The following is a 57,671-nucleotide window of genomic DNA, read 5'->3' as shown; positions in this document are numbered from 1 at the left end:
TTGTGGCTGAGCGCCGGGCCGGCCGAGCGCTCGGGCAGCATCCGCTCGAACGGCAGCTGCTGGTGCTCGAAGGCGCCCAGTGCGGCCCGGCGGACCCGGGCCAGCAGATCGGCGAAGGTGGGGTCGCCGGCCAGCGAGGTGCGGATCGGCAGGATGTTGACGAAGCAGCCGATCAGCCCCTCGGCCTCGGCCGGGCGCACCCCGGCGCCGGTGCCGACGACGATGTCCTCGCCGCCGCTGTGCCGGGAGAGCACCGCCTGGAAGGCGGCCAGCAGCGCCATGAACGGGGTCACCCCCGCCCGGCGGCACAACGCCTTGACGGCGGTGGACAGTTCGACCGGGAGCCGCACCGGCAGCGCGGCGCCGCGCAACGACTGCACGGCGGGGCGCGGGCGGTCGCAGGGCAGCTCCAGCAGCTCGGGTGCGCCGGCCAGCCGCCGCCGCCAGTACGCGCGGTCCTCCTCCTCGCCGGCGGCCTGCACCTCACCCTCCCAGACGGCGAAGTCTCCGTACTGGATGGGCAGTTCCGGAAGCTCGGCGGCCCGGCCGGCGTAGCACTGCGCCAGCTCGGCGAGCAGGATGCCGACCGACCACATGTCGGCGACCAGGTGGTGCACGGTGACGGCCAGTACGTGCCGCTCCGGCGCCAGCCGGTGCAGCACCGCGCGCACCAGCGGGCCGCGGGCCAGGTCGAAGGGGCGGGCGGCGTCGGCGGCCAGCACGGCGTCCAGCTCGGTGGCCGGGGTCGGCCGGATCTCCAGGGCGAACGGGACCGGCTCGCCGACCAGCTGGAGCAGCTCGCCGTCCGCCTGCTCGAAGCAGGTGCGCAACGACTCGTGGCGATGGACCAGTTCGGTCAGCGCGGCGGTCAGCGCGGCGGTGTCGAGCGGGCCGTCGAGCTCCAGGGCGAACGGCAGGTGGTAGGCGCTGGTGCCGGGGGTCAGCCGCTCCACCAGCCAGATCCGGCGCTGCGCCGAGGTGGCGGGAAAGGCGAACTGCTGCATGGTCTGCTCTGCTCTCTGCCGGTCGGCCGGCTCGGGCTCGGGGCCGGGCCCGGAGCCGGGGGCGTGGGCGCGGGCGGGTTCAGTGGGTTCCGGGGCGGGGGCGAGCCCGGTGGCGGGGGCGGTCATGCGCCGGTCACCAGGTAGGCGGCGGCCTCGGCCCCCAGGCCGGCCGGTATCCGCAGGTCGGGCCGGACCGGGGCGGTGGTCCGATGGCCGGCCGCGTGCCGGGCCCGGCCGCCGCCGGTGACGTGCAGCAGCACGGTCTCCCCGGGCCGGATCCGCCCTGCGGCGACCGCCTGCCGCAGCCCGGCCAGCGCCACCGCCGCGGCCGGCGCGACGTCGACGCCCTCGATCCCGGCGAACAGCCGCCCGGCGGCGATCGCCTCGGCGGTGTCCGCGGCCCGCAGCTCCCCGCCGCTCTCGGTGAGGATCTCGCGTACCCCGCCGGCCACCGCGTAGGGCGGCTTGCGGGTGGTGAGCTCCTGGGCGTGGGAGGCGGCGATCGCCGCCCGGACGGCCGGGCCGGAGCCGACGACCGGCTCCGCCAGGCCGTCCTGCCAGGCGCGGACCATCGGGGCGAACGCGGTGTTCTGGCAGAGGGTCAGCCGGGGCAGCCCACCGTTCGGGCCGTCCGCGCCGCCCCGGCCGTCCGCGGCCGGGAAGCCGGCCGCCAGCAGCCGCCGGGCGGCCTGGTGCGCGGCGATCGCGCCGGCCCCGCTGCCCACCGCCTGCACGTAGTGGTCGGGCAGCCGGCCGATCGTCTCGGCGGCCGCCAGCAGCGCGGTGCCGAGGCCGTCGCGCCGGGCCACGTTGCGGGTGCCGCCCTCGGCGCGGTGGCCCGGCCGGGCGGCGATCGCGTCCGCCAGCTCGATCGCGTCGGTGTAGTCGCCGGCGACCGTCACCAGCCGGACGCAGTCGGCCCGTTCACCGGCGGCGGCGAGCACGGGAAGCGCCGTCTCCGGCACCACCAGCACGCACTCCACAGCCTGCTGCGAGCAGGCTCGCTGGAAGGCCGCGGCGGTGTTCCCGGCGGACGCCACCACCAGGACCGGCGGCCGCTCGGGCAGCCGGGCCAGCACCGCCTGCGCCTCCAGCTCCTTGAAACTGCCGGTGGCGAGGGCCGCGCCGCGCTCGGGCCAGTAGCCGCTGAAGGCGACCCAGAGCTCGGCCAGGCCCAGGGCGCGGCCCAGCCGCTCGGCCCGGTAGGTGACGCCGCCGCTGCCCTCGGGCAGGGCCCGCCCGGCGGTCGGCAACCAGCAGCGGTAGCGGAACGGGCCGCTGCCGGGGCCGGGGACGAACGCGGTGGCGTACTCGGTGCTCAGCAGACCCGGCCGGTGCGCCGCGCCGCAGTCCAGCCGAAGGCCGTCGTCCTGGTAGCTCTCCCGGCAGACCGGACAGCGCAGCAGGTACGGGCGGTCCGCCGGGGCGGCCGGTCCGGCGGCCGGCCGGGCGGAGGGGACGTAGGGGGCGGAGGTCATCGGCCCTCCCCGGAGGTGGACGGGTTGCCGGTGGACGGGCGGTCGGTGGACGGACCGCCGGCGGACGCGCCGGCGAGCGCCGGTCGCAGCGCTCCGTCCGAGCCGCGGCTGACGGCGTACCGGGAGCGGTCCACCCGGGTCAGCCCCGGTCGGCCCGCGACGCCCGCCCGCCCCGGCCGCGCCACCGCGGCGTCCACCAGGGCGGCCACGGCTGCGACCGTGGGCCGCTCGAAGAGCCGGTGCAGCGGCAGCTCGGCGCCGAACTCGGCCCGGGCGCGCTCGGCGAAGCGGGCCAGCACCAGCGAGTGCGCACCCCGGTCGAACAGGTCCTCGTGCCGGCCGACCGGACCGGTCCCGAGCAGCTCGGCCAGGAGCGCGGCGATCCGCTCCTCGGTCGGCCCGAGCGGCGGCTCGGCGCCGCCCGCCGGCCGGTCCGCGGGTCCGCCGGCCGCGGGGCCGGCCTCCGGCACGGGCAGCGCCCGCCGGTCGACCTTGCCGTTGGCGGTCAGCGGCAGCGCGTCCAGCGTCACCAGCAGCGAGGGGACGGCGTAGCCGGGCAGGGTCCTCCGCAGCTGCTCGCGCAGCTCGCCGGGCGCCGCGAACGGGCGCTCCCGCGCGGGGTCCTCCTGCCCTGCGCCGTGCTGCGCCGGGTCCTGCTGCGCCGCGCCCTGCTGCGCCGCGCCGTGCTGTTCGAGGAAGGCGACCAGCCGGGCCCGGACGCCTTCGCCGTCCACCACGACCGCCGCCCGGCGCACCGCGGGCAGCCGTTCCAGCGCGGTCTCGACCTCGCCCAGCTCGATCCGGTGCCCGTGCAGCTTGACCTGCGTGTCGGCGCGGCCGACGAAGAGCAGCGCACCGTCCGGCCCGCGCCGCACCAGGTCGCCGGTGCGGTAGAGGCGGCCCCCCGGCTCGGTGCCGAAGGGGTCGGGCACGAAGCGCTCCGCGGTCAGACCGGGACGGCCGAGGTAGCCGTGGGCCAGGCCGTCCCCGCCGATCAGCAGTTCGCCGGTGACGCCGGCGGGGACCGGCTGCAGGGCCGGATCGACCAGGTGGAGGCGGGTGTTGGCGACCGGTGCGCCGAGCGGCAGCTCCCCGCCGGCCACGGTCAGCTCGCCGCGCACCGACCAGACGGTGGTCTCGGTGGGGCCGTAGACCTGCCACAGCCGGACGCCGCGGGCCAGCAACCCGGCGGCGAGCTCGGCCGGCAGCCGCTCCCCGCCGCACAGCGCCGTCAGCCCGGGGGTGCCCGACCAGCCGGCGTCGAGCAGCAGCTGCCAGGTCACCGGAGTGGCCTGGAGGTGGCTGACCCCGCCGGCCTCCAGGCAGGCCCGCAGCCGCGAGCCGTCGCCGGCCGTCGCCGCGTCCGCCAGGTGCACGGTCGCGCCGGTGGCCAGCGGCAGGAAGTACTCCAGAGCGGCGATGTCGAAGGCCGGGGTGGTCACCGAGAGCCAGCCGGAGCCCGGGGCGGGCGCGAGGTCGCGCTCGAACGAGGCCAGCAGGTTCGCCAGCGCCCGGTGCGGCACCACCACGCCCTTGGGGCGCCCGGTCGAGCCGGAGGTGTGCAGCACGTAGGCCGCCGCCTCCGGGTGGATCGTGGTGTCGGCCGTGCGCCGGGCCTCGCCGATGGTGTCCACCGGCAGCACCGCCCAGTCGCCGGCGGGCACCCGGTCGGCGGGCAGGTCGGTCAGCACCGCGGCGGCGCCGCCGTCGGCCAGCACCAGCGCCAGCCGCTCGGCCGGGTGGCCGGGGTCCAGCGGCAGGTAGGCGGCGCCGGACTTGAGCACGCCGAGCAGCGCGACGAGCAGCCGCGGGGTGCGCGGCAGCAGGACGGCGACCGTCCGGCCGGGGCCGATGCCCAGGGCGCGCAGCCGCTCGGCGACGCCGTCCGCCAGCCGGTCCAGGGTGCCGTAGTCCAGCTGCTCGCCGCCTCCGGGGCCGGCGGAGCGGACCGCCACCGCCAGCGGGGTGCGGGCGGCCCGGGCCTCGAAGCGGCGCACCACGCCGTCGGCGGGGTCGTAGGCGAGCGCGGTGTCGTCGCCCTCGACGAGCACCGCTCGGCGCTCCGCCGGGGTGAGCAGCGGCAGTTCACCGACCGGCCGGGCGGCGTCGGCCGCGATCTCCGCGAGCAGGGCGGCGAACCGGGCGGCGAAGCGCTCGGCGCTCACCGGCAGGTAGCGGTCGGTGTCGTAGCGGACCGACCCGGCCAGGCCGCCCGCGGCCGCCCCCAGCGTGAGCTGGAGGTCGAACTGGCTGCCGCCGACCGGCAGCGCCAGCGTCGAGCACTCCAGGGTGCCCAGGGTGAACGGGACGCCGTCGCGCCCGGTGGCCATCGCCACCAGCGCCTCGGCGTGCCCGCCCGGCGCCTGCTGCAGGCTGAACAGGCTGCGCACCAGCGGCCGGCCGCCCTGGTCGCGGTCCGGCCGGACCAGCTCGACCAGCGCGGGGAACGGCACCTCGGCACCGTCCAGCGCGGCGCCCGCGTCGTCCCGCACCCGGGCCAGCAGCGCGGTGAAGGGCTCGGCGGCGTCGATCCGGGCGCGCAGCGGCACGGTGTTGACCAGGCAGCCGACCGTGCCGGCGAACTCGGCCTCGGTACGGCCGTGCGTCGGCGAGCCGACCACCACGTCCGACTCCCCGGTGCAGCGGGCCAGCAGCAGCTGGAAGGCGGCCAGCAGGACGACGTACAGCGTGCTGCCCTCGCGCCGGGCCAGCGCCGTCAACGCCTCGGTGGTGGCGGCGTCCACCGTCAGCGGCACGGCCGCGCCGCGCATCCGCTGGCGCTCGGGCCGCGGCAGGTCGGCGGGGAGCGTCGTGCCGGTCCGGACGCCGGCCAGCGCGGTGCGCCAGCTCTCCAGCCGGCGCTGCCCGGCGGGGGTGGTGGGCAGCGCGGCCTGCCGGCGGGCGAAGGCCGCGAACGGGGCGGCGGCGGTGTTCGCGGCGCGTCCGACCGGCTCGCCGCGCAGCGCCGCCGGGTAGTCGGCGGCCAGCTCCTCCAGCAGCAGGGAGAGCGACCAGAGGTCGGCCACCAGGTGGTGGGCGGTCAGCACCAGCCGGTCGCCGTCCTCGGCGCCGGTGAACAGCCGGGCCCGCAGCAGCGGTCCCGTCTCCAGGTCGAAGGGCTGCTCGGCCGCGGCGGTCAGGCGCTCGGCGAGCTCGGCCGCGTTCCAGCCGGCGGCGTCGACCTGCTCGAAGACGGGCGGGAGCTCGGCGTGCACCCGCTGCACCGGACCGGACGCGGTGCCCGGGAAGGTGCTGCGCAGCACGGCGTGCCGCCGGGCCAGGCCGGCGAGGGCGGTGCGCAGGGCGGCCGGGTCGAGTCCGCCGTGCACCCGGAAGGCGGCGGAGACCAGGTAGGCGGGGCTCTCCGGGGCGATCAGGTGCAGCAGCCGCAGCGCGGCCTGGTTGGGGGAGAGCGGGTGGTCGCCGGGCTCGGTGGCCGGGTCGGGCGCGCCGGGCGCGGTGGACTCCGGGGCTTCCGCGGGCGCCTCGTCGAGGCGCCCGGCGAGCAGCCCGGCCAGCCCGGCCAGGTCCAGGGCGAGCGCTTCGGTCAGCCCCAGGTCGACGCCCAGGGCGGCGCGCAGCTCGTGCCGCAGCCGGACGGCGCCGAGCGAGTCCAGGCCCAGCTCGGCGAGCCGCTGTCCGGGCGCCAGCTCCTCGGGGGCCAGCCCGAGCCGGGCGCCGAGCAGCGCACGCAGCGCGGCCAGCAGCAGGGCCGGACGCTCCGCCGGGGCGGCCGCCCGCAGCGCCTGGGCGTCCAGCTCCGCCGCCCGCTCGTCCGCGGTGCCCTGCGGACGGCCGTTGTGGGCGAGCGCGGCGAGGCTCCCCTCGCGGTAGGAGGCGGCGCACACGTGGCGCTGCACCTTGCCGCTGGACGTGCGGGGCAGCGTCGCGGCGCGGATCAGCACCACCGCGGCCGGCCGCACCCCGTGCGACTCGGCGACCGCCTCGCGCACCGCGCGGGCGAGTGTCGGCAGATCGCCGTCCTGGTGGTCGCGCGCCACCTCCTGGACGATCACCAGCTCGGCGGAGCCGGCCAGTTCGACCTGGACGGCGGCGCCGCAGTTGGCGCGCAGCGCGGGGTGGACGGCGGCGACGGTCTGCTCGATGTCCTGCGGGTAGTGGTTGCGGCCGCGGACGATGACGAGGTCCTTGAGCCGCCCGGTGACGTACAGCTCGCCCTCGTGCAGCAGGCCCAGGTCGCCGGTGCGGAGGAAGGCGGCACCGTCGGCACCTCCGGGCCCACCGGCACCCCCGGCGTCGTCGGCTGCGAGGCGGGCACCGAACGTGGCGGCGCTGTGCTCCGGACGGTTCCAGTAGCCCTGGGCCACGCTCGGGCCGGACAGCCAGATCTCGCCGATCGCGCCGGCCGGCACCGGCCGGCGGGTCACCGGGTCGACGATCTCCAGCCGCTGGGAGGCGTCCGGGCGCCCGCTGCTGACGAGCTCGGTGCTCCCGGCGATGCCGCCGCTCGGGTCGGCGGGGCCGGGTGCACCGGCCCCGGTGACCGCGGCGCCGGCGAGCAGGGAGTTCGGGGCCGCGTAACGGGCCGGCGCGGTGCCGTGCGGCTTGCAGGAGACGATCAGCGTGGCCTCGGCCAGCCCGTAGCACGGGGTGAAGGCCTCGGCCCGGAAGCCCGCCGGGGCGTAGGCGGCGGCGAACCGCCGGAAGGTTTCGGCACGCACCGGCTCGGCACCGTTGAACGCCACCTCCCAGCTGCTCAGGTCGAGCCCGGCCAGCACCTCGGGGGTGGCCAGGTCGGCGCAGAGGTCGTAGGCGAAGTTGGGTCCGCCGCTGACCGTCGCCCGGGTGCGGCTGATCTCGCGCAGCCAGCGCAGCGGGTCCTGGGCGAAGGCGGTGGGCGCCATCAGCGAGCAGGAGCCGGCGTAGTACAGCGGCTGGAGCATGCCGCCGATCAGGCCCATGTCGTGGAAGAGCGGCAGCCAGGACATGCCGCGGGTGCTGCCGGTGGTGCGGAAGGCCCGCTGGATCAGCGCCGAGTTGTGCAGCAGGTTGCCGTGCGTCAGCACCACGCCGCGCGGGGCCGAGGTGGAGCCGGAGGTGTACTGGAGGAACGCCACGGTGTTGGCGCCGACCTCCGGGCGCACCCAGCCCTCCGCCTCCTCCTCGGGCACCCGGTCGGACGCCAGCAGCCGCAGCACGTCCATCACCGCGCCGTCCGGGTCGCCGGGCAGCAGCCGGTCGCGGACGGCGGCGGTGGTCAGCGCCACCGTCGCCCCGCAGTCCGCGACGATGTCGACCAGCCGCTCCAGCGAGCGCGGCCGGCGGGTGGGCGGGTACACCGGCACCGCGACGGCCCGCGCGTACAGGCAGCCGACGAAGGAGATCACGTAGTCCAGGCCCGGCGGCTGGAGCAGCAGCACCGGACGGTCGGTCAGACCGAGCCGCCGGAGCCGGGCGGCGACGGCCCGGGCGCGGCGGTCGAGCTGTCCGTAGCTCAGGCGCTCGGCCGGTGCGTCCTCCCTCCCGGAGAACTCGAAGGCCGTGCGGTCCGGATCCGCCGCCGCGGTGGCGGCGATCGCCGAGATCCAGTCCTGGTGCTCTAGTCGCGGGTCCACGCGTTCTTCCCTCACCGTTCGGTGTCCGATGCCCTGTGTCTGCCGTTGTCGGCGGCCGGTCCGGCCGGCCGCTGCCCGCTCAGCCGGCGGCCGGGACCGCGTCGGCCTCGGCGGCCGCGGCGGCCTGCTGCGCCATCGCCAGGCGCAGGCTGAGCGGCCGCATGTCGGTCCACACCTCGTCGATGTGGGCCAGGCAGTGCGCCTTCTCGCCCCGGGTGCCCTCGGCGCGCCAGCCGGCCGGCAGGTCCCGGTCGGCGGGCCAGATCGAGTACTGCTCCTCGTGGTTGACGACGACCTGGTAGACGGTGGTGTCCTCGTTGCTCATGGCTGTGCTCCGATCCGATGGATGGGTGTTCCGGTGGTTCCGGTGAGGGGCCCCGGTCGCCGGCCGCTGCGGGGCCGTACGGGCGGGCCGACCTGTCATCGATGCTGTCGTTCCGCCCTGACCGCGTCCTGGGCCCGGGCTGGGCGGAGGCGGATGCGGTTCCGGCGCCCCACCGGCGGCTCACCGGCGCGGGACCGGCCCCGGACTGGCGCCGTACGGACGACGTGCCGACGGCTCGCTGGCGGCTCACTGAACGCCGGCTGAAGCCCTCGGCCCGGTACGGGAGCCGGGGGCCGGGAACCGGGGGCCGGCGCCGGGAGCCGGGAGCCCGGGCCCAGGACCCCTGGCGGGAGCCGGTGCGGGCCCGGCCGTGCGAGTGGTGGCCCTCAGCCGCCCTGGTGGGCCCGGTCGAGGTCGGGGAAGAGCCGGGCCTCGGCGGCCTCGCGGAGGTAGGAGGCACCGGCGGTGCCTCCGGTGCCGCGCACCTGACCGATGATCTTCATCGTGATGCCCCAGTGGGTGCGCTTCATCGCCCCCCACGCGTCGTCCAACTGCGCCATGACGGGGTGGAGTTCGTCCTGCGGAAGGCTGCTGTCCAGCACTGCGCGGTGCAGCGCCGGGCAGGACCGCTCGACGGTTCGGTACGCCCGGGACTGCACGGCGCTCCGCCCGTCGGTGTTGGCCCGGATCACCGCGAAGGCGTCCCTGGGCATCGTGGTCAGGACCCGGAACACCGCTGACGTCCCGGCCACCTGTTCGGCGGCCCCCGCCAGCAGCTCCCGCGCCGCCCCGGTCCGGCCGGCGGCCACGGCCTTGGTGGCCGCCCGCACGGCGTCGGCGACCGCGGCGAAGACCGCCTCGAAGATCTGGATCACCCGGATGAACATCTGCTCGTCGTGGCTCGTGGTGGTCGGTGTCAGCGTCAGTTCCACGGCGCGGAGCACGTCGGCCGGCACCGCGGCCCGTGCCGCGGCGACCGCCTCGGCGCAGGCGCGGACGAGCTCGGCCGGCTCCGCCGGGGCGCCGTGCTCGGCCGGGAGTCCGGCCGCCGCGGTGAGGGCGCGCAGCGCGGCCCGGGTGCGGGCCAGTCCGGCGGGAGCCCCGGCGAGCGTGGCGGCCTCCACGGCCACCACGTCGGCGAGCAGGGCGGTGATCACCCGCGCCGTGCCCGCCCCGGTCATCGCTGTCGAGGCGTAGACCGGGCTGCCCAGATAGCTGTCGTAGTCGCCGTCCCGGCCGTCCACCACCTGGGGCAGCCAGTCCGCGAGCAGCCGCTCCGCCGGGTCGGCCGTCCCGGCGCGGGGCGGTTGGACGGCGCGCAGGGCCGTCAGCAGCTCCGGGCCGACCGAGTTCTTGCCGACCGCCCGGTAGTGGCCGAGCACCGCTTGGTAGGGGAACCGGTCGGCAGCCCGGCCTTCGGCCTGCCAGCGCGCCAGCTCGTCCAGCGCGCGGCGCGGGTCGGCGTCGGCCCGGTCCGGCCGGGCGGCGGCCAGGCTCGGGCCGCCGACACCGGGCGCGCGGGCCGGGTCGACGGTGGGTGCGGGACCGGGGTCGGGGGCGGTGGTGGCTGCGGCCGTGGGGGCGTTGCCCGGTATGGACGTCCGGGCCGGCGGCGCCGGGTCGGCGGCCTGGGCCGCATCGGCGGCGGGCGTAGCGGCCGGGCCGGTGGCAGGGGCCGGGGAGAGGGCGGTGGTCACGGGGCGTTCCGTTCGGTGGTCGGCCGGGCCGGGAACGGCCCGGTGGGGCGGTGCCCGCGGGCGGCTGCCTGCGGGCAGGACGGCACAGCCCGGCCGGGCGCGGACCGGGAGGTCCGCGCCGGCCAGGCTGCGGGAGTGGGTCGGAGGGCCGCGGTGGACCGGCCGTCAGGCGGTCGGCCCGGCGAGGTCGGCCGGGACGGCCGGGTCGGCCAGCACGTAGCCGTCGCCCGCCCGGTGGGCGCGCGAGCGGCGCAGATCGGCGAGCACGAAGGTGCGCTGGAGCCACCGGTCGGTACCGTCGAACCGGGGACTGAACGCGGTGCGCCCGTGCACGGCGATCCGGTTGTCGACGACGGCCAGGTCGCCGGGTTCCAGCCGGACGGTCCGGGCGGTGCGCTCGAAGAGCCGCTGGAGCTCGTCCAGCGCGGCCGCGGCCCGTTCGGTCAGGGGCTCGGTGGCGGCCATGTCCACCCGCAGGTCCGGGTCCTCGGGTGCGCCGCCGAGGACCGGGTGCGGCTCGGCGGGGCCGTCGGTGGCGCCGAAGGAGGGCGGCGGCGCGGTGCGGAACTCCGGGCGCCGCAGGTCCCGGCGGGTCCGTTCGTCCAGCAGCGGCAGCACCTCGCGCACACAGGAGGTGCGCAGTCCGGCGAGCCCGTCCGGGTCGGCGCGCAGGCAGAGCAGCATGACGAAGTCCGGCCGGTGCGGGTGGAAGGCGTTCTCGTTGTGGAACGTGAGCAGCACCGAGCCCGCGTTGCCCTGGAACTCCTCCTGCCCCGGGACCGGGACGACGTCCTGCACCAGCGCCCCGGTCTTCTCCGGGCGGAAGGCGGCCGGGTCGCCGAGCCCGCACGCGGCGAGCATCAGCACCGCGGCCGGCACGGTGGCCGTGCGCTGCACCGAGCCGCCGGTCAGTGGTGTGCGGCCGAGCGCGGGCGCCGCGACCGGGAGGCCGCGCACCAGCAGCGCGCCGCCCGGTCCGGGGTCGCGGCGGAAGGCGCGCAGGGCGCGCCGCAGCCGGGAGGGCAGGTCCTCCCAGCGTTCACGGGCCTCCGCCACCCAGGCGGGCTCGTCGACCAGGGCCTGCGGCGGGCCGCAGAGCAGTGCGGCGACCCGTTCGGTCGCGGCGCTCTCGGCCCCGGTCAGCACCAGGTCCGGTGCCGAGATCTCGATGTCCGGTGAAACCGGCACAGGTGTCAGCCTTTCTCGAAGTGTTCGGGGGCGGCCGGCCGGTGAGGGCCGGCCGGCGGGCGGTCAGCGCCGGTCGGCGGCGTCCAGCTGCCCGGCGACCACGGCCCACAGGCTGCCCACGGTCTCGAAGGCCTCCGGGCTCAACTCCTCGTCGGGGATGGCCACCTGGTAGGCCTCCTCGAGCCGCACCAGCAGTTCGACGGTGGCCATCGAGTCGAGCCCGGCGGTGCGCAGCTCGCGGTCGGCGGGCAGCGGCCGTTCCTCGGCGAGCCGGGGCATCAGGTCGGTCAGGACGGCCTCGTAGCGCTCGTCCCAACTGGTCTTCGCGGTCACGGTGTTCAGCTCCTCATGTCGGTGGGGTGGTGTGCTGCGGGGTGGTGCTCGGTGGGGTGGCTCTCGGCCTGGCCGTGTTCGGCGGGGCGGTGCCCGGTGGGGTGATCGACGGGCCCGGTGGTGCGGTGACCGGGCACCGGCTCGCGCCTGAGGGCGAGGCGGTCCGCGCCGACCACCCGGCCGTCCCGCACCGTGACCTCGACCGGGGCCGGGCGGCTGAGGAAACCGAGCAGGCTCGCGGTGGCGCCGTACGCGCCGACGTTGGGCACGGCCAGCAGGTCGCCCGCCAGCGGGGGGACGGTCTCGGCGGCCCGGCTGATCACGTCGGCGGGAGTGCAGAGCGGTCCGACCAGCGCCACCCGGCGGGTCCCGACCGCCCCGTCGGCGACGGCGGCCGAACCGGCGAGGCGCAGCGGTTCGGCGCGCAGCGAGGGCAGCCGGCCGACGCCGGAGAGCCCGCCGAGGTGGTTGATCCCGCTGTCCAGCACGCCGTACGCGGTGCCCCGGCTCTCCTTGACCTCGGTGACGGTGCAGATCAGCCGCCCGCTGTCGCCCACGAGGTACCGGCCGGACTCGAAGGCCAGCTCCAACCGCTCCCGCCAGCCCGGCAGGTGCTCGTCCAGCGCGGCCGTCAGCGGTTCGCGCAGCGCCTGGTAGTGCGGCCGCTCGCCCGGTGCCGCGTACGGGCAGGCGAAACCGCCGCCGAGGTCGAGCATCCGCAGCGGCAGGCCCCAGTGGGCCTCCAGTGCCGCGGCCGTGCGGATCGAGGCGACCGCCTCGGCGAGCAGCCCCGCCGGGTCGGCCGCGTTGGTCAGCGGGAAGAAGTGCAGGCCGCACAACTCCGTTCCCGCCACGGTGAATTCGGCGAGGTCCGGCAGACCGTCCGCGATGTCGTGGCCGAACTGGGAGGCCCCGCCGGTCATCCGCAGGCCGACGCCCGCACCCGCGCCGGTGCCGTTGATCCGCAACAGGCAGCGCGCGGTGACCCCGAGGGCCCGGGCCTCGGCGCCGACCCGGCGCAGGTCGGCCGGCGACTCGACGGAGAAGGTGCGCACCCCGGCCGCCAGCGCCTCGCGCAGCTCCTGGGCGGTCTTGCCCGGGCCGCCGTAGAGGCAGTCGGCCCCTTCGAAGCCGGCCGACAGCGCGGCGGCCAGCTCGCCGGTCGAGCAGATCTCCGGGAGGCAGCCGGCCGTGCGCAGGGTGCGGACCAGCTCGGGGTGCGGGTTCGCCTTCAACGAGTAGTACAGCCGGGCGCGTTCGGGCAGGGCCGCGCGCAGGTCGGCGGCGGCCCGGGTGACCCGGTCCAGGTCGTAGACGTACAGCGGACTGCCGTAGCGGTGCACCAGCTCGGCCGCCAGCGCGTCCTCGGCGAGCCGAAGCACCTCGGCGGGCGGCTTCTCGGCGGGCGCTCCCCCGGCGGGCACCCGCCCGGGGGCGGCGGTCGTTCCGGGGCCGGGGGAGTGGTCAGTGCGCATCGGTCTCCAGCGCCTTCCGGTCGATCTTGCCGTTGGGGGTGAGCGGCATCCGGGCGAGGATCCGGCAGACGGCGGGCACCTTCGCCGGCTCCAGCCGCTGCTCCAGGCCGTCGAGGACCAGGCGCGCGCTCAGGCCGTCGTCGCCGGTCACGACCAGCCGCAGGTCGTGACCGTCCCGGGGCGGCAGCGCGGCGGCCGCCCGGACACCCGGCACGTCCAGCGCGGCGGCCTCGATCTCGGGCGTCCCCATCCGGACGCCACGCCGCTTGAACTGGTCGTCGAGGCGCCCGGCGAAGTAGAGGTGCCCGTCCTCGTCCAGCCGGCCGTGGTCGCCGGTGTGCAGCCGGATCCGACCGGAGCCCGGGTCGGGACGGTAGCGGTGGGCGGTCAGCTCGGGCGCGTTCCAGTAGCCGGACATCACGTGCGGGCCGCCGACGACGATCTCGCCCACCTCGCCCGGCGGCAGCGCGCGGCCCCGCTCGTCGAGGACCTCGACCGTGGTGCCGTCCAGCGCCCGGCCCACCGAGCCGGGGCGTTCGCGGTCGGCGTCCGGCTCCGCGATCGTCACCCGCTTGCACTCGGTGATCCCGTACATCGCCACCACGGCCGCGCCCGGGAAGCCGGCGCGCAGCGCCTCGACGGTCGAACCGGCCAGGGCGGCCCCGGTGTTGGTGAACAGCCGGACGTGCTCCGGGGGCGTGCCGCGGGCCGCGAGCCGGCACAGCATCTCGGCCAGTGAGGGAACCACCGGGACGACGGTGGCCCGGTGCTCGCGCAGCGCGGTCAGCACCCGCACCGGCGCGGCCGCGTCCGCCAGCACCACCTCGGCGCCGCCGATCGCGGCGAGCAGGAGCTGGTAGAGGCCGTAGTCGAAGGAGAGCGGCAGCGCGGCGAGCACCACGTCGTCCGGCCGGTACGCGAGGCGGCGGGCGATCGCCCGGGCGGCGAAGACCACCTGGCGGTGGGTGCAGACCACGCCCTTGGGCGCCGAGGTGCTGCCGGAGGTGTAGATCAGCTGGGCGACCGCGTCGGCGGTGACGTCGGTGTCGGCCGGCTCGCCGCGGGCCTGCGCGCCGCCGTGGGCCAGCAGCTCGGCGGGCCCGGCCGACCGGGCGCCGCAGGCGGCGACCGTCTCGCGGACCGGCTCCCCCTCGGACGGGTCGAGCACCACGACGGCGGGCGCGGCGTCGGCGAGCACCCCGCGCAGCACGAAGGACCTCATCTCCGGGTTCAGCGGCACCGCGACGGCGCCGGCGCGCAGCACGCCGTAGTAGAGGGCGGCGAACTCCCGCCGGTTGCCCAGCCGCAGGACCACGCGGTCACCCGGCGAGACACCGCCGGGTCCGCGCAACCAGGCGGCTGCCGTGCGGCTGGCGCAGGCCAGTTCGGCGTAGGTCCAGACGCCGTTCGCGTCCCGGACGGCCGGCGCGGCGGGGCGGGCGGCGGCAGCCGCATCGAGCAGGTCGACGACGAGGGTGCCCTCCCCGCCGGGCGTTCCCGGCGCACCCGCAGGAAGGGCCGCGTCCGGCACGCCGCCCACGGCGAGGGTGCTCATGAGCACCCGCCCGCGGGATCGGTGATCTCGACGACCGCGCTGGTGCAGCTGTAGCCGGTTCCGCCGCCGACCAGCAGGACCCGGTCGCCCGTGGCCACCTCGCCGGTCTCCAGCAGTTCGTTCAGACCGGCGATGTGGTCCCCGGCGCCCAGGTGGCCCACCTCGCGGCAGAACTCCCAGGTGGAGCGCTTCTCGTCGACGCCGAGCTGCTGTTCCAGCTGCCAGAGCATCCGCTGGTGCCCGGTGGAGTTGAGGACGACCCGGGCGATCCGGTCGATCGGTGTGGCGGCCTCGGCCAGCGCGGCCCGGATCGACTCCGCCGCCACCTCGGCCGTCCGGACCGTCACGGCCCGCAGGTTGCGGTGGGCGCGGAAGTACTCCTCGCCCCGCGCCCCCAGGTCCACCGGCCGGTCCGCCGCCTCCGGGCCGGGGCGGAACCCGGTGCCGCGGGCCAGGCCCTCCAGCGTGTTGTCCACCCTGGTCGCCGTGGCCAGCAGCCGGCCGACCGCGTTCTCGGGGGAGGAGCTCAGGACCACGGCGGTGCCGCCGTCGCCGTAGACCATGCCCCGCTCGGCCCGCCAGCGGTCGAAGGCCGGCGGTGCGAAGCGGTCGGCGGTGGTCAGCAGCACGGCCTCCTCCCGGCCCGGCTCGCAGGCCCGGAGCTGGCGGGCCGCCAGCTCCATTCCGGCGAGCCCGGCGTTGCACTGCTGCAGCAGGTCGAAGGCGGGCACCGCCGGGCCGACCGTGTGCTGTGCCACGTACGCGGCGGCCGGCCACAACTCGGCACCCTGGAACCACAGGTAGCTGTGGAACACGGTGCCGACCCGCTCGGCCGTGCGGCCGGCCCGGCGCAGTGCGGTGCGGGCCGCGCGGACCGCCATCTCGGGCGGTGCCAGGTCGTCCGGACCGCCGGCGGTGGCCGCACTGACCGAGTCGATCCGGTTGACGGCGTGTTCCCGGGCGTCGTACGCACCGGCCGCGACCGCCGCGGCGGCGTCCGCGCGGTCGGCCAGCCAGACACCCGTGCCGGCCAGGTACACCTGCTCCCAGCGCATGTCCCTCCGATCTCCGGCCCCGTGGCAGCGCTCTGCCGGGGGCGACTGTCGGTGACGATGCTTCCGCCCGCCGCCTGCCGCGCGGTTGCTCTCCACTGGCGCCCGGTCGGTGCTGCGCTGGCCTCCGTCTGACGGCGCACGGACGGCGGACTGACCGGCCCGGGTGGGGCCGCTGACGGCGGACGGACCGCCGACCGGCGGCGGACCGCAGCGGCAGTGGAGGGGCACTGGAGCGGCACTGAAGCCGCACTGACGCAGCGCTGGACCCGCGCCGGAGGCCGCCCCGAACCGCCCCCAACCGCCGTGAACCGTCCTGAACCGCCACGAGCACCAACGGTGCCCGCCCCCGGCCCGTCGCACGCCGGTGCCCGGCCCCGCCGTGGGCGGGACCGGGCACCGGGAGGGGCCTGCGAAGGCGCTCCGGAGGCTGCGACGCGGCCTCAGGGGGTGAGGCGCAGGCGGTCGCGGGCCGCCGCGTCCACCGCGGCCGTCCCGTACGGCCAGGTCAGGCTGTCGCCCCTGGCCCAGAGCTTCGTCTGGTCGGTGTAGGTGTCCGCGGTGGCGTGGCCGGAGGCACCGGTCAGGTTGATCCAGCGCGAGCGCTCGAAGTCCGCCAGGTCCACCACCATCCGCATCGAGGGGACCCAGACCACCTCGAAGCCCTTCTTCGGGTCCCAGCCGTTGGCGAGCACCGTGTCGGTGCCGCCGCCGACGCCGATCGGGTCGGCGTTCAGCAGCCACTGCAGCGGGGCGGGGCCGGCGGTGCCCAGGGTGGGGTTCTCCAGCGTCAGGGTGTGCAGGGCGCCCCAGCGCCACTTCTTCGGGTCGTCGCCGAGTCGCTCCTTCAGGTCGGCGGCGGCCTGCTCCATCGCCCGGCGCAGCATGGCGTCGCGGCCCCGGACGCCGGGGTCGGCGGTACTCGTCCACCAGAGGCTGTCCGGCTTGTCGAGCAGGCCGCGCACCACCTCGAACCAGTGGCCGCCGCCGTCCGGGTAGGCGTAGCCCTTGACCCCCGCCCGGCTCAGCCGGTCGGTGAACGCCTCCTTCAACAGCTCGCGCCAGACCGCGTTGAAGTAGGCGGCCGGGGCCGAGTCGGCGCCCTGGGTGAAGTCCCAGCCGCGGAGCAGGTCCCGGGCCGGCCCCGCCTCGGCTCCCACCTGGACCCGGAGCAGGTGCGGCACCAGGGTGGCGGCGTTGCCGTTCCAGGTGTCCTGGGTGATCCGCTCCATCGCCGCGACGTCCAGCCTGCCGGCCTGCTCGATCAGTTCGGCGATCCGGCGGCTGCGGTAGCCGGTGCCCCAGTCGGCGCCGATCAGGTGCGGGTAGCCGGGGCCGACGACCGCGTTGTTGGCGGTGACGATGTAGCCCTCCGGCGGGTTGAAGCTGGTGGGCAGCTGGTCGAAGGGCAGGTAGCCGGTCCAGTCGTAGGCACCGGTCCAGCCCGGCACCGGGCGGCGGCTGTCGCCGGCCTTGCGGACGGGGATGCGGCCCGGCGTCTGGTAGCCGATGTTGCCGGCGGTGTCCGCGTAGATCATGTTCTGCACGGGGGAGGCGAAGACCGCGGCGGCGGCGCGGAAGTCCTTCCAGTCCCTGGCGCGGTCCAGGGCGAACAGGGCGTCGACCGTGGGGGCGGGATCGAGGGCGGTCCACTGCATCGCCACCGCGTAGCCGTCCTGCTCGCCGTGCGGCGGGACGTCCGGCACCCGGCCGCGGTCGGCCACCTCGTGGGCGGTCTTGAGCACGTCCGAGATCAACGGGCCGTGCAGGGTGGACCGCACGGTCAGGTCGACCGGACGTCCGCCCGCCACCGCGATCCGCTCCTGGCGGAGGGTCAGCGGCAGCCGGTTCCCCTCGTGCTCGTAGGTGGAGCCGTCGACCCGCTCCACGAACAGGTCGGAGTCGGCGGCGCCGAGGTCGGTGAAGCCCCAGGCGATGTCGGCGTTGTGGCCGATCACCACGCCCGGCATGCCGGCGAAGGTGAAGCCGCTGACGTCGAAGGCGCAGTCCGGGCCGACCCGGGTGCAGTGCAGGCCCACCTGGTACCAGATGCCCGGGAGCGAAGGGGTCAGGTGCGGGTCGTTCTCCAGCAGCGGCTTGCCCGTGGTGCTGCGACTGCCGGCCACCACCCAGGAGTTGGAGCCGATGCCGGTGCCCTGCGGGCCGAGGACGGCGGCCAGGACGGTGCGCACCGCCGCGCTGTCGGCCAGCGCGGCCGAGGCCGCTGCGGGGACGGTGGCCGGGGCGGGCGCCGACGGTGCGGGCGCCGGCGGTTCGGCGGGGTTCCCCCTGATGGTCGGCCGCCGGCTGGGCGGCGGGCGCCCGGTCGGGGACGATGGGTGTCCAGCGCCGGTAGTCGTAGTCGGGGAAGAGGTCGTCGGACGCCCCGTCCGGCAGGTCGGCGGGCAGCATCGCGTGCTCGAACTGGTCGATCATGCCGGTGTTGAGGTTCCAGGCCATGGTCTTCAGCCAGGAGACCGAGTCGGCCGGGGTCCACGGGTCGGGCCGGTAGTCGCCGGCGACGAAGCCGAGCACCGGGTACTCCACCGACAGCTCGGCACCCTCGTGCCGACCGAGGTAGGCGTTGACGCCGTCAGAGAAGGCCCGCAGGTACTCCTGGGTCTGCGGCGACAGCATCGTCACCTCCTGCTCGGCCACCCGGTACCAGCCGAAGGTGCGGGCCACCTTGTCGGTCTGCACTTCGCTCGGGCCGAACATCTCGGCCAGCCGGCCGGCGGTGACGTGCCGTTGGACGTCCATCTGCCAGAACCGGTCCTGCGCCTGGGCGTAGCCCTCGGCGAGGAAGAGGTCGTGCGCACTGTCGGCGTATATCTGCGGGATGCCGGAGGCGTCCCGGACGATCCGGGCCTCGCCGTGCAGTCCCGGCACGGTGGTGCTCCCGGACAGCTGCGGCAGCGAGCGCTGCACCGTCCAGTACGCGTAGCCGGCCAGGCTGGCGGCCGCCAGCAGGACCAGGGCGGTGAGGACGACCGCGGTGCGCTTGAGGATCCACAGCACGCGTCGCCGCCGTGGGCGCGGGGCAGGAGCGGCGTCGGCGCCGGCGTCGGCCGCCGCCCCGGCCGGCATGCCGGCGGCGGCCGTGTCCGGGGCAGGGGCCGGTGCGTGGCCGGCCTCCGGTACGGCTGCGGCCTCCGGTACGGGTTCGGCCGGTGCGGGTTCGGTGCCCGGACGCGGATCGTCCGGCGCGGGGGTGTGGGTCTGGACTGTCACGGGGCGGCTGCTTCCTTGTCTCGACGGGATTCCGGCCATGGCAAGTGCCGCCGTGCGCGGGCGGGCGGGCGCTGGCGCACGGCGGCGGGGGGCAGGGACGAGCGAACGGGGACGGGCGAACGGGCAGACGGAAGGGCAGCCGCGGGGGCGGCCGCGCGGGCAGCGGGGGCGCGGCGGACGGGCAGAGATCCGCGCACGGCCGGGCGCCGCGGTCGCCGGTCGATCCGGCGTCCTGGCGCGGGGGGTTCACGGCCGTGCGATCCCCGACCGCACGGGACGGGACGGGACGGGCCGGGGTGGCCCGGAGCCGCCGGTCCGACGCCTCAGCGGGCCAGCCGGGTCGGACCGTCGGCCCAGGGACCGCGTGCGGCTGCGCGCGGTGCGGGCACGGTGGCCGGCGTGGTGCCGACCAGAGCCAGGTGGGGCCGCCCCGCTGCCGGCTCCGCACGGTGCGCCGCCGCCGGCGCCGCGGGTACGTCACGGCCCGGAGCCGGGTCGCCGCCCGGCTCGACCGGGCCGGCCGCAGGGGCGAGGGAGAGCGGGACGGCGGGGCGGGCCGGTACGAGCGGATCGGGGCGTCCGGCGAGGATCGCCTCCTCGATGCTGCGCAGCTCCGGCCCCGGCAGCAGGCCGAGGTTCTCCGTCAGGGTGTGCCGGGCCCGCTGGTACGCGGCCAGCGCGTCGGCCTGCCGGCTGCCCCGGTAGAGCGCGGCCATGAGCAGGGCCCAGAGCCGCTCGCGGTACGGGTGCTCGGTGGTGAGGACGAGCAGGTGGGGCACCAGCCAGGCGTGGCCGCCGAGTTGGAGCGCCAGTTCGGCGTGCTCCTCGACCACGGCGAGGCGCAGCTCCGCGAGCCGGGCGCGTTCGACGTCGAGCAGCGGGCCGCTGACTCCGGTGAGTGCGGGGCCGGACCAGGAGTCCAGCGCGGCGGCGAGGGTCCGTTCGGCGGCCTCGGGCTGCCCGGCCGAGCGCAGCGCCCGGGCATCGGCCACCGACCGCTCGAAGCGGCCGAGGTCGCACTGGTGGGGGCCGACGGAGAGCCGGTAGGAGGCGCCGATCCGGGTGAGCACGCCACCGGTCGTGCGCGGGGCCCGGTCGGGTTCGAAGAGCCTGCGCAGCTTGGAGACGTACGCCTGCACCAGGTTGGCGCCGTCCGCCACGGTGGCGTCGCCCCAGATCCCGTCGATCAGGTGGTCGCGGCTGACGGGTGAGCCGGCGCGCAGCAGCAGGACGGCGAGCAGGGCGCGCTGGCGGGGCGCTCCGAGCGGGAGTTCGATGCCGTCCCGCCAGCCCCGGACTTCACCCAGCAGTTCGAAGCTGAGGCCGTCCGGGTGGGTGGTCGGAAGGAGAGGAGAGGTGGTCATGGCAGCCTCCGCCGAGCCGGGGCCGTCGCGTGGTGGCTCGGACGCAGTTGTGGGAGCTGGTGCGGGGTCAGGGCCGCGCCGGGGAAGGTCCGTTCAGGGTCGGTCGGGGCCGGGGCGGCGCGGGTCCGGGCCGGCCGGACGGTGGTGCCGGGCGGGCCGGCGCCGGTTCACCACTGCCAGCCCATGTCGTCCGTGTCCGCGTTGTGGTGCCCGGAGCCCGTGTTGGCGGTGGCGGTGCCGGCGGTGTGGGCCGCGGTGGCGGCCGACGTGGCCGGCTCCTGGCCGGCGAGGGTGGCGGCGCCGCGGTCCGGTGCCACGGTCCCGGTACCGGCGGCGAGCCCCGCGGCGGCGCCCAGGACCACGGTGGCGGCGGCGAGGGCGGAGACGAGACGGAACTTCAGGGCGAACATGGTGGCTCCTTTCGGGCATGGGGATGCCCGGTCGTGCGGTGTGTGGGTGGTCGGTTGGGCGGCGGTCCGTTCCGGTGGCTGCTCGCCGCACTTCGACACTTCGATTCTGCCCGGCCCGCAAGCCGGTTGTCCCTGCTCTCGGGTGACACAAGTTGTCGCTGGCATATCTGTGTCAGCGGCCGTGGCCGGATCGTGCCGGGGGCGGTGCGGCGGTCAGACGTCCACGAACCACCCTGTCAGTTCGGGGGTTCTGGCGATCGCCTGGGCGCAGACGGTCAGGCAGAGGGCGCGCGCGGTGTCCGGGCATGGTGCGATCACGAACATCACGCCGCGCGCGCCGGCGCGCGAGCCGTGTACGCGGATGTGTTCCGGGCCGCGGTGGAGGTGGGCGGCGGCGTGCAACGCGGCGGCCACCGTACCGTCGGCCGGAACCGGCGCGTCGCGGGGGCGGGTCATGGTGAAGTGAACGACATGCACGCAGCCACGATGGTGGAAGTCGGGCGCCGACAGGCGGGCCCGGGCGGGCACGTTCTTGCCATGGCCTGCCTGTGCCAGCCCGAAAGTCCGGTTTCCCGTGATCGATCCCGTTCTGCGATCGCCGGCCGCCGTCCGGTTCCCGCTCGCTCCCGGTGCTCTCCCGTCCGGTTTCGTCCCCCTGTGGTGGCACCGAACACCGGCTGATCGGGGGGTGCCTGGGTTTTCGGCGGCGGTGGTATTTTCTGACCTGGACCTGCTCAGATGTGCACGCCGGAGCTCTGTGTCCATTACTGTACGTGCGCGAACCGATTCCTGGTTGCGGCGCAGCCCGTCTCATGTCAGGGGGCCGATCGAATGCTGACCACGCTGGGACTCACGCGCGAGGCCGAGGCCGTCTACCGCCTCATGCTGAGTCAGCCGGACTGGGGCGTGGTCCGCATCGCCGAGTCGCTCGCCTGGGCCGAGTCCGCCGTCCGCGCCGCGATGGACGAGCTGGCCGACCACGAGCTGATCCGCCCGTCCTGGGAGGGCGGCGGCGCGATGCGCACGGTCAGCCCCAAGGTCGCCTTCGAGGCGCTGATCGCCCGCCGGCAGGCCGAGGTCGCGCGCAAGCAGCACGAGGTCGAGTCCAGCCGGGCCGCGATCGCCGGGCTCGTCGCCGAGTACTCCATGCTGCGGCCCGAGGAGGGCTCCGGCGGCGTCGAGCACCTGACGTGCCTGAACGAGATCCGGGCCCGTCTGGAGGAGTTGGGCGCCCAGGCCTGCCGCGAGACGATGTCCTTCGCCCCCGGTGGCAAGCAGACCCCGGAGAACCGCGAGGCCAGCCGCCCGATCACGCAGGCGCTGCTGGACCGCGGGGTCAAGGTGAAGACCGTCTACCTGAGCAGCATCCGCAACGATCCGGGCAGCGTCGAGCACGCCAACTGGCTGGCCGCGCAGGGCGGCGAGACCCGCACCACCAGCGTCCTGCCGATGCGGATGCAGATCGTGGACCGCGAGGTCGCGATGGTCCCCCTCGACCCCGACGACCTGACCAAGGGCGTCGCCGTGATCCGCGAACTCGGCGCCGTCGCCGGCCTGTGCGCGCTCTTCGACCAGATCTGGGAGCAGTCCGAGGTGCTCGGCGCAGCCCCCGTCACCCCGGCCGGCGAGATCACCCCGCAGCAGCGTGAACTGCTCCGCCTGCTCTCCGCCGGCCTCACCGACGAGGCCGCCGCCCGCCGCCTCGGTGTCTCCCTCCGGACCGAGCGCCGGATGATCACCGACCTGATGGAGCAGCTCGGTGCCCAGAGCCGGTTCCAGCTCGGCCAGCGGGTCACCGAGCGCGGTCTCCTCTGACGACCCGCCGGGCGGCGCTCCCGGCGCGTCCCGGCGCGCCCCGCGGGCCCGCCCGCGCTCCCGGCGGATCCCCCCCGCGGACGGGCCCGCCCGACCGCCTCAGATCACGGAGGGCCAGGGGACCGTGGTCCGGACCGGGGCGTCGTAGTCCGTCCCGGGGACGTGCCACCCGTAGAGCCGGCCCATTCTGCGCCCGGAACCAGTCGGTGTCCGCGAGCCCGGCCAGCGTGTCGGTGGTCGCGGCGGCCCGGCGTTCCTGGACCGCGGCCTGGACCTCGTCGTCCATCTCCCAGCCGTCCAGGCGGATCCGCTGCTCCTCGTCGAACTGGAGCGGCGCTGCGCCGGTGAGCTGCTGCCGGAGAGCGGTGGCCTGCTGGGCGGTGCTCCGGAAGTCGTGGCCGAGTGGGGTGCTGCGCGTCCGGCGGCTGTGACGCGCCGGAGGTGCGGTCCAGAGGAAGCCGGTACGCGGGCCGGTGTGCAGGCGAGGTCCTGCACGCCGGCCCGCGGTGTGGCCGTGGACGGGGCCTCAGCCCGTGATCGGCTTGAGCGCGGCGGTCAGCATCGCCGCCATGCCGGCGGCGCCGTTGTAGGAGCCGACGGTGGCGTCGTTCCCGGCGTTGATGATGTCGTCCCCGGCGACCTGGTTCCCATCGCCGACGATGATCGTCCCGTAGTTGCCGCCCGTGGCCTGGGCGGCGTCCACGGCGGAGCCGGCCACCCCGCTGGACCCGTTGCCGGATCCGACGGTGGCGTCGTGACCCGCGTTGATGATGTCGTAGCCGGCGACCTGGTTGCCGTCGCCGACGATGATGGTCCCGTGGTTGCCGCCGGAGACGACCTCGGCGCTCGCGGCGGTCGGCACGGCGGCGAGGCCGGCGGCGGCGAGCAGGGTCAGCATCCGGGTGAGGTGACGATGCATGGGGGATTTCTCCGCTTCTGTCATTGAATGTCCCGTTCGGGCGAAGGCGACAGTAAGCACAGCTCCCCGGCGCGGCGGGCGATGGTCCGCCGCCCGTGGCGTGTCGGCCGGTCGGGTCGGGGCCGGTCGGGTCAATCTCCGGACCCTGGGCGTCGGTCCGCGCGGGCCCGAGCCGTCCTCGTCCGGGTTTCGAGTCCGTTTATCGGACGTCAACCTGGCGTTGGTGGGATCGAGGCTCCCTGTCAGGACACCGACAAGAAGGAGTGTCTTCCGTGACCTCTCACCCCGGGCGCACCACCGGCCGCACGCGGACGCTACCGGCGCTGATGGCGGCGCTGTGCGGGATCATCGGCACCGGCGCGGTCGGTACGACCCCGGCGGCTGCGGCCGCGGCCGCAGCCGACCAGCGCCACCCGATCTACGCCATCGCGCACCGGGTCGACACCCTGGACGGCGTGGACGCCGCCCTCAACCACGGCGCGAACGGCATCGAGATCGATGTCTGCGCCTGGTGGAACCCCAACGAATGGCGCGCCTACCACGACTGCTCCTCGGCCGGTGACAACCGGCTGGGCCCGAGCTTCGACAGCATGATCGACCGCATCGTGTCCAACGCCAACGCGGGGCGTCGGCTCGCACTGGTCTGGCTGGACGTCAAGGACCCGAACTACTGCGGCGAGCAGCAGAACCGCGGGTGCAGCGTCGCCGGCCTGCGCGACAAGGCGCAGCGGCTGACGGCCGCCGGGATCCAGGTGCTCTACGGCTTCTACGAGTACCACGGCGGCAACACCCCGGACGTCGGCGGCCGCGGCTGGAAGAGCCTGGAGGGCAGGCTCGGCCCCCTGGAGGGCATCACCACCACCGGGACCCGCGACCAGGTCCGCAACGCCTTCGACCGGTCCGGCTCCGGATTCCCGGCCGGCCACCGGGTGATGGACTACGGCGACAGCGACATCACCAAGGGGTTCGGCAACTGCACGGAGGTCACCTACAACACCTGCGCGGAGCTGAAGAAGGGCGCCGGCGACCGTGCCGCCGGCCAGCTCGCGGCCACGCTCTCCTGGACGACCACCTACAACGACCCGTGGTACGTCGACAAGCTGCTGGGCGATGCGCGCGTGGACGGCATCATCGCGGGCTACGGCGCCTTCACCGGAGTGCGCGAGTACGACAACGGCTGGCAGTGCGCCAATGCCGTCAACCTCGTCCGCGACTGGGTGAACCGCCACCGCGGCACCCATCGGATGGCCAGCGGCGGTGACCGCCTGTTCCGATAGCGGCACCCGGGCCCGTGGGCGCTGCGCCGCGCCCGCGGGCCCGTCCGCCTCCCGCCGGGGTGAGGGATCCCCGGGCCGGGGGGCCGGGCTTCTGGGACCATGCCCCCATGGACACCGAGACGCTCGTACGTACGCGCCGGGCCCTGCACGCGGTGGCGGAGCTGGTCCTGGCCGGGCCGCAGTACCGGGCCGGCGGCACGATCCGGCTGCGCGCCCGTCCGGGCGGCTTCGCCACCGTCGTCGAGCCGGAACTGCGGGTGGTCGGCGCGGAGCTGGTCGCGCCCGGGCGGGTGCTGTCCCTCGAACGGACCACCTGCAGCGAGCTCGGCACGGCCCTGGGGCTCGCGGTCGGCGCTCCCGCCGGGCTGTACCACGACGGGCCGGGCGTCGCGGCCGACGACCCGGTGGAGGCGGACCCGTCCGCCGCCCGCCGGATCGCGGACTGCTTCGCACTCGGCGACGCCGCGCTCCGCGGGCTGTTCACGGGCGCGGACCCGGTCATCTGGCCCGAGCACTTCGACATCGGGGTGACCGTCGACGAGGTGAACTACGGCGTCTCGCCGGGCGACGCCTTCCAACCGGAGCCCTACGCCTACGTCGGCCCGCACACCCCGCCGCGGCCGGGCGGGTTCTGGAACGCGCCGTTCGGCGCCGCCCGGACGGTCCGCGAACTCGGCGACGTCGGCGGCCTCACGGCCTTCCTGGACCAGGGCCGCCGACTGGCCCACGGCGCCTGACGGGTCCGGGGCGTCCGACAGGTCCGGCGGGCGGGCCTCAGGGCAGCAGGATCAGCTTGCCCGTCATCCGGCCGCTCCGGCTGAGCCGGTGCGCCTCCTCGGCTTCGGTGAGCGGCAGGGTCTGCGCGAGGGAGACCCGGAGGCTGCCGTCGGCCACCGCCGCCACCAGGGGTTCCAGCCGCCGGCCGGTGGGCCTGCCGAGGATGCTCCGGGAGCGCCGCGGTGCGACGAGCAGTTGCAGGAGGGAGGCCGGGTCGTCGCCCGCCACCATGATGTGGAGGCCCCGGGCGGACAGCAGCGCCCGGCAGCCGGCGGCGGAGTAGCCGCCCACGCAGTCGATGACGAGGTGGAAGGGGCCGTGGGCGCGGGCCTGGGCCAGCGCGTCACCCGATCCGTAGTCGATCACCGCATCGGCGCCCAGGCCGCCGACCAGCTCCGTGTTCCGCGCCGAACAGACCCCGACCGTGAAGGCCCCCTCCGACCTGGCGATCTGCACCGCGAACTGGCCCACGGCCCCGGAGGCGCCCAGGACCAGCACCCGCCGCTCGGCCGGCTGCACCCGGCGGATCCGGCCCAGCTCCACCACCGCCATCCGGGCGGTCACCCCGCTCACCGGGAGGGCGGCGGCCACGGTGAGGTCGACCGAGTCGGGGACCGGGCAGAGCTGGTCCGCGCGCACCACCACCGAGTCGGCGTACGAGCCGCGCTGCCGCCGGGAGAAGTCGGTCCCGCCCACCACGCGGTCGCCCGGCGCGAAGCCCGTGACCCCCGGGCCGACCGCGTCGACCACCCCGGCGAAGTCCATCCCCACGACCACCGGAGGCCTCGGCCCCAGCACCCGGCCGGCCAGCCGCAGCGGACCGTAGCTGCGCATCTTCCAGTCGATCGGGTTCACCCCGGCGGCCCGCACGCCGACCCGGACCTCCCCCTTGCGCGGCTCGGGTGTGGGCAGCTCCACGAGTTCCAGCCGTTCGCCGGCCTTCCAACTGCGTTGCGCCATGGCTCTCATGACGCAGTAGCCTACGGCGCCCGGCGGCCGGCCGGTACGCCCCCGCGGCGCGCCGCGCCCGACGCCCCGGGGCCGGTTCCGGCCCGCTACACCTCCTCGCCGGCCGCGGGGGCCGGGGATCCGGCCGTGGCGGGCGCGGCCTCCCCGTCCCCGGGCCTCGACGGCAGGCGGCCTCGGGCCGCCCGCCGGCCGAGCCTGCGCTGCTCGGCCCTCGCCCAGCGGTCCACCCGAGCCGGGTCGAGCGGCGCGCCGTGGCCGACGTGGAGCCGGGCGGGCCCGAGGGCGAGCATCGCCCGGAGGCTGGCGAGGTTGGCGAGCGGGTCGTCATGGAAGGGCGGGTTGGCGGGCCGGCCCGGGAGCAGGCCCAGGAAGGAGTTGGCGACGAGGTCGCCGGCCACCAGGTCCCCGTCGTCGGTGAGGAGCGAGACGGACCCGGCGGTGTGGCCCGGGGTGGGGATGATGCGGCCGTCGACGCCGAAGTCCGAGACGTCGGTCTCTCCGGTCAGGACGATGTCGGGTTCGAACGGCTCGGCCGGTTCGTGGAGCTTCCGGTTCCGGGCCATCAGCCGCCCCATCGGCCCGGTGGGCAGGTACGGCAGGCGGCCCCGCCCGGACCGGTAGGGCCCCAGGTCGGCGGCGTGCGCGGCGATCGGCGCGCCGGTGAGCCGGCGCAGTTCGGCGGCGGAGCCGAAGTGGTCGAGGTGGCCGTGGGTGACGACGATGAGGCGGACGTCGCGCGGGTCGACGCCGTGCGCGGCGACCTGTTCGACGATCCGCGGGCCGCTGCCGGGGGTTCCGGCGTCGACGATGATCGGGTGGCGGCCGAGCAACAGGTGGGCGTTGACTGCTCGCCGGCCCACGACGGGCAGGGCGACGACCTCGGTACGGGACAACGGGAGACTCCTCCGGGAGGCGGGGCTGAGGGTGGGTCGGGGGGTTCAACGGGTGGACGGGTGGGGGTGGAACCGGCGCCGGTACTCGGCCGGGGTGGTGCCCAGCCGCCGGCGGAAGGCCCGGTGCAGCGTCTCGACCGACCCGAGTCCGCTGGCCGCCGCGATGTCGGGCAGGCCGTGCGCGGACTCCTCCAGGAGGCGGCGGGCGGCCTCCACCCGGACCGCCTCCAGGTAGTCGGCGGGGGTGCGGCCGGTGGACTCGCGGAAGACGCGGGCGAAGTGCCGCACGCTCAGAAAGTGTTGGGTAACTGGGTGATCACTCGCTCGTGAGGTCGTCGGCGAGGCGGCGGGCTGCTTCGATCTCGATGGGGCCGTGGGGTTCGATCGTCTCGTCGGCGAGGCGGGCGGCCATGAGGCGGATCATCGCGACCTTGATCATCGCTTCGGCGTGCGCGGTCTTGCGCTCGTAGTCCCGTGCCAACCGTCTGCACCGTCCCAGCCAGGAGAATGTCCGCTCGACCACCCACCTGCGGGGCAGCACCTGGAAGCCTTTCACATCCGCATTCCGGGGCACCGCGACGATCTCCAGGTTCTCCCGCTCCGCCGCCCAGCCGACGAGCCCCGCATCGATCGCGTTGACGTAGCCCCCGTCCACCCACACCAGTCCGACCTGCGGAAACGCATCGCGGACACCGGCGAGGACCAGCTTCGCCCCGGCGCGCTCCTGCACCGAGGCCGAGTGCACGACCGCCCGCAGCACGAGGCCGCAGGTGTCCACCAGAAGGTGCCGCTTGCGGCCCCGAACGCGCTTGCCCGCGTCGTAGCCGATGGCCTCGCCGCCCTGGTGACTGCGCACGGATTGTGAGTCCAGCACCGCCGCCGACGGCTGCGGATCTCGGCCGTCCGCCACCCGGAGCCGCTCGCGCAGCGCATCGTGGACCCGGTCCCAGGTCCCGTCCGCCGTCCAGGCGCGGAACCACCGGTAGGCCGCATCCCACGGCGCGAGATCGTGGGGCAGCAGCCGCCACGCACAGCCCGTGACCAGCACGTACAAGACGCTGTCCACGACGAGTCGACGAGGGAACTTCAACGGACGGCCACCCCGGCGCGGATCCCGCCCGGGCAGCAGCGGCTCGATCACCGCCCACTGAGCGTCCGTCAACGACGAGTCATAGGACGGCTTGCAGGAACAGGCACACATGGTGGTGATCTTCGCGGACCCGTCACCCACGAAGATCATCGCCAGCGCATCACGCCATGCAGTTGATCAATTACCCAACACCTTCTCAGGTGCAGGCGGGCGGCCATGGTCTCGACCGAGATCCGGGCGGCGAGGTTGTCGTCGATCCAGCGGCGGAGCCCGTCGATCCGGTCGTCGGCCGTCGTCTGGAGGGAGAGCGGCACGCTGAACTGGCTCTGACCGCCGGGGCGCTTGACGTACATGACCATGGCGCGGGCGGCGTCGAGGGCGAGCGCGGGGCCGAGGTCCTCGGCCACCATGGCGAGGGCGAGGTCCAGGGCGGAGGTCACGCCGGCGCAGGTCCAGGTCCGGCCGGCGCGGATGAAGATCGGCTCGGGGTCGACCGCGACGTCCGGGTACTCCGCGGCCAGTCGGTCGGCGGTGAGCCAGTGGGTGGTCGCGGGCAGACCGGCGAGGAGCCCGGCCGCCGCCAGCAGGTGGACGCCCGCGCACACCCCGCCGACGCGCCGCGCCGCCGGGGCCGCCGTGGCCAGCCACGCGACGACGTCGGGATCGACGACCGCCTCGTGCCGACCGTCCGCGGTGGTCATCGCCCCGGCCACCAGGAGGGTGTCGACGCCGGGGCCCACCTCCGCCAGCGACCGCGCCGCGACCAGGTCGATCCCGGCGGCGGTGGGCAGCGGGCCGGCCTGCGGGGCGGCGACCTCGACACGGTAGGCGGGGGCGTCCCCGGCCACCAGGCGCGAGGCGATCGAGAACACCTCGGCGGGGCCGGTCACCTCCAGTAGTTCGACGCCGGGGAAGGCGGCGATGACGACGGTGCGCGGTTCGGGCATGCGGCGATCCTTCCGCCGGGCCGGAGGTGTCCGCAATGACGGGGTTCTGTCGGATCCGGCCATCGGCCGCTCGCGCGGGCGAGACCGGGCGGGACCGGGCGGGACCTGGCGGGACCTGGCGGCGCCCGCCCGGGGCTCGGGCGGGGCGTCCGGGCCGTGACCGCCGGCGCTCCGGGCCGCGCCGTCGTGCGACCTCCTCGCGGCGAAGGGCCGTTCGGGGTGGTCAGGCGGTGCGGCGGTAGGAGGTGACGGAGATCCTGACCGGGCCGTCGTCGGTGGCGGTGCCGAGGGTCCGGATGATCGCGACGTCCTGGCTGCCCGGGGCCCGGACGCAGAACGCGCGGTCGGCACGCAGGCGCGCGAAGGGCAGGCCGGAGACGGGCTGGGTCTCGATGCCCTTGAGGCAGTCGGCCAGCGTGAGCGTGCCGGTCGGGGCGATGTGGGCGTCGCTGTCCTCGGGGATGTAGAACTCACCCGCGTGCCGCCCCAGGTACCAGGGGGCAGTGTCCTGGGGGACCACCTTCCCCGCTCTGAGGTCGAACTCGTGGAACTGGTCGGGGGAGGTGAGTTCGAGGTTGCTGAAGGCGACCGTGTAGCCGGGCGCCGTGGTCGGCTGAGCGGACGTGGCGGAGGCGGACGGCGCGGCGGCGCCGCTGGTCGGGGGGAGACTGCCGGTGGCGGCGACGGTCTGGTCGTCGAGGTCGTCGAGGTATCCGGGATCCAGGAGCACGACGGCCGCCGCGGCGCCGACCAGGAGGGCGACGGTGGTCAGCAGGGCGGTGCGGGCACGGCGGCGGGTGGTGGCCGCGGCTCTGCGCCGACCGGGGGCGGGCCGGGGCGGCTCCGGCTGCAGCAGGGTCGGGGCGGGGACGGGGTGGACGCGGGCGGTCGGGGCGTCCGCCGCGGCCCGGGCGGGGTCGAGGGCGGTGGCGGGCGGGGGAGGCGTGGTCGGCAGGTTGCTGTGGCGGTACAGCTCGGTGCTGACCTGTCGGGGCAGCCAGTCGTCGGAGAAGCGCAGCTCGCCGCCGGTGGCCGGGTGGCTGCGGGCCGCCTCGATCAGCCAACCGGTGTCCGGACGGTCCGCGGGGTCCTTGGCCAGACAGCGCAGCGCCAGGTCGTGCAGGCCGCGCGGCAGGCGGGAGAGGTCGGGTTCCTCGTGCACGGCGCGGTAGAGGGAGGCGGACTCGGGGCCGTCACCGAAGGGCGCGCGGCCGGAGCCGACGTAGGAGAGCAGGGCGCCGAGGGCGAAGACGTCGGTGGCGGGGGTGGCGGTCAGGCCGAGGGCCTGCTCCGGGGCCATGAACCCCGGGGAGCCGATGCGCAGGCCGGTGCCGGTGAGCGGGCTGGCGTCGGCGGCCCGGGCGATCCCGAAGTCGATGACGCGCGGGCCGTCGGCCGCGACGAGGACGTTGCCGGGCTTGAGGTCGCGGTGGACGACGCCCGCGGAGTGGATCGCCTGCAGGGCCTCCGCGATGCCGGCGAGGAGGAGCAGGACGGTCCGCTCGGGCAGCGGGCCGTGCTGGGCGACGACCTGGTGGAGCGAAGGACCGGGTACGTAGGCGGTGGCGAGCCAGGGGGTGGCGGCCTCGGCGCCCGCGTCGACCACCTGGGCGGTGTAGAGGCCGTGGATGCGCCGGGCGCTGGCGACCTCCTGCGCGAAACGGTGCCGGAACTCCGGGTCCTCGGCGAGTTCGGGCCGGATCGCCTTGAGCGCGACCGGCCGCCCGCCGGGGGTGTAGGCGAGGTAGACGCGACCCATACCGCCCGCGCCGAGCCGCGCGCAGAGGCGGTAGCCGCCGATCGCGTCGGGGTCGTCGGGGGAGAGCGTCTGGAAGGCCGAGGAGACGGCGGCGCCGTAGGGTTCTGCGGACATGGTGGCTCCCAGCGGGTCGAACGGTCGGGACGGAGACGTGCAGTGGCGCGGTGGCGGGCCGGTCCGGGCGCGCGGGGGCACCGGGCAGGGCGCGCGGGGGCACCGGGCAGGGCGCGCCGGTGCACCGGCGTCCGGAGTCGCACCGGATCATAGCCCCGACTGGAGTTTCAGTCAGGATCGCCCTCGCAGGGACCTCCGGGACGGCCTGCCGGGTAAGGTGATCCCTTGTGGCTGACCGTCGAACCTTGATCCTGGAAGCGGCCGCGCGGGTGATCGCCCGGCGCGGTGTCCGAGGGCTGCGCGTGGAGGAGCTGGCCGCGGAGGCCGGGGTGTCCACGGCGCTGATCTACTACCACTTCAAGGACCGCGCGGGGATCCTCCGCTCGACGCTGGAGTTCATCAACGACCGGGCCGAGCGCTACACGACCGAGCGTGCGCCGGACGCGCCGCCGCTGGATGCCCGGGGCGAGCTCGAACAGACCCTGCTGCTGGAGTTCCAGGACACCCCCGAGGTGCGGGAGAACAGCACGGCCTGGGGTGAGCTGCGGGCGAGCGCGGTGTTCGACCCCGACCTGCGGGAGGACCTGGCCCGGGCCACGCTCGTCTGGGTGCAGGAGGTGGCCGAACTGCTCGGCCGGGTGCGGCCGATGAACGGGGCCGCCGCCCTCGCCGCCTCCGCGGAGCGGCTGACGGCGCTGCTGGAGGGGCTGAGTGTCCGCTGGCTCAGCGGAAGCCTCCCGCTGGAGCATGCGCGTGAGCTGATGGCGAGCGCGATCGACGGCGAGCTGGCGCGTCTGCGGAGCTGATCCGGCGCGGCCGAGCCCGCGCCGGCCTGCCACGCGGCGGCAGGCCGGTGGGGCGTGGGTCACGGGCCCCGGGCCGTCCGGCCCGGGGCGTTGCGCATACCGGCGGGGAGGGGTGGCCGGGCATGCGTCCGGTTCGGGTGCACCCTTGGCCGAGTGTTTGACTGAAGATTCAGTCAGTGCCACAGTGGGGAATGCGGAGCGCCGGTCCGTCCGGTGGGCGATACTCGATTCTGGAGATCCGTATGAGCGACACCCGCGGTGACAGCCGTTCCCTGTTCGGCCGCCTCTTCGGCGCCCCGCCGCCCGCGACGGAGCGCGCGCCGCGGCGCGACCCGGAGGGGGACCTCCCGCAGTGGTGGGTGGACAGCGACGACGCACCGCACGCCCGCACCTGGATGTCCTGGCCCTCCCGCAGGTCCGTCTGGGGCCGCCGGCTGGCCGGCGTCCAGCAGGACATCGCGCTGATCGCACGGACGATCGCCCGCTTCGAACCGGTCACCCTGTGCGCTCCGGACGACTACAGCGTCCGGCAGGCCCGCTCCCTGTGCGGGCCGTCGGTCACCGTGACCGACGACGTCCCCACCGACGACCTGTGGATGCGGGACATCGCCCCGGTGTTCCGGCGGGACGGCGACGGGCGACTCGACGCGGTCGGCCTCAACTTCAACGGCTGGGGCGGCAAGCAGACCCACCGCGACGACGCCGAGGCCGCGCGCGGCATCGCCGGGATGCTCGGACTCCCCTTCTCCCGCGCGGAGTTCGTCGGCGAGGGCGGCTCGGTCGAAACCGACGGCGACGGCACCCTGATGGCCACCGAGAGCAGCCTGGTCAACAGGAACCGCAACCGGGGGATGAGCCGGGACGAGATCGAGCAGGCCGTCCTCGACGCGTACGGCGCGGACAGGATGATCTGGGTCCCCGGCATCAGGGGCAAGGACGTCACGGACGACCACATCGACGTCACCTCGCGCTTCGTCCGCCCCGGCGTGGTCATGGTGCAGCTGCCCCCGGCCGACCGGCACGACGTCTGGGCCCGCGACGCCCGCGAGCAGTTCGACATCCTCTCCCGGGCCACCGACGCCCGGGGCCGCCGGCTCCGGGTGATCCGGGTGGACGGCCCCGACACCGTCCGCTCCCGCGATCCGCGGTTCGTCGACTCGTATCTCAACTTCCACGTGGTCAACGGCGCTGTGATCACGGCCCAGTTCGGCGACGCGGTCAGGGACGACGCCGCCCGCCGCACCCTCGCGGAGGCCTTCCCCGGACGCGAGGTCGTCCAGCTCGACGTCGACCGCCTGATGGCCGGAGGCGGTGGCATCCACTGCTCCACGATGCAGGAGCCGCTCCCGTGACACCGGGGACCGCCCCGGGCCGGTGCCTGCGGTCCGGACCGGCCGTCCCTCCCGTTCCCCGTCCCTCCCGTTCCCCGGCCCTCGCCGCCCCCGTGACCACGGCGGGGGCGCCACCGGCCCACGCCCGCAGAACCCGCACACCCTCGTCCAGCCGGAGTGTTCCGTGACCAGTCCCTCCTCGTTCTCCGCCGCCCGAGCCACCCCCTCCCGACGCACGGTGCTGCGCGCCGCGGCCGGCGCCGGCCTGCTCACCCTCGGCGCCGCGGCCTGCGCCCCCTCCGACGGGGCCGACGAGGGGCTTCCCTCCGGGCCGGCGTCGCCGTCCGCACCGGGCGCGTCCGGGCCGGCCCCTGGCGGGACGGGCGCGCCGCCCGGCCGCAGGTTCGGCGCCGAGTGGGAGAGCCACGCCCGGACCTTCATGTCCTGGCCCGCGTCCACCGGCATCTGGGGCGACCAGCTCCCCGAGGTCCGCGGGGACATCGCACGGCTGGCCCGGGCCGTCGGGGCGTACGAGCCGGTCGTGATGTTCGCCCGGCCCGCGCAGGTGGACGCGGCGCAGAACGCCTGCGGCAAGGACGTCGAGGTGGTTCCGCTGCCCGTCGACGACCTGTGGGCCCGTGACACCGTGCCCGTGTTCGTCGAGGACGGCGGCACGCTCAAGGGCGTCGACCTCAACTTCAACGGCTGGGGGAACAAGCAGAAGGAGCACGGGAACGACTCCGCGCTGGCCGCCGCCGTCCTCGGGAAGTACGAGGTCGAGCGGGTCCGCACGTCGCTGGTCGCGGAGGGCGGCTCCCTCGAGACCGATGGCGAGGGGACGCTGATGGTCACCGAGAGCTCGGTGGTCAACCAGCGCCGCAACCCGGGCCGGAGCCGGGACGAGATCGAGGCCGAGTTGAGGAAGGCGCTCGGCGTCACCAAGGTGATCTGGTTCGCCGGCGTCCGGGACCAGGACATCACCGACGCGCACGTGGACTGCCTGGTCCGCTTCGCGGCCCCCGGCGTCGTCCTGCTGGACCAGCCCTTCCCCGGGGCGCCCGCCGACGTCTGGTCGCGCTCGGCCGCCCAGGCCCGGGAGGTGCTGAAGAACGCGACCGACGCCCACGGCCGGCCGCTGAAGGTGATCGACCTGCCGCAGCCCGATCCGAGCCGGATCACCGGGCGCGGCGACGCCTTCGTCTCCTCGTACATCAACTTCTACGTCGCCAACAAGGCCCTGTTCCTGCCGCGCTTCGGCGACGCCAGGGCCGATGACCAGGCCCAGCAGATCCTGCGCGACCACTTCCCGGGCCGCGACATCGTCCCGGTGGTGATCGACGGCATCGCCTCCGGTGGCGGCGGGATCCACTGTTCGACCCACGACCAGCCCGGCACGCCGGCATCCTGACCCCCGTCACCCCCCCCGGCGCTGCTGGCGCAGGAGCCCCCGAGCCTTCCCGAGGTCCGGGGGCTCCGCCCTCGTCGGTGGGCCGGGGCAGGCCCACGCCGACGTGCGTCGGGGGCTCTGCATCGACTGAGAGTCCGGTCAGGTGCAGGGATGTCCCGGCCGGCAGCGTGCCGTCTCCGCGTCGATCGCCTCGCCGAGCAGGTGGCGAGCGTGGTCGAGAGGGAGCGAGCCGCTCAGCCAGCGCACGCTGAGCCCCTCCAGGAGTGCGGTGAGCCGTTCCGCGGCCACGGCGTGTGCGGGGGCGGTGCCGGCCGGGTGCGCCCGGCCGAGCAGGTCGGCGATCTCGTGCACCCAGCCGTGGGTGGCCCGGGCGAGGTCGTCTCGCAGACCGGACTCGAACACCGCACTGGCCCTCAACTCGCCCCAGGCGGTGCTGTTCTCGCGCACTTCGGCAGAGTCCTGGAGTTCCAGGAGCAGGGTCTGCTCCAGCTCTGTCCTGGGGTCGCCGGAGGGCTGTGCGGGGTCGGGTTCCGCGGTGTAGCGGTCGGCCCGTTCGCCGATGAACTCCAGGGTCTCGCGGAGGATGCCGGCGCGGTCGGAGAAGTGGTAGTAGATCAGCGAGGTCGAGACCCCGGCCTCGGCCGCCAGTTCCCCCACCCTCAGTCCGCGGACGCCGCGCCGCGCGATGACGCGGGTGGCGGCCTTGACGATCTCTGTTCGACGGTCTGACACAGGCGTTCACTCTACCTCCGTACGGGCCTGCGCGGCCTCCAGCGCTGACTGAATCTTCAGGATTCGGGGTCAGGCCGCCTCCGCCGCCGGCGCCCGGGGCTGGGATCCAGGGGGCGGCTATTCGGTATGTCTACGGACTGAGTCGATTTTTCGGGCTTCTCAGTGTGGCGGCCGAAAGTGTCGCGCCCGAGTCTTGACTGAACTTTCAGTTCGGACCAGGATGTGGGCACCCCACACCTCCCGATCCATGCAAGGGAGCCCTATGAACACCCCTCACACCCCTGCCCCCACGCGCCGCAGCCTGCTGAAGTTCGGCGCGGCCGCCGTCCCGCTGGCAGCGCTGGGCGTGGCCCTCCCCGCGACCGCCAAGGCCGCCACGACACCGGCCGGCGCCGTGCTGAGGATGCCGGCGGAGAGTGACCGGCACACCCGCACCTTCATGGCGTGGCCGGCGCTTTACTCGATCTGGCAGAACCAGCTGTCCGCCGTACGCCGGGACATCGCCAAGGTCGCCCACGAGATCTCCCGCTTCGAACCGGTCGTCGTCCTCGCCCGCCCCGGGCAGGCCGCCGACGCGCGCTACTACTGCGGTTCCGGCGCCTACTACGCCATCGACGTTCTGGAGATCGCCAATGACGACCTCTGGATCCGCGACTTCGGTCCCACCTTCGTGGTCGCGCCCGGTGCCGTCGCCGGCGTCGACACCAACTTCAACGGCTGGGGGAAGACCGGTACGTCCTACTACCAGCCGTTCGCCAACGACGCCGTGGCCGCCACCGCCCTGCTCGCCGAGTACGGCGTCGAGCGGATCCGGGCGCCCTTCGTCGGCGAGGGCGGCTCCCTGGAGACCGACGGCGAGGGCACCCTCCTGGCCACCGTCAGCTCGCTGGTGAACCCCAACCGGAACCCGGGCATGTCGCAGGACCAGGTGGAGGAGGCACTCAAGACCTCGCTGGGGATCGACAAGGTCGTCTGGGTCCCCGGACTGGCCGGTCAGGACATCACCGACTGCCACATCGACTGCCTGGCCCGCTTCACCGCCCCGGGCAAGGTGATCCTGGACCAGCCCGGGCCCGGCGTCGACGCCCGTTGGGTCGCGGTCTACAACGAGACGAAGCGGGTGCTGAGCAGCGCCACCGACGCACACGGCCGCCGCCTGCACGTCACCGAACTGCCCGGCCCGGACCGCACCCGGATCCGCGGCCGCGGCAAGGACTTCCTCTCCAGCTACACCAACTACTACACCGTCAACGGCGCGGTCATCGCACCGCAGTTCGGTGACGGCTACGCGGACGGCGTCGCCCGCGCCGTCCTCCAGGCCGCCCATCCGGACCGCCGGATCGTCCAGGTCGGCATCGACTCCATCGCGAGCGGCGGCGGGGGCATCCACTGCGCCACGCAGTCGCAGCCCGCCGTCCCGTAGCGCGCCCCCGCCCCTTGCGACCCCCATCGACCGATCGCACAGAGAAGAGTCCCACCGTGAGTACCCGTGGTCACCGCATGCCCGCCGAGTGGACCGAGCACGAGGGCTGCCTGATGGCCTGGCCCACCAGGGCCGACCTCTGGGGTGCGACCTACGACGAGGCCAAGCGCGAGTACGCCGGGGTCGCCCGGGCGATCGCCGCGTTCGAGCCGGTCACGATGGTCGTCCGCCCCGGGCAGGGCGACGAGGCCCGCGCACTGTGCGGGGACGGCGTCGAGGTGGTGGAACTGCCCATCGACGACTCCTGGTTCCGCGACTCCGGCCCGATCTTCGTGCTCGACGAGGACGGCCGCCGGGCCGGCGTGGACTTCCGCTTCAACGCCTGGGGGCGCAAGCACCACCCGTTCGACGCCGACGACCGGATCGCCGGCGCCCTGCTGGAGCGCATGGGCGTCGAGCGCATCGACTCCCGGATGATCCTGGAGGGCGGCGCCGTCACCGTCGACGGCGAGGGGACGCTGATCACCACCGAGCAGTGCCTGCTGCACCCCAACCGCAACCCGGGCATGACCAAGGCCGAGATCGAGGCCGAGCTCATCGAGAAGCTCGGTGTCACCACGGTGATCTGGCTCCCGTACGGCGGGCTGCTGGACACCGAGACGGACGGTCACGTCGACGGCGTCTGCGCGTTCGTGGCGCCGGGCAAGGTCCTCGTCCAGCTGCCGAGCGACCCCGGCCACCCGGACCACTTCCGGATGCTGGAGAACCGCGCCGTCCTGGAGGCCGCCGTGGACGCCAGGGGTCGGAAGCTGGAGATCGTCGAACTGACGCAGAGCGCCTTCGTCGAGGTCGACGGCAAGGAGACCGAGGTCGGCTACCTCAACTTCTACATCGCCAACGGCGGCGTGGTCGTCCCGGTCGCGGGCGTCCCGGAGGCGGACCAGGGGGCGCTGGCCGTGATCGCGGCCGCGCTGCCCGGCCGCAAGGTGGTCGGCGTCCGCTCCCGGGTGATCGCCTACGGCGGCGGCGGTGTCCACTGCATCACCCAGCAGGTGCCCGCGGCTCCCCGCACCGCGTGATACGCGCCCCCGCGTGACGCCCCGCACCGCGTGACGCACCCCTAGCCGGGCCGGCGGGCCGCGGCCCGCTTCCGCCGGTCCGCCGGTCCGCCGGTCCGACGACCCTCGCCACCCCCGTCCCGCACGGAAGAGAGCCACCTGCATGCCAGACCACCGGAACGGGTCGAGAACGACCCGCAGAGACCGCCGCCGGCACCCGCTCACAGCCGTGGCCGCCGCCTCCCTCGTCACGGCCGTCATCGCGACCGCCTGCGCGGGCCCGCCGAAGAGCGGCGGCGACGGCGAGACGTACCGGCTCTCCGCCGGCACCCCCACGGCCAAGGGCGAACTCGACTCCTTCACCTGGGCCGTCTACGCCGAACCGCCCACCCTCGACTACGTCTCCGCGTTCGACTACCCGCAGAACACCGTGCTGTCCAACGTCTGCGAGAGCCTGATGCGGTGGACGCCGCAGCTGACCCTCGCCCCGGGGCTGGCCGAGAAGGCGTCCAACCCGGACCCCACCACCTGGGTCTACGACCTGCGGCCCGGGGTCCGCTTCCACGACGGCGGCACCATGACCGCCGACGACGTCGTCTACAGCCTCGGCCGGCAGATGGACCCCCGGAACGCGGCCGCGTGGGCCCAGCAGTTCCAGAACGTCGGCTCCGTCAGCAAGACCGGTCCGCTCCAGGTCACCGTCAAACTCACCCGGCCCGACTCGCAGTTCAACCAGTACATGGCCACCGCCGCCGGCGTCGTCGCGTCCAAGGCGGGGATCGAGGCGGCCGGCAAGGACTACGGCACCGGCGGTGGCCTCGCCTGCACCGGCCCGTTCAAGCTGGGCACCTGGACCAAGGGCCAGTCGATCGAGCTGCAGCGCTTCGACGAGTACCGGGGGGCGAAGGCCAAGTCGGCCAAGGTCGTCTTCCGCTTCCTCACCGACCCGTCGGCCCGGGTCAACGCCCTGCTCAGCGGCGAGGCCGACGGCGGTTACCTGATCCCCACCGAGGCCTACGGACGGCTGCGCGCCGCAGGCCCGGGCACGCTCTACTTCGGCGAGGGCCTCAGCACCGTCAACGTCAACGTCACCAGCATGCAGGGCGTGCTCGGCGACGTCCGGGTCCGCCGGGCGCTCTCCCTGGCACTGGACCGCTCCGGCTTCGTCCGCACCGGCCTGGGCGGCGCCGGGAGCGTCACCGGATCCCTCACCAGCCGCGCCGCCTGGGCCACCGCACCCGAGGAGGTCCGCAAGGACGCCTTCGACGGGCTCACCCCGACCGCTCCCGACGTCGAGCAGGCCAAGGCGCTGGTCAGGGAGGCCGGCGCCACCGGAAAGACCCTGACCGTCGCCACCAGCCCCATCGGCCAGGACGTCTCGGTGCTGGCCACCGCCGTCCAGTCCGCCGGCGCGAGGATCGGCCTCGACGTCCGGTTGAAGACGGTCGCCCCCAACGCCTTCACCGCCCTGTTCACCGACCCGGCGGCCCGCGAGGGCATCGACATGTTCCCGGAGACGTACTACGACTCCATCACCGACCCGCTCGACCTGCTGGCCAACTTCAGGACGGGCGCCTACCAGAACTTCGCGTCCTTCAGCGACCCCGCCTACGACGAGCTGGTCGAGCAGGCGGTCGGCGCCACCGACCCGGTCCGGCGGTTCGCCGCCACCGCGCAGCTCCAGAAGAGCGCCTCGGAACAGCTGCTCTGGATCCCGGTCGCCGAGTGGCCCACGGCGGTCTTCCTCAACAAGCGCATCACCGGTGCCCCCACCACCATCTCCTACATGTACTACCCGTGGGCGGCCGACGTGGGGGCGGCCCGGTGAGCTTCCTGCGCTTCGCCGCCCGCCGGCTGGTCGAGATGGCCGCCACCCTGGCCGGGGCGTCCTTCCTGATCTTCGGCGCGATGCACCTCGCCCCGGGCAGCCCGGCGAGCTTCCTGCTCGCCGGCCGCTCGGCCTCGCCGGACGCGCTGCAGGCGATCAACGCCCAGTACCACCTGGACGAGCCGTTCCTGGTCCAGTACCTGCGCTGGGCCGGCCGCATCCTGCAGGGCGACTTCGGCCGTTCGATCACCTACCGCACCGACGTCTCCCGGCTGCTGGCCGACCGGCTGCCCGCCACCCTGCTCCTGGTCGCGATGGCGCTCGTCCTGGTCGTCGTCCTGGGCCTGCTGCTCGGCTGGATCGGCGCCGTCCGCGGCGGCGCCGCCGACTCGGCCGTCCTGGTCTCCACCACGGTCGCCGTCGGCACGCCCTCGTTCGTCGCGGCCGTGCTGCTGCAGGGCCTCTTCGCGGTGAAGCTGGGCTGGTTCCCCAGCGGCGGCACCGGGGACGGGCCCGGCCCGATGCTCTGGCACCTCACCCTGCCCGCCGTCGCCCTCGCCCTCTACCTGATCGGCATGCTCGCCCGGGTCACCCGCGCCGCCATGGTCGACGTCCTCGGCCACGAGCACGTCACCGTCGCCCGCACCCGCGGCGTCACCGGGCACCAGGTCGTCCGCCGCCATGTCTTCCGCAACGCCCTGGGCACCGTGTTGACCACCGGCGGCCTGATCGTCTCCACACTGCTGGTCTGCACCGTCCTGGTGGAGACCGCCTTCAGTGTCGGCGGCGTCGGGCAACTGCTCGAACTGTCCACCACCACCAAGGACTTCCCCACCGTGCAGGCCATCTCCCTGATCATGGTCGGTCTGTTCATGGCCGTGAACCTGGTCGTCGACCTGCTGCACCCGCTGGTGGACCCGCGGGTCACCCTCGGAACCCGGAAGGCCGCCGGATGACCGTCACCCTGCTGCGCCGGCCGGGCGTCGCCCGCCTGCGCACCACCCGCGCCCCGCTGCACCGGATCTGCGTCGGCTTCGTCGCCCTGGCCGTCCTCGCGGCCCTGCTCGCACCGTGGATCGCACCCCAGGACCCGAACGCCGTCGAGCTGGGCGACGCGCTCGCCGGCCCCTCCGGGGAACACCTGCTCGGCGTCGACGCCTCCGGACGCGACACCCTTGCCCGGCTGGTCACCGGAGCCCGCACCTCCCTGCTCGGACCACTCGGCGTGGTGGGCTTCTCCACTCTGGCCGGCGTCGCCGTCGGCGTCACCGCCGCCTGGCGGGGCGGCTGGCTGGACTCCGTCCTCTCCCGCGGCACCGAGCTGGTCTTCGCCTTTCCCGGCCTGCTGCTGGCCATCCTGATCGTCTCCGTGTACGGCGAGGGGCTGCTCGCCCCGGTCCTCGCCCTCGCGGTCGCCTACCTGCCCTACGTCAGCCGCCTCACCCGCTCGCTCGTCCTCGCCGAACGCGCCCGCCCCTACGTGGAGGCCTACCAGGTCCAGGGGCACTCCGGGCTCCAGATCTGCCTGCGCCACGTCCTGCCCGGCATCGCCCCGGTGGTCCTGGCCCAGGCGACGGTCAACTTCGGCTACGCACTGATCGACCTGGCCGGCCTCTCCTTCCTCGGACTCGGCGTGCCGGCCCTCACCCCGGACTGGGGCCGGATGGTGTTCGACGGCCAGTCCGCCGTCCAGCACGGCTACCCGCTCTCCGCGGTCCTGCCCTGCCTGGCGATCGTGCTGACCGTGGTCTCCTTCAACGTCGTCGGCGAGCGCTGGGCCGACCGGGTCGCCAGGAGGGACCGATGACCTCACCCCGTACGACCACCTCCGGCACGGCCGCAGGCGCCACCGCCGGAGCCGACCCGATCGCACTCGACGTCCGGGCCTACCGGCTGCGCCTGCCCGGCACCGCCCGGCCCGTGCTGGCCGGCGTCGACCTCACCGTGGCCGCCGGCGAGACGGTCGCCCTGGTCGGGGAATCCGGTTCCGGAAAGAGTCTGACCTCACGTAGCGTCCTCGGACTCCTGCCCGAGGGCGCCACCACCGAGGGCGCGGTGCGCGTCAACGGCGAGGACGTCCTGACCATGACGCCGGACCGACTGCGCAGCCTGCGCACCGGCACCGCGGCGATGATCTTCCAGGACCCCCGGGCCGCCATCAACCCGATGCGCCGGCTCGGCGACTTCCTCACCGAGGGCGTGCGGCTCAACGGCGGGCTCACCGCTGCGGCGGCGACCGGGCGGGCCGTCGAGATGCTGGAGGCGGTGGGCCTGCCCGCCACCGTGATGGACCGCCACCCGCGCCAGGTCTCCGGCGGCATGCTGCAGCGCGTCATGATCGCCGCCGCCCTGATGGGCGATCCCGCGATCGTCCTCGCCGACGAGCCCACCACCGCGCTGGACGTCACCTCCCAGGCCGAGGTGGTCGCGCTCCTCGGCGAGCTCCAGGAACGGTTCGGCACCGCCCTGCTGTTCGTCACGCACGATCTCGGCCTGGCCGCCGCCATCAGCGACCGGGTCGCGGTGATGTACGCCGGCCGGATCGTCGAGACCGGCCCTGCGGAGGCGCTGTTCCAGCGGCCGCGCCACCCCTACACGGCCGCACTGCTCGCCTCCACACCACGCCTGGAGACCCCCGGGGGCCGCCTCGCCGCGATCGAGGGCCGGCCGCCCGGCCTGCGGGACGAGCTGACGGGCTGCCCGTTCGCGCCCCGCTGCCCGCTCGCGACCTTCCTCTGCACCCAGCAGGAGCCCGCGCTGCTCCCGGTCGAGGCCGAACCGGCGCGCCGTGCCGCCTGCCACCACAGCGACCGCACGGGGGAGGGGAGCGCGGATGCGTAGACCCGCCGTCACCGCCGTCCGTCCGAAGGGAACGCCGCCGATGCGACAGCCGAACACCGGGAGGCCCGTCCTGGAGGCCGTCGGCTTGCACCGCGCCTACGGCAGCATCCGCGCGGTCGACGACGTCTCCTTCAGCCTGGCCGAGGGCGGATCGCTGGGCGTCGTCGGCGAGTCCGGCTCCGGCAAGACCACCACCGCCCGGATCGTCGTCGGCCTCGAACGGGCCGACTCCGGCCGGGTCCTGGTGCACGGCCGGGACCGCACCGAGCACCGGCGTGCCGACCGGCTCGCCCGGGCACGCGAGGTCCAGATGGTCTTCCAGGACCCCTACCAGTCCCTGGACCCGCGTACCACCGTCGGGGCCGTCCTGCGCGAGACCCTGCGCCTCCACTTCCCCGACGCGGACCACCCGCGCCGGATCGCCGAACTCCTCGACCAGGTCGGCCTCGGCGAGCGCGAGGCCGGCGCACTGCCCCGGCAGCTCTCCGGCGGACAGCGCCAACGCGTCGCGATCGCCCGAGCCCTGGCGGTCGAGCCGGCCGTCCTCGTCCTGGACGAGGCGGTGGCGGCGCTCGACGTCTCGGTCCAGGCCCAGATCCTCAACCTGCTCGCCGACATCCGCGAGCAGACCGGCATCGGCTACCTGTTCATCACCCACGACCTGGGTGTGGTGCGGTGCGTCACCGACGACGTGATCGTGATGCGGCACGGAGAGGTCGTCGAGTCCGGCCGGACCTCCGAGGTCCTCGCCCGCCCGCGACACCCCTACACCCGGCTGCTGCTGGACTCCGTGCCCAGGCCGGGCTGGGACCCGCGGTCCATCGTCGCCGCCCGGCGCGCCCTGGAAGAGCGGGCACCCTAGGAGCCCCCGGTGCCCGGTCCGGACCGTCGGCGCTCCCACGGCGGCGGTCCGGACCCCTTTCCCCCGACCGGCGGCGGGCCGGCTCACCGGCTCGCCGCCCCCACTGTCGGATGCAGCCCGTCCTCGGGCGCGTCCGGCACGTGAGGGGACTGCCGTGAGAGAACCGCGCCTGACCCGGCGGGCCCTCCTGCGCTCGGGGGCCGCGGCGGCCGCGCCGGCAATCCTGGAGGGCTGCGGCTCCGAGGAGGAACCGTCCGCCGGATCGCCTTCCACTACGTGGTCAACGGCGCCGTGATCATGCCCCGGTTCGGCGACCCGGCGTCCGACGACCGTGCGGCGGGCGTCCTGGCCGACCTCCACCCCGGCCGCGAGGTGGTGCCGGTGGACATCCATGCGATCGCCGCCGGAGGCGGGGGCATCCACTGCTCCACCCAGCAGCAGCCGGCGCCCTGACCCGGGCGCGTTCCCCGGCGTCCCGCCGCTCCGCGCGCCGGCGTCCAGCCGCGGTTCGGGATCGGGTGGGCGGTCGCCGGTGGTCATGGTCGGGCGGCCGCCCCGGGCCGGCCGGGGAGCGGGCCGCCGGCGGTGGCGGCGGGCGGGGACGACCAGGGGTTCGGGCCGTGGCGCAGTCGCCAGGCCGGGGCGGGAAGGTACTCCCGTTCCCAGTACCAGTGGTCGGGCACGGGCACGGCTCCGGGGCCGGGGAGCGGGGCCACGAGGCGCAGGTCGGCGGCGTCCGGCGGGTGCGGGTCGCTCCCCCGGGACCGCCAGACGACTTCGTGCAGGGCGTCGGGGTGGGCGTGCAGCACCGTCACGCGGTAGGTGTCGAGGATCTCCCGGAGGCGTTCGGGGTGGGTGGCGCGGGCCGGGTCGGCGCAGAGGACCTGCGGGACCCCGAGGGCCAGTGGTCCGGCGACGGCCAGTGGGTGGCGGACCAGCCAGTCGAGATCGGCGGCGCACCAGAAGACGTCGGCCGGACCGCGGAGGCCGAGGCGGACGGCGGCGGCACGCTCGTCGGGGGCCGCGTCGGAGGGGCGGCGGCCGGCCGGAGGCGCGGTGCGGGCGGGGTGCCATCCCTGACCCCCGCCCTCCCCGGTTCCGCCGGGGCCCCCGGTCGGGCGCACCGTCAGGACCGGCGGTGACGGGGGGGAGGAGGCCCCGGTCCCGCCCCCCGCCGGCCCCCCATCGTGGGTCGTCACCAGCAGCCGGACGCGCCGCAGGCGCCGTCGGGCGAGCTCGTCGGCCGGATCATGGCACCGGGACGCCGGGGGGAGGGCGGTGGCGACGGCGCCGACCCGGGTGCAGGCCAGCAGAACGGCCACGGCTTCGGGGGTCGGGGGCAACTGCAGGGCCACCCGGTCGCCCGGGCGCACTCCGTACCGGCGCATCGCGGCCGTGGTCCGCTCGACCTGTGCGTCCAGCTCGCGCCGGGTGACGGTCCGTCCGGTGCCGGCCGCGTCGACGGCGTACAGCGCCACCGCACCGTCCGGGTCGGCGGGGGCGGGCCGTGGCGACGGGTGGGGGATGGGGTCGGTGCTGGTCGGCCGCATAACGGGCTCCGATCGGTCGGGGCGGTCGGTATCGGTCGCGTCGGTGGGACGCCGGGCGGGTCGCTCAGACGCCGGTCGGTGCGGACAACCCCTGGGGGCTCCACCAGGCGGCCCGCGAGGAGCAGTCGCCGACCGCCAGCGGCACGTCGGGACCGTCGTCGAGCAGGCAGCCGGTGCCGTCCTGGGTCTTGATCCGCAGACAGTCGGGGGTGGCGGAGCCGTCGGCCGAAGCGGCACCCGGCTGCGGCCGGCGGTCGGTGAGCTGCCAGCGCTGGGCCGAGGCTTCGGCGGTGCCCGCGTCGGGGGCCTCGTCCCGGACGGCGACGGTGCCGGCCGGCTCCGCGGTGACCAGCCTGGGTACGGGGGCACCGCTGGAGAGCAGGGACTGCAGGACGAGGCCGCCGTCCGGCTCGGTCCACGCCAGCCACTCCTCGCCGTTGGCGCCGGTGGGTGCGGTGGCGCCGACCCGGGCGCCGTCGGGCACGTCGGTCAGCGGGGCGTCCAGGACGGCCAGGCGCCGGCCAGAGTCGCAGGCGGTCAGCGTGCCCAGGCCGCCGTAGGCGGGGGTGCGCGGACCGTCGGGGTCGAGCACCGCGCCGCTCGTCGGCGCCGTGGCCGGATCGCCGATGCCGCCCGGGAGCACGGCGTCCTCGGCAGCCGCCGACCCGCCGCCGAAGGCGTCCGGTGCCGCCGCCGCCCGCTTCGCCGTCGCGGAGACGGTGTGGGTGCCGGTCCCGCCGGCGCACCCGCAGGTCAGCAGCACGGCGGCGGCCGCGAGGGCGGCGAGTGGCCGGTGCGTCGGAGGGCCGGCGGCGGCCCTCCGCTCGTTTCGTTCCGTCGTCGCCCTGTGCGGCGCCATCCGTTGTTCCCCTTCCTACCGTCCCCCGATGGGCGAGGGGCCGACCTGTGCGTGACGGGTGCGGCCGCTCGACGGAGCCCAACCGTCGGACGCCGCCGGTGGTCACGCTAGGACCGGCCGGACGGTGGCGGATGACGGTCGGAACCGAAGGATTTGGCCGGTTGACGGCGTTTCGGCCACAAGCGCGGAGCCGGGGTTCGGTCCGACCGGTGGCCGCCCCGGTACCGAAAGGTTTGGTACCGGGTACCGAGAGTTCTTCCCGATCCGGGCCGGAGCACTCGTCGGCGGCCCCGAGGATCGAGGGGAGCCGCCGGGAACGGCCGCCTCCCGCCGGAACCCGGCGGGAACAGCAAGAACAGCATGAGGAGTGCGCGTTGAGCAACGAGAGCCTGGCCAACCTGCTCAAGGAGGAGCGGCGTTTCGCCCCGCCGGCAGAGCTCGCCGCCGGCGCCAACGTCACCGCGGCCGCGTACGCGCAGGCCTCCGAGGACCGTCTGGGCTTCTGGGCCGAGCAGGCCCGCCGGCTGAGCTGGGCGGTCGAGCCCACCGAGACGCTGGACTGGTCGAACCCGCCGTTCGCGAAGTGGTTCGCCGACGGCCGGCTGAACGTCGCCTACAACTGCGTCGACCGCCACGTCGAGGCCGGCCTGGGCGACCGGGTCGCGATCCACTTCGAGGGCGAGCCCGGTGACGGCCGCTCGATCACCTACGCCCAGCTGCGGGACGAGGTCTCCCGCGCCGCGAACGCCCTGCTCGAACTCGGTGTCACCAAGGGCGACCGGGTCGCGGTGTACCTGCCGATGATCCCCGAGGCCGTGGTCGCGATGCTGGCCTGCGCCCGGATCGGCGCGACCCACTCGGTGGTCTTCGGCGGCTTCTCCGCGGACGCGGTGGCCTCCCGGATCCAGGACGCCCGCGCCAAGCTGGTCATCACCGCCGACGGCGGCTACCGCCGCGGCAAGCCCTCCGCCCTCAAGCCCGCCATCGACGAGGCGCTGACCAAGGTCGACGGCGTCGAGCACGTGCTGGTGGTGCGCCGCACCGGCCAGGACACCCCGTTCACCGCGGGCCGGGACGTGTGGTGGCACGAGATCACCGGCCGCCAGAGCGCCGCGCACACGCCCGAGCCGCACGAGGCCGAGCACCCGCTGTTCATCCTCTACACCTCCGGCACCACCGGGAAGCCCAAGGGCATCCTGCACACCTCGGGCGGCTACCTGACCCAGGCCGCCTACACCCACCACGCGGTGTTCGACCTCAAGCCCGCCACGGACGTGTACTGGTGCACCGCCGACATCGGCTGGGTGACCGGGCACTCGTACATCGTGTACGGGCCGCTGGCCAACGGCGCCACCCAGGTGATCTACGAGGGCACCCCGGACACCCCGCACCAGGGCCGGTTCTGGGAGATCGTCCAGAAGTACGGGGTGACGATCCTGTACACCGCGCCGACCGCGATCCGCACGTTCATGAAGTGGGGCGACGACATCCCGGCGAAGTTCGACCTGTCCTCGCTGCGGGTGCTGGGCAGTGTCGGCGAGCCGATCAACCCCGAGGCGTGGGTCTGGTACCGCGAGCACATCGGCGCCGGCCAGGCCCCGATCGTCGACACCTGGTGGCAGACCGAGACCGGCGCGATCATGATCAGCCCGCTGCCCGGCGTCACCGAGACCAAGCCCGGCTCGGCCCAGCGCGCGCTGCCCGGCATCGCCGCGACCGTCGTCGACGACGAGGCCCGCGAGGTCCCCAACGGCTCCGGCGGCTACCTCGTCCTCACCGAGCCCTGGCCCTCCATGCTCCGCACCATCTGGGGCGACGACCAGCGCTACATCGACACCTACTGGTCCCGCTTCGGCCCCGGCCGATCCGCGCCTGGCGGCGGGTGGCGCTACTTCGCCGGGGACGGGGCGAAGAAGGACGAGGACGGCGACATCTGGCTGCTCGGCCGCGTCGACGACGTCATGCTGGTCTCCGGCCACAACATCTCCACCACCGAGGTCGAATCCGCCCTGGTCGGTCACCCGGCGGTGGCCGAGTCCGCCGTCGTCGGCGCCACCGACGCCACCACCGGCCAGGCCATCGTCGCCTTCGTCATCCTGCGCGGCACCGCCACCGAGACCCCCGAACTCGTCGAGGAACTCCGCGCCCACGTCGGCAGGACCCTCGGCCCCATCGCCAAGCCCAAGCAGATCAAGGTCGTCGGCGAACTCCCCAAGACCCGCTCCGGCAAGATCATGCGCCGCCTGCTGCGCGACATCGCCGAGGGCCGCGAGGTCGGCGACACCACCACCCTGGCCGACAGCACCGTGATGAGCCTGATCCAGTCCCAGCTCCCGCCCGCCGGCAGCGAGAGCTGAGCCCGGCCGCATGACGTAGGGGCACGGACGACTTATCAGGCAGTTACACGTGCTCGGCAGGATGGAGGTCCGGTCGGTTCCGGAGGGTCGTCGACGACCCTCCGGAACCGACCGGACAACCGGCCACCGGCCGGTCCCGGAACCCGACCAGCACCCTTGAGCACCGATGCCTGAACTCTCCGCCGTGACGTCCGCCCCCGCCGTGCCCCGCCCCCGCAGCCGTACCGCCGGCCCGGTCGCCGGCCGGCCGCGCCGCCGCTCGGACGACCCCCTGCTGATCGGCCGCGAGCGCGAACTCGAAGCACTGGAAGGGCTGTTGAGGCAGGGGGCGGTGAACGGGACGTTCGTCCTGATCGAGGGTGAGTTCGGCACCGGCCGGACCGCACTGCTCCGGGCCGCGCTCGGACGGGCCCGCCGCGACGGCGACACCGTCCTGTCGGCCTGGGCGGACCCTTCCGAGCAGGGGGTGGAGCTCGGTGTCGCCCGGCAGCTCTTCGAGCCGGCACTCGTCGCCGCCGGCGGGGCCGACGGCCCTCCCGACGCCCCGCACGCCGGACCCGCGGCGCGCGCCGCCGAACTCCTCTGGCCCGCCGGGCCCTCGGCCCCGTCCGCGCCCGCCGACGACCCGACCGCCGCGACGCTGAGCGCGCTGTACCGGCTGACCGCGGACCTCGCCGCCCGCGCCCGCCTCGTCATCGGCATCGACGACCTGCAGTGGGCCGACCGGGCCTCGCTGCTCTGGCTCCAGCGCCTGCTCCGTCGGGCCGACGAACTGCCGGTGGTCGTCGTCGCCACCGTCGGCCCCGCCCCCGCGACAGCCGACCCGGACGTCCTGGGCCGGCTGGCCCCGCTCTTCCGGCACCGGGTCGCGCTGACCGCCCTCGACGACGAGTCCGTGGCCGCCGCCACCGAGGCGCTCCTCGGCGAGCCCGGCGACGACCGCTTCCGCGAGGCCGTCCGGACCACGACGGGCGGCAACCCGTTCCTGCTGCACACCCTGCTGCGCACGATCAAGGCCGCCGGGCGCGCGCCCGACACGCAGACCGCGGCCCGGATCACCCGCTTCGTCCCGGCCGACGCCGGCCGGGCGCTCGACCTGCTCGTCACCGCGGCGGGCCCGCACACCCGGGACGTCGCCCGGGCGGTCGCCGTGCTGGGGGGCACCCCGGCCCTCGACGTGGTCGCCGCCGCCACCGGCCTGCCGGAGCCCGCGGTCCTGGACGCCGTCCACGCACTGGAACGGAGCGGCCTGATGCGCCGGGCCGGGCACAGCGCCGCCTTCACCTGTCCGATGATCGGGATCGCCCTCGCCGACGACGTCCTGCCCAGCATCCGCCAGGACGTCCACGTCCGAGCCGCCGAGCTGATGCTCGCCCAGGACGCTCCCGCGGAACAGACCGCCGCCCACGCCGTCCACGCGTCGCTGGGCCTGCCCTGGGTGCCCGAGGTGCTGGAGCGCGCCGCCGCGGCGGCGCTGAGCAGGGGCGCCGCCGACCGCGCGGCCGAGCTGCTGCGCCGCGCGCTGCGCGAACCCCTGGAGGACGAAGTGCGCGCCACCCTGGTCATCCGGCTGGGGGAGGCGGGCCTCGCCTTCGACGTCCCGGAGGCGGTCCGCAACCTCTGGCTGGGGCTGGACCTCTCCCGCGACCCGGCCGAACGGGCCGCCGCGGCGCGCCGCCTGGCCGGCGCGCTGTTCGCCGTGGACCGCTACCCGGACGGCCTGGCCGTCCTCGAACGCACCGCCGCCTCGCTGCGCGGAACCGACACCGCACTCGCCCTGCGGCTGGAGATCGACCACGTCTACGCCGGCCTGCACGAGGTCGAGTCGGCACCCGGAGTGCTGCCCCGGCTGCTGGACCTGCGGATCGAGGACGCCGCCGGCACCTCGGCGCAGCGGCCGCTGGCGGCGCTGCTGGGCCTGCGCGCGATCCTGCGCGGCGAGTCTGCGGCCGAGGCCGTGGCCCTGGTGCGGCAGGCGCTCACGCACGGGATGAACCCGGCGGACGACGAGTCCTTCGTCTACTCCGGCGCCGTGCTCCTCCTCGGCGCCACCGGGGAGACCGAGCTGGCCCTCGACTACGCCGACGCCGCCGTGGAACAGGCCCGCACCCGCGGCTCCGCCTTCGCCCTCGCGCACAGCCGCATCATCCGGGCGTCCGTCTACGGCCAGCTCGGCCGGGTGCCGGACTGTCAGGACGAGGCGGAGGCCGCCCTGGCGGCGCTCCGGGAGATCGGCGTCGACCCGCGACACAGCCACAGCGTCCTGGCGGCCGCCACCCTCACCGAGGCGCTCGTCCTGCAGGGCCGGCTCACCGAGGCGCAGGACCTCCTCGAGCGGGCCGGACTGACCGGCGAACTGAACGGCCACTGGATCAACGACCACGTCCATCTCGTCCGCGGCCGGCTGAGGGCGGCCCAGGGCCGGCCCGCCGAGGCGCTCACCGACTTCCGCGAATGCGGCCGGCGGACCGGGGCCCGGGGCATGCGCTGCCCGTGGATCTACCCCTGGCGCTCCGAGGCCGCCCTGGCCCTGGCGGCGCTCGGCGAGCCCGAGCAGGCCCGGATCCTGGCGGCGGAGGAGTTGGAGCTCGCCCTGCGGTGGGGCGTGCCCGAGGCCGTCGGCGCCGCCCGGCGCGCGCTCGGCCTCGCCACCGGCGGGCCGGAGGGTCTGGAGCTGCTGCGCGAAGCCGTCCGGACGCTGGCCGGCACCCCGGGCCGGTCCCGGCACGCCCAGGCCCTGGGCGACCTCGGGGCCCGGCTGCGCCGCGCCGGGCGGGTGGCGGAGGCCCGCGCGTGCCTCCAGGAGGCCGTGACCGTGGCCCACCGCTGCGGGGCGGTGCTGGTCGCCGACCGCGCCCTGGACGAACTCCGCGCGGCCGGCGACCGCCCGCGCACCCGGTCCTTCCACGGGCCGGCGTCCCTCACCCCGACCGAGCACCGGGTGGCGGGCCTGGCGGCCCGGGGCATGACCAACCGGGAGATCGCCCAGCACCTGTTCGTCGGCCTGCGCACGGTGGAGGTCCACCTGACCCACGTCTACGGCAAGCTCGGCATCGACGGCCGCCCCGGGCTGGCCGCGGCGCTCGCCCCCTCGAACCCGCCCCGGGCCGGGTCAGAGACGGCCTAGCAGGTCGAGCGCCGCGGTCTCGGTGTCCTGCCGGTGCAGCCGCCGACTGGCCGTCACGGCCTGCTCGGCCCGCGCCGCCGCCTCGGCCGGCCGGCCCGCCTCCAGGTGGCAGTTGGCGAGGTGCAGCAACGCCATCGGCTCGAAGACCAGGAACCCGTGGGCGTCGGCCAGTGCCAGACCCTGTTCGTGCAGCGAGATCGCGCGCTCGGTGTCGCCGAGGACGCGCGCCGCGCGCCCGGTCGAGTGCAGGGCGTAGACCTCGCCGAACGGATCGTCGAGGGCGCGGAACAGGGCCAGGCTCCGCTCGGCCGCGCGGACGGCCGTCCCGGCGTCGCCGCGGGTCAGGTGCCACGGGACGCTGGTGGCCATGGCGTTCGCCGTGGTCCAGGCGCTGCCGCACTCCTCGGCCAGGCGGACCGTCTCGGCGTGCAGGACGTGTGACTCCTCGGTGCGCTGCCGGATGTGGGCGATCATGGCGCAGACGTTGAGGACCTCGGCCAGCACCGGCAGGTCCCGGCAGCTGCGGGCCTGATCGGCGGCCCGGGCGGCGACCGGTTCGGCCTCGTCCAGCCGGCCCAGCTGCATCAGACCGCCACCGAGCATGTAGCCGGCCCGCCCCTCGGCCCGGGCGTCGCCCCGGTCGGCGGCCTGCCGCATCGTGCGGCGGCAGACGTCGATCAGCTCGCGCCACCGGAACCCGGCCTCCAGGTGCGGGTCGAGGGCGAGCAGCAGATCGGCGACGACGCGGTGCGCGTCGGCGATGCCGAGCGCCTGCTCGGCCAGGGCCAGCAGGTTCCCGCCCTCCTCGTCCAGCCAGCGGCGCGCGCCCGCGCGGTCGGACAGCGCCGGACCGGCCGCTGGCACCGCCCCGATCGCGTCGGCGATGGCATGGGAGGGGCGGACTGTCCGGTAGGCGTCGGCCGCGGTGGCCACCGCCTGGTCGACCATCCGGAGGATCAGAGCGGCGCGCTCCTGCGGCGAGTCGAGCTGCTCGGCCCGGGCCTGGGCGAACAGGCGCAGCAGGTCGTGGTACCGGTACCGGTCGGGGGCCGGGCACTCCAGCAGACCGGCGTGGACGAGGTCGTCCAGGACGTCCAGGGCGGCGTGTTCGGTCAGCTCCAGGGCCGCCGCGGCGGCCGGCAGGGACAGGTCGGCGGTCTGCGGGACGGCCAGCAGCCGGAAGGCGTGCGCGGCGCCCGGCGTCAGCTGGTCGTAGCTGAGCTGGAAGCAGGCCTCGACGGCCAGGTCGTGCAGGGTGAGCTCCGCCAGCCGCTGCCGCCGGTCGGCCAGCCGGGCGCCGATGGCGGCGAGCGACCAGTCCGGGCGCAGGGCGCTGCGCGCGGCGACGATCCGGATGGCCAGCGGGAGGTGACAGCAGGCCGCGAGCAGTTCGCGGGCAGCTTCCGGCTCCTCGGCGACCCGCCGGCGGCCGGCGATCCGGGCGAGCAGTTCGAGCGACTCGTCCGGCTCCAGGACGTCCAGGTCCACGTGCCGGGTGGGGGCCAGGCCGAGCAGGCTGGAACGGCTGGTGACGAGGACGGTGCTGTGCTCGGAGCCGGGCAGCAGCGGGCGCAGCTGGCCGAGGTCGCGGGCGTCGTCCAGGACGACCAGGACGCGGCGCTCGGCGAGCAGCGACCGGAACAGCGCGGACCGCTCCTCCAGGTGGTCGGGGACAGCGCTCTCGGGCACGCCCAGCGACCGCAGGAAGTGGACCAGGACCGCCCCGGGTTCCATCGGGTCAGGGCGGCCGCCACGCAGGTTGACGTAGAGCTGCCCGTCGGGGAAGCGGGCGCGGACCCGCCGGGCGAGGTGGACGGCGAGCGCGGTCTTGCCGACGCCGCCCATGCCGGCGACGGCGACGATGGTGGGGGCGAAGGCGGGCGGCTTCTCCACCAGCTCCACCAGGGACCGCACCAGCTCCCGTCGGCCGGTGAACTCCGATGCCTCCGAGGGAAGTTGCTCGGGTCGCGGGCGGTTCGCCCGCCGCTCCGCGGCCGTCGGCGCGGGATTCGCGGGAGCCGCGGCCGGCACGGCGAGGCCGGGGTCGCCCCGCCGGATCCGCTCGTGCAGTTCGCGCAGCGGGAAGGTCGGTTCCACGCCCAGCCCGGTGTCCAGGGCGCGGCAGGTGGCGGTGAACGTCGCCAGGGCCTCGGCCGGTCGGCCGCTGCGGTACAGCGCGGTCATCAGCAGCCCCGCCAGCCCCTCGTGCAGGGGGAACTCCTCCACCAGGGCGGTGAGCTCGTCCACCTGCTCGGCGTGGCGGCCGAGCTCCAGGTCGAGTTCGAGGCGCTCGTGCAGGACGGCGAGGCGGAGCTGGGCGAGCCGTTCCCGCTGCCGCTCGGCGTGGCCACCCGGGACGCCCGCCAGCGGCGTCCCCGTCGGCAGTTCCAGTGCCCGGCGCAGCTGCGCGGCCGCCCCGGCGGGATCGCCCCCGGCCCGGAGGCGGGCGGCATCCTGGGCCAACTGCTGGAAGACCGCGAGGTCCGTCCCGTCGGGTGCGAGCCGGAGGGCGTAGCCGCCGCCCACCGAGACCAGCAACTTCGGTGCGGTGCGGTCCTCCTCCAGCACGGAGCGCAGCCCGGAGACGTGGTTGCGGACGGCGGCGACGGCGTGGTTCGGCGGGTCCTCGCCCCAGAGACCGTCGACCAACTCCTCGGTGGTGACCGCACGGCCCTCGGCTCCCGCGAGCACGGCCAGCACCGCACGTCGCTGGGCCGGGCCGAGCGGGAGCTCCGCGTCACCTCGCCAGGCCCGTACCGGTCCGAGCAGGGATATCCGAATGCCGGTCACGTCTCTTCCACCCGTTCGTTCGTGTGCCGTTCCCGCCCCTGCGACGCCGGGACTCCGCGGCGCGCCCACCGCAGCGCGGCGGCCGGGGCGAGACGAACGGGGCGAGACGGGCCAACCTACCCGGTTCCGGCCGCCGGGACCGTTCCCCGGTGGCGCGCGGCGTGCCCGACGGGCATGGGACAATCCCATCGGAGACGTCGGTATCGGGTGGATCCGGGCGCGCGGCGGTGACGGACAGTCACGAGGCCACGGGGCCGATCGGCGGGACGGTTCCGGACGGGAGCCGGGGGGAGCCGGTCTCGTCGCGGTGGTGTCGTGGAGGGGCGGGGCGGGGGATGACGGGGCTGCGGATCTCCGTGCTGGGGCCGGTGCGGGTCCGGTACGGCGGCCGGGAGGTGGCGGCCGGGTCCGCGCAGCGCCAGGCGGTGCTGGCGGCGCTGGCGCTGCGCGCCGGGCACGTCGTGCCGGCCGACGCCCTGGCCGGCCTGGTCTGGGGGGAGAACGCGCCGGCCTCCGCCGGTGCGGTGGTGCGCAACCACATCTCCAAGCTGCGGGCCGCCGTCGGTGCCGCCGGGGGCGACGCGGCAGCGGTCCTGGCGTCCCGGGGCGGCGGGTACGCGCTGGACCTCGCGGGTGACGGACTGGACGCCGCCGAGTTCGACCGACTGGCGGACGCGGCCCGGCGCCACCGGGAGTGCGGCGAGCCGGCGGAGGCCGCCCGCCGGTACCGCGAGGCCCTGGCGCTGTGGACGGGCACCGCGCTGTCCGGCGTGCCGGGCCCCGACGCCGAACGGCAGCGTGAGCGGCTCGCCGAGCGCCGGCTGACCGTCCTCGAAGACTGCCTGGAGCTCGAACTCGGCCTCGGTGAGCACGCCCGACTGATCGAGGAGCTGACCGCGCTGGCGGCCGAGCACCCGCTGCGCGAGGGCCTGCGGGCCCTGCTGATGACCGCCCTCTACCGCGCCGGCCGGCAGGCGGAGGCCCTGGAGGTGTTCGCCGACGCCCGCCGGGTGCTGGCGGAGGAGATCGGCGTCGAACCCGGCCCGGAGCTGCGGGGGATGCAACAGCGGATCCTGCGCGCCGATCCCGGACTCGCGCCGCCCGCGCCCGTCGCCCCGACCCTGAGCGCTTCCGCAGCCCCGGCCGCGCCCGCGTCAGCGTCCATGCCCGCGTCAGTGTTCGCGCCCGGACCGGCCGCCCCGGCCGCACCGGCCGTGCCGGCGCAACTGCCGCCCGATGTCGGTGACTTCACCGGCCGCACGCCAGAGGTGGAACTGATCGCCGACGCCCTGACGGGCGATGCCGGGCGGCCGGGAGCGACCGTGGTGGTGGTCTCAGGTGCGCTCGGGGTCGGCAAGACCACGCTCGCGGTCCGTGTCGCCCGGACGGTGCGGGGCACGTTCGCCGACGGCCAGCTCTACGCCGACCTGAACGGCACCGGGGACGAACCGGCCGACCCCGGCACCGTCCTGGCCGGCTTCCTCCGCGCGCTGGGCGAGCCGGCGGAAGGGCTGCCGGAGCGCACGGCGGACCGTGCGGAGCGCTACCGGGCCCTGCTGGCCGGTCGGCGCGTGCTGGTCGTGCTCGACGGTGCCCGGGACGAGGAGCAGCTGCGCCACCTGCTGCCCGGCGGGCCGGCCGCCGCCGTGCTCGTCACCGCCCGCTCGGGTCCGACAGGGCTCGCCCCGTCGCTCGCCGTGCGGCTCGGCCGCCTGGCGCCGCGGGAGTCGGTGGAGTTCCTGTCCGCCGTGGCCGGTCGTGCCCGCATCGCCGCCGAGCCGGCGGCGGCCGACGCCATCGCAGCGGCCTGCGGGCACCTCCCGCTCGCCCTGCGGGTCGCGGCCACCAAGCTCGCGGCCCGGCCCGCCTGGAGCGTCGCCGCCCTCGCCGACCGGTTGCGCGACGAGCACCGCCGGCTCGGCGAACTGCGGGTCGGCGGGCTCGCCGTCGAGACCGAGCTCCGCCGCAGCCACCGGCTGCTGCCGGCGGACCTCGCCGCCGCCCTTCCTCGGCTCGCCGCCCTCCCGGTCTGCACTGCACCGGAAGCCGCCGCCGCGCTCGGTGTGCCGGAGCCCGCGGCCGGCGAGATCCTCGCCGGGCTCACCGCGGCAGGGATGCTCGATGCCCCGGTCCGGGGCCACTACGCCTTCCACGACCTGGTCCGGCTGTTCGCCCTGAGCCGACCGGGGGCCGGAGCACGAGGGGCAGCGTCCGTACATGGCGCCCGTCATTTGCCTGAGGCGTCGAAGCGGGAGTAGTGTTCACAGGTCGCTCGGCAGGGAGCACCGGACACGCATCTGCGCGGACGGTCCCGGGGCGGCCAATCCCTAGAAACACCACTCCTTCCCTTTCGGGCTGGGTGCGCTTTGTCGCGCTCCTGTTCGGAGCGGGGTCTATTCGGTGTGTGCGTTTATGGGGATTGCGGCCGGATTCGCCTTTCGGGGCGGGGATCGGCTAGAGTTTGAAACGTCGGACGGGGCGTCAAGCCCTAGAAGACACCGGCGAGTTGGATGAACGAAGCCCCGGAAACGGAGCGGAAATCGTCTGATAAGCTGGGAACACGAAAGAACGAAGCGCCCGGAGGGCCGGTGTGAAAGCCGCCTGAAGGAAGCGTCCGTTCCTTGAGAACTCAACAGCGTGCCAAAAGTCAACGCCAGATATGTTGACATCCCCGGCCTCAGATTCTCTGGGGTTGGAGATTCCTTTTGAAATAACACAGCGAGGACGCAGTGCGCGTGGCCGCCCTATTCCGGTGGTTGCCGTGCCGCTCAACGCGAGTGTGTCGCCTGCAGCTCTTCATCGAGCACAGTCGGGCAAGCATTCACGGAGAGTTTGATCCTGGCTCAGGACGAACGCTGGCGGCGTGCTTAACACATGCAAGTCGAACGGTGAAGCCCTTCGGGGTGGATCAGTGGCGAACGGGTGAGTAACACGTGGGCAATCTGCCCTGCACTCTGGGACAAGCCCTGGAAACGGGGTCTAATACCGGATATGACCTTCCTCCGCATGGGGGTTGGTGGAAAGCTCCGGCGGTGCAGGATGAGCCCGCGGCCTATCAGCTTGTTGGTGGGGTAATGGCCTACCAAGGCGACGACGGGTAGCCGGCCTGAGAGGGCGACCGGCCACACTGGGACTGAGACACGGCCCAGACTCCTACGGGAGGCAGCAGTGGGGAATATTGCACAATGGGCGAAAGCCTGATGCAGCGACGCCGCGTGAGGGATGACGGCCTTCGGGTTGTAAACCTCTTTCAGCAGGGAAGAAGCGCAAGTGACGGTACCTGCAGAAGAAGCACCGGCTAACTACGTGCCAGCAGCCGCGGTAATACGTAGGGTGCGAGCGTTGTCCGGAATTATTGGGCGTAAAGAGCTCGTAGGCGGCCTGTCGCGTCGGATGTGAAAGCCCGGGGCTTAACCCCGGGTCTGCATTCGATACGGGCAGGCTAGAGTGT

Annotated in this window: 42 protein-coding genes, 1 rRNA gene and 2 pseudogenes (1 of these 45 running past the window's edge); 18 read left to right on the top strand and 27 right to left on the bottom strand. The window is 75.2% G+C overall.

Going from position 1 to position 57,671, the window contains the following annotated elements:
- From MCM47_RS27630 to MCM47_RS27555, 15 genes and pseudogenes are all read right to left on the bottom strand, one after another.
- A protein-coding gene (locus tag MCM47_RS27630) for an amino acid adenylation domain-containing protein (RefSeq protein ID WP_238864434.1) crosses the window boundary here: on the bottom strand, window positions 1-1,130 show its beginning. Its footprint begins 2,281 nt before the window's first position; the window shows 1,130 of its 3,411 coding nt (coding positions 1-1,130); it begins with the start codon at window positions 1,128-1,130; its stop codon lies off the left edge, out of view.
- The gene (locus tag MCM47_RS27625; RefSeq protein WP_238864433.1) at window positions 1,127-2,482 is read right to left on the bottom strand and encodes a cysteate synthase; all 1,356 of its coding nucleotides are present in this window, start codon (window positions 2,480-2,482) and stop codon (window positions 1,127-1,129) included. Before MCM47_RS27625 ends, MCM47_RS27630 begins: the two co-directional genes overlap by 4 nt.
- Window positions 2,479-8,058, bottom strand: a complete 5,580-nt coding sequence (locus tag MCM47_RS27620; RefSeq protein WP_238864432.1) for a non-ribosomal peptide synthetase — start codon at window positions 8,056-8,058, stop codon at window positions 2,479-2,481. Before MCM47_RS27620 ends, MCM47_RS27625 begins: the two co-directional genes overlap by 4 nt.
- Window positions 8,059-8,137: 79 nt before the next feature.
- The gene (locus tag MCM47_RS27615) at window positions 8,138-8,383 is read right to left on the bottom strand and encodes an MbtH family protein (protein ID WP_238864431.1); all 246 of its coding nucleotides are present in this window, start codon (window positions 8,381-8,383) and stop codon (window positions 8,138-8,140) included.
- Window positions 8,384-8,769: 386 nt separating this feature from the next.
- Window positions 8,770-10,080 (bottom strand): hypothetical protein, encoded by a 1,311-nt coding sequence (locus MCM47_RS42665; protein ID WP_305068029.1) that lies wholly within the window; start codon window positions 10,078-10,080, stop codon window positions 8,770-8,772.
- Between the two features lie 165 nt (window positions 10,081-10,245).
- Window positions 10,246-11,268: a clavaminate synthase family protein gene (locus MCM47_RS27600; RefSeq protein ID WP_238864429.1), complete on the bottom strand. Its 1,023-nt coding sequence runs from the start codon at window positions 11,266-11,268 to the stop codon at window positions 10,246-10,248.
- Window positions 11,269-11,331: 63 nt separating this feature from the next.
- Entirely contained in the window at window positions 11,332-11,601 is a 270-nt protein-coding gene (locus MCM47_RS43435; protein WP_238864428.1) for a phosphopantetheine-binding protein, read from the bottom strand.
- Between the two features lie 5 nt (window positions 11,602-11,606).
- Entirely contained in the window at window positions 11,607-13,076 is a 1,470-nt protein-coding gene (locus MCM47_RS27590) for a type III PLP-dependent enzyme (RefSeq protein WP_238864427.1), read from the bottom strand.
- Window positions 13,066-14,631, bottom strand: coding sequence for a class I adenylate-forming enzyme family protein (locus tag MCM47_RS27585; RefSeq protein WP_238864426.1), 1,566 nt, complete (start codon window positions 14,629-14,631; stop codon window positions 13,066-13,068). The genes MCM47_RS27590 and MCM47_RS27585 overlap by 11 nt, the downstream gene beginning before the upstream one ends.
- The gene (locus MCM47_RS27580; protein WP_238864576.1) at window positions 14,628-15,686 is read right to left on the bottom strand and encodes a ketoacyl-ACP synthase III family protein; all 1,059 of its coding nucleotides are present in this window, start codon (window positions 15,684-15,686) and stop codon (window positions 14,628-14,630) included. The genes MCM47_RS27585 and MCM47_RS27580 overlap by 4 nt, the downstream gene beginning before the upstream one ends.
- A gap of 440 nt (window positions 15,687-16,126) precedes the next feature.
- Window positions 16,127-17,875 (bottom strand): penicillin acylase family protein, encoded by a 1,749-nt coding sequence (locus MCM47_RS27575; RefSeq protein WP_238864425.1) that lies wholly within the window; start codon window positions 17,873-17,875, stop codon window positions 16,127-16,129.
- A gap of 229 nt (window positions 17,876-18,104) precedes the next feature.
- Window positions 18,105-18,572, bottom strand: a pseudogene (locus MCM47_RS27570) (penicillin acylase family protein); the annotation flags it as partial.
- A gap of 665 nt (window positions 18,573-19,237) precedes the next feature.
- The gene (locus MCM47_RS27565) at window positions 19,238-20,278 is read right to left on the bottom strand and encodes an AfsR/SARP family transcriptional regulator (protein ID WP_238864424.1); all 1,041 of its coding nucleotides are present in this window, start codon (window positions 20,276-20,278) and stop codon (window positions 19,238-19,240) included.
- Window positions 20,279-20,445: 167 nt separating this feature from the next.
- Complete coding sequence (locus MCM47_RS27560) at window positions 20,446-20,688, bottom strand: hypothetical protein (protein ID WP_238864423.1); 243 nt, start codon at window positions 20,686-20,688, stop codon at window positions 20,446-20,448.
- 213 nt (window positions 20,689-20,901) lie between these two features.
- The gene (locus MCM47_RS27555) at window positions 20,902-21,165 is read right to left on the bottom strand and encodes a hypothetical protein (RefSeq protein WP_238864422.1); all 264 of its coding nucleotides are present in this window, start codon (window positions 21,163-21,165) and stop codon (window positions 20,902-20,904) included.
- 354 nt (window positions 21,166-21,519) lie between these two features.
- Between MCM47_RS27555 and MCM47_RS27550 the strand changes: the two genes are divergently transcribed.
- Entirely contained in the window at window positions 21,520-22,503 is a 984-nt protein-coding gene (locus MCM47_RS27550; protein ID WP_238864421.1) for a LuxR C-terminal-related transcriptional regulator, read from the top strand.
- Here MCM47_RS27550 and MCM47_RS44095 read toward each other — a convergent pair.
- On the bottom strand, window positions 22,481-22,984 hold the full coding sequence (locus MCM47_RS44095) for a hypothetical protein (protein WP_374209222.1): 504 nt from the start codon (window positions 22,982-22,984) through the stop codon (window positions 22,481-22,483). The two genes, MCM47_RS27550 and MCM47_RS44095, sit on opposite strands and share 23 nt — an antisense overlap.
- Window positions 22,985-23,029: 45 nt before the next feature.
- Complete coding sequence (locus MCM47_RS27540) at window positions 23,030-23,422, bottom strand: hypothetical protein (RefSeq protein WP_238864419.1); 393 nt, start codon at window positions 23,420-23,422, stop codon at window positions 23,030-23,032.
- 272 nt (window positions 23,423-23,694) lie between these two features.
- Here MCM47_RS27540 and MCM47_RS27535 point away from each other — a divergent pair, with 272 nt between their 5' ends.
- Together MCM47_RS27535 and MCM47_RS27530 are read left to right on the top strand one after the other, a co-directional pair.
- Window positions 23,695-24,699 (top strand): phospholipase, encoded by a 1,005-nt coding sequence (locus MCM47_RS27535; protein ID WP_238864418.1) that lies wholly within the window; start codon window positions 23,695-23,697, stop codon window positions 24,697-24,699.
- 107 nt (window positions 24,700-24,806) lie between these two features.
- Window positions 24,807-25,436 (top strand): hypothetical protein, encoded by a 630-nt coding sequence (locus tag MCM47_RS27530; RefSeq protein ID WP_238864417.1) that lies wholly within the window; start codon window positions 24,807-24,809, stop codon window positions 25,434-25,436.
- A 37-nt stretch (window positions 25,437-25,473) separates the two neighbouring features.
- Here MCM47_RS27530 and MCM47_RS27525 read toward each other — a convergent pair whose 3' ends face one another.
- From MCM47_RS27525 to MCM47_RS27500, 6 genes and pseudogenes are all read right to left on the bottom strand, one after another.
- A complete protein-coding gene (locus tag MCM47_RS27525) occupies window positions 25,474-26,436 on the bottom strand; it encodes an NAD(P)-dependent alcohol dehydrogenase (RefSeq protein WP_238864416.1) in 963 nt (320 codons plus the stop codon).
- Between the two features lie 95 nt (window positions 26,437-26,531).
- Entirely contained in the window at window positions 26,532-27,338 is an 807-nt protein-coding gene (locus tag MCM47_RS27520; RefSeq protein ID WP_238864415.1) for an MBL fold metallo-hydrolase, read from the bottom strand.
- A gap of 45 nt (window positions 27,339-27,383) precedes the next feature.
- Window positions 27,384-27,632 (bottom strand): annotated as a pseudogene (locus MCM47_RS27515) (helix-turn-helix domain-containing protein); the annotation flags it as partial.
- 22 nt (window positions 27,633-27,654) lie between these two features.
- Window positions 27,655-28,539: an IS5 family transposase gene (locus tag MCM47_RS27510; protein ID WP_238863051.1), complete on the bottom strand. Its 885-nt coding sequence runs from the start codon at window positions 28,537-28,539 to the stop codon at window positions 27,655-27,657.
- Between the two features lie 35 nt (window positions 28,540-28,574).
- Window positions 28,575-29,375, bottom strand: a complete 801-nt coding sequence (locus MCM47_RS27505) for a GlxA family transcriptional regulator (protein ID WP_238864414.1) — start codon at window positions 29,373-29,375, stop codon at window positions 28,575-28,577.
- 223 nt (window positions 29,376-29,598) lie between these two features.
- Window positions 29,599-31,248 (bottom strand): serine/threonine-protein kinase, encoded by a 1,650-nt coding sequence (locus tag MCM47_RS27500; protein WP_238864413.1) that lies wholly within the window; start codon window positions 31,246-31,248, stop codon window positions 29,599-29,601.
- A gap of 227 nt (window positions 31,249-31,475) precedes the next feature.
- On the opposite strand from MCM47_RS27500, the gene MCM47_RS27495 reads away from it, so the two are divergent.
- The 3 genes from MCM47_RS27495 (at window position 31,476) to MCM47_RS27485 (ending at window position 34,793) form a co-directional block, all read left to right on the top strand.
- Complete coding sequence (locus MCM47_RS27495) at window positions 31,476-32,054, top strand: TetR/AcrR family transcriptional regulator (protein ID WP_238864412.1); 579 nt, start codon at window positions 31,476-31,478, stop codon at window positions 32,052-32,054.
- A gap of 242 nt (window positions 32,055-32,296) precedes the next feature.
- Window positions 32,297-33,406 carry an agmatine/peptidylarginine deiminase gene (locus tag MCM47_RS27490; RefSeq protein WP_238864411.1) on the top strand — a complete coding sequence of 370 codons (1,110 nt, stop codon included), beginning with the start codon at window positions 32,297-32,299 and terminating at the stop codon, window positions 33,404-33,406.
- Window positions 33,407-33,569: 163 nt separating this feature from the next.
- Window positions 33,570-34,793: an agmatine/peptidylarginine deiminase gene (locus MCM47_RS27485; RefSeq protein ID WP_238864410.1), complete on the top strand. Its 1,224-nt coding sequence runs from the start codon at window positions 33,570-33,572 to the stop codon at window positions 34,791-34,793.
- A 138-nt stretch (window positions 34,794-34,931) separates the two neighbouring features.
- Here the strand turns inward: MCM47_RS27485 and MCM47_RS27480 are convergent, their stop codons facing one another.
- Complete coding sequence (locus MCM47_RS27480; protein WP_238864409.1) at window positions 34,932-35,525, bottom strand: TetR/AcrR family transcriptional regulator; 594 nt, start codon at window positions 35,523-35,525, stop codon at window positions 34,932-34,934.
- Between the two features lie 262 nt (window positions 35,526-35,787).
- Between MCM47_RS27480 and MCM47_RS27475 the strand changes: the two genes are divergently transcribed.
- The 8 genes from MCM47_RS27475 (at window position 35,788) to MCM47_RS27435 (ending at window position 43,990) form a co-directional block, all read left to right on the top strand.
- Complete coding sequence (locus tag MCM47_RS27475; protein ID WP_238864408.1) at window positions 35,788-36,948, top strand: agmatine/peptidylarginine deiminase; 1,161 nt, start codon at window positions 35,788-35,790, stop codon at window positions 36,946-36,948.
- A gap of 56 nt (window positions 36,949-37,004) precedes the next feature.
- Window positions 37,005-38,027, top strand: coding sequence for an agmatine/peptidylarginine deiminase (locus MCM47_RS27470; RefSeq protein WP_238864407.1), 1,023 nt, complete (start codon window positions 37,005-37,007; stop codon window positions 38,025-38,027).
- A gap of 208 nt (window positions 38,028-38,235) precedes the next feature.
- Window positions 38,236-39,834: an ABC transporter substrate-binding protein gene (locus MCM47_RS27460; RefSeq protein WP_308222478.1), complete on the top strand. Its 1,599-nt coding sequence runs from the start codon at window positions 38,236-38,238 to the stop codon at window positions 39,832-39,834.
- Window positions 39,831-40,790, top strand: coding sequence for an ABC transporter permease (locus MCM47_RS27455; protein ID WP_238864406.1), 960 nt, complete (start codon window positions 39,831-39,833; stop codon window positions 40,788-40,790). Before MCM47_RS27460 ends, MCM47_RS27455 begins: the two co-directional genes overlap by 4 nt.
- Complete coding sequence (locus MCM47_RS27450) at window positions 40,787-41,641, top strand: ABC transporter permease (RefSeq protein WP_238864405.1); 855 nt, start codon at window positions 40,787-40,789, stop codon at window positions 41,639-41,641. The genes MCM47_RS27455 and MCM47_RS27450 overlap by 4 nt, the downstream gene beginning before the upstream one ends.
- Complete coding sequence (locus MCM47_RS27445; protein ID WP_238864404.1) at window positions 41,638-42,675, top strand: ABC transporter ATP-binding protein; 1,038 nt, start codon at window positions 41,638-41,640, stop codon at window positions 42,673-42,675. Before MCM47_RS27450 ends, MCM47_RS27445 begins: the two co-directional genes overlap by 4 nt.
- 40 nt (window positions 42,676-42,715) lie before the next feature.
- A complete protein-coding gene (locus MCM47_RS27440; protein WP_238864403.1) occupies window positions 42,716-43,537 on the top strand; it encodes an ABC transporter ATP-binding protein in 822 nt (273 codons plus the stop codon).
- 276 nt (window positions 43,538-43,813) lie between these two features.
- Window positions 43,814-43,990, top strand: coding sequence for an agmatine deiminase family protein (locus tag MCM47_RS27435; RefSeq protein WP_308222477.1), 177 nt, complete (start codon window positions 43,814-43,816; stop codon window positions 43,988-43,990).
- Window positions 43,991-44,073: 83 nt separating this feature from the next.
- On the opposite strand, the gene MCM47_RS27430 is transcribed toward MCM47_RS27435, so the two are convergent.
- Both MCM47_RS27430 and MCM47_RS27425 read right to left on the bottom strand, forming a co-directional pair.
- Complete coding sequence (locus tag MCM47_RS27430) at window positions 44,074-45,087, bottom strand: AMP-binding protein (RefSeq protein ID WP_238864402.1); 1,014 nt, start codon at window positions 45,085-45,087, stop codon at window positions 44,074-44,076.
- Window positions 45,088-45,151: 64 nt separating this feature from the next.
- Complete coding sequence (locus MCM47_RS27425; protein WP_238864401.1) at window positions 45,152-45,946, bottom strand: hypothetical protein; 795 nt, start codon at window positions 45,944-45,946, stop codon at window positions 45,152-45,154.
- Between the two features lie 374 nt (window positions 45,947-46,320).
- Here MCM47_RS27425 and acs point away from each other — a divergent pair, with 374 nt between their 5' ends.
- On the top strand, window positions 46,321-48,303 hold the full coding sequence (gene acs, locus MCM47_RS27420; protein WP_238864400.1) for an acetate--CoA ligase: 1,983 nt from the start codon (window positions 46,321-46,323) through the stop codon (window positions 48,301-48,303).
- 166 nt (window positions 48,304-48,469) lie between these two features.
- Window positions 48,470-51,430: an AAA family ATPase gene (locus MCM47_RS27415; RefSeq protein ID WP_238864399.1), complete on the top strand. Its 2,961-nt coding sequence runs from the start codon at window positions 48,470-48,472 to the stop codon at window positions 51,428-51,430.
- Here MCM47_RS27415 and MCM47_RS27410 read toward each other — a convergent pair.
- Entirely contained in the window at window positions 51,416-54,220 is a 2,805-nt protein-coding gene (locus tag MCM47_RS27410; protein WP_238864398.1) for an AfsR/SARP family transcriptional regulator, read from the bottom strand. The genes MCM47_RS27415 and MCM47_RS27410 overlap by 15 nt on opposite strands.
- Before the next feature lie 335 nt (window positions 54,221-54,555).
- Here MCM47_RS27410 and MCM47_RS27405 point away from each other — a divergent pair, with 335 nt between their 5' ends.
- Together MCM47_RS27405 and MCM47_RS27400 are read left to right on the top strand one after the other, a co-directional pair.
- The gene (locus tag MCM47_RS27405; RefSeq protein WP_238864397.1) at window positions 54,556-56,478 is read left to right on the top strand and encodes a BTAD domain-containing putative transcriptional regulator; all 1,923 of its coding nucleotides are present in this window, start codon (window positions 54,556-54,558) and stop codon (window positions 56,476-56,478) included.
- 562 nt (window positions 56,479-57,040) lie between these two features.
- Window positions 57,041-57,671: ribosomal RNA gene (locus tag MCM47_RS27400) — 16S ribosomal RNA — on the top strand; the annotation flags it as partial.

It is taken from the genome of Kitasatospora sp. A2-31 (genome assembly GCF_022288725.1).
Lineage (GTDB): Bacteria > Actinomycetota > Actinomycetes > Streptomycetales > Streptomycetaceae > Kitasatospora.
Note: the sequence above shows the minus strand (reverse complement) of the source record. Positions and strands in the feature narration are given on the sequence as shown.

Coding starts and splice junctions, on each gene's coding strand:
- MCM47_RS27550 (WP_238864421.1), top strand. CDS start 21,520: ATGCTGACCACGCTGGGACTCACGCGCGAGGCCGAGGCCGTCTACCGC.
- MCM47_RS27425 (WP_238864401.1), bottom strand. CDS start 45,946: ATGGCGCCGCACAGGGCGACGACGGAACGAAACGAGCGGAGGGCCGCC.
- MCM47_RS27615 (WP_238864431.1), bottom strand. CDS start 8,383: ATGAGCAACGAGGACACCACCGTCTACCAGGTCGTCGTCAACCACGAG.
- MCM47_RS27625 (WP_238864433.1), bottom strand. CDS start 2,482: ATGACCTCCGCCCCCTACGTCCCCTCCGCCCGGCCGGCCGCCGGACCG.
- MCM47_RS27565 (WP_238864424.1), bottom strand. CDS start 20,278: ATGACCACCTCTCCTCTCCTTCCGACCACCCACCCGGACGGCCTCAGC.
- MCM47_RS27560 (WP_238864423.1), bottom strand. CDS start 20,688: ATGTTCGCCCTGAAGTTCCGTCTCGTCTCCGCCCTCGCCGCCGCCACC.
- MCM47_RS27430 (WP_238864402.1), bottom strand. CDS start 45,087: ATGCGGCCGACCAGCACCGACCCCATCCCCCACCCGTCGCCACGGCCC.
- MCM47_RS27415 (WP_238864399.1), top strand. CDS start 48,470: ATGCCTGAACTCTCCGCCGTGACGTCCGCCCCCGCCGTGCCCCGCCCC.
- MCM47_RS27450 (WP_238864405.1), top strand. CDS start 40,787: ATGACCGTCACCCTGCTGCGCCGGCCGGGCGTCGCCCGCCTGCGCACC.
- MCM47_RS27525 (WP_238864416.1), bottom strand. CDS start 26,436: ATGGCGCAACGCAGTTGGAAGGCCGGCGAACGGCTGGAACTCGTGGAG.
- MCM47_RS27445 (WP_238864404.1), top strand. CDS start 41,638: ATGACCTCACCCCGTACGACCACCTCCGGCACGGCCGCAGGCGCCACC.
- MCM47_RS27530 (WP_238864417.1), top strand. CDS start 24,807: ATGGACACCGAGACGCTCGTACGTACGCGCCGGGCCCTGCACGCGGTG.
- MCM47_RS27500 (WP_238864413.1), bottom strand. CDS start 31,248: ATGTCCGCAGAACCCTACGGCGCCGCCGTCTCCTCGGCCTTCCAGACG.
- MCM47_RS27475 (WP_238864408.1), top strand. CDS start 35,788: ATGAACACCCCTCACACCCCTGCCCCCACGCGCCGCAGCCTGCTGAAG.
- MCM47_RS27405 (WP_238864397.1), top strand. CDS start 54,556: ATGACGGGGCTGCGGATCTCCGTGCTGGGGCCGGTGCGGGTCCGGTAC.
- MCM47_RS27585 (WP_238864426.1), bottom strand. CDS start 14,631: ATGAGCACCCTCGCCGTGGGCGGCGTGCCGGACGCGGCCCTTCCTGCG.
- MCM47_RS27590 (WP_238864427.1), bottom strand. CDS start 13,076: ATGCGCACTGACCACTCCCCCGGCCCCGGAACGACCGCCGCCCCCGGG.
- MCM47_RS27505 (WP_238864414.1), bottom strand. CDS start 29,375: ATGCCCGAACCGCGCACCGTCGTCATCGCCGCCTTCCCCGGCGTCGAA.
- MCM47_RS27440 (WP_238864403.1), top strand. CDS start 42,716: ATGCGACAGCCGAACACCGGGAGGCCCGTCCTGGAGGCCGTCGGCTTG.
- MCM47_RS27490 (WP_238864411.1), top strand. CDS start 32,297: ATGAGCGACACCCGCGGTGACAGCCGTTCCCTGTTCGGCCGCCTCTTC.
- MCM47_RS27540 (WP_238864419.1), bottom strand. CDS start 23,422: ATGCATCGTCACCTCACCCGGATGCTGACCCTGCTCGCCGCCGCCGGC.
- MCM47_RS27510 (WP_238863051.1), bottom strand. CDS start 28,539: ATGTGTGCCTGTTCCTGCAAGCCGTCCTATGACTCGTCGTTGACGGAC.
- MCM47_RS27580 (WP_238864576.1), bottom strand. CDS start 15,686: ATGCGCTGGGAGCAGGTGTACCTGGCCGGCACGGGTGTCTGGCTGGCC.